60 protein-coding genes and 1 riboswitch (2 of these 61 only partly in view) are annotated in these 54,476 nt (G+C 68.3%); of the genes, 34 read left to right on the forward strand and 26 right to left on the reverse strand.

The genetic code is table 11. The features are described 5' to 3' along the window. From AB0P21_RS33405 to AB0P21_RS33465, 13 genes are all read left to right on the forward strand, one after another. Positions 1-292 carry the end of a hypothetical protein gene (locus tag AB0P21_RS33405; protein ID WP_363702333.1) on the forward strand. The gene continues 725 nt to the left of window position 1, outside the view, so the window shows 292 of its 1,017 coding nt (coding positions 726-1,017); its start codon lies beyond the left edge, outside the window; its stop codon occupies positions 290-292. Further along, positions 289-1,095, forward strand: a complete 807-nt coding sequence (locus AB0P21_RS33410) for a hypothetical protein (protein ID WP_363701949.1) — start codon at positions 289-291, stop codon at positions 1,093-1,095. Before AB0P21_RS33405 ends, AB0P21_RS33410 begins: the two co-directional genes overlap by 4 nt. A gap of 76 nt (positions 1,096-1,171) precedes the next feature. Continuing rightward, positions 1,172-1,504, forward strand: a complete 333-nt coding sequence (locus tag AB0P21_RS33415; protein WP_363701951.1) for a hypothetical protein — start codon at positions 1,172-1,174, stop codon at positions 1,502-1,504. Between the two features lie 13 nt (positions 1,505-1,517). Further along, positions 1,518-1,985, forward strand: coding sequence for a GPW/gp25 family protein (locus AB0P21_RS33420; protein ID WP_363701953.1), 468 nt, complete (start codon positions 1,518-1,520; stop codon positions 1,983-1,985). Next, the gene (locus AB0P21_RS33425) at positions 1,982-3,568 is read left to right on the forward strand and encodes a baseplate J/gp47 family protein (RefSeq protein ID WP_363701955.1); all 1,587 of its coding nucleotides are present in this window, start codon (positions 1,982-1,984) and stop codon (positions 3,566-3,568) included. The genes AB0P21_RS33420 and AB0P21_RS33425 overlap by 4 nt, the downstream gene beginning before the upstream one ends. Then, the gene (locus tag AB0P21_RS33430) at positions 3,561-7,949 is read left to right on the forward strand and encodes a hypothetical protein (protein ID WP_363701957.1); all 4,389 of its coding nucleotides are present in this window, start codon (positions 3,561-3,563) and stop codon (positions 7,947-7,949) included. Before AB0P21_RS33425 ends, AB0P21_RS33430 begins: the two co-directional genes overlap by 8 nt. Continuing rightward, on the forward strand, positions 7,949-8,893 hold the full coding sequence (locus AB0P21_RS33435; RefSeq protein ID WP_363701959.1) for a hypothetical protein: 945 nt from the start codon (positions 7,949-7,951) through the stop codon (positions 8,891-8,893). The genes AB0P21_RS33430 and AB0P21_RS33435 overlap by 1 nt, the downstream gene beginning before the upstream one ends. Before the next feature lie 4 nt (positions 8,894-8,897). Next, positions 8,898-12,827: a helix-hairpin-helix domain-containing protein gene (locus AB0P21_RS33440; protein ID WP_363701961.1), complete on the forward strand. Its 3,930-nt coding sequence runs from the start codon at positions 8,898-8,900 to the stop codon at positions 12,825-12,827. Between the two features lie 71 nt (positions 12,828-12,898). Then, a riboswitch (cobalamin riboswitch) is annotated at positions 12,899-12,963 on the forward strand. Positions 12,964-13,014: 51 nt separating this feature from the next. Then, positions 13,015-13,218, forward strand: a complete 204-nt coding sequence (locus AB0P21_RS33445) for a CbtB-domain containing protein (RefSeq protein ID WP_363701962.1) — start codon at positions 13,015-13,017, stop codon at positions 13,216-13,218. Between the two features lie 37 nt (positions 13,219-13,255). Beyond that, entirely contained in the window at positions 13,256-14,023 is a 768-nt protein-coding gene (locus AB0P21_RS33450) for a CbtA family protein (protein ID WP_363701964.1), read from the forward strand. Continuing rightward, positions 14,020-14,586 carry a histidine phosphatase family protein gene (locus AB0P21_RS33455; RefSeq protein WP_363701966.1) on the forward strand — a complete coding sequence of 189 codons (567 nt, stop codon included), beginning with the start codon at positions 14,020-14,022 and terminating at the stop codon, positions 14,584-14,586. The genes AB0P21_RS33450 and AB0P21_RS33455 overlap by 4 nt, the downstream gene beginning before the upstream one ends. A gap of 77 nt (positions 14,587-14,663) precedes the next feature. Next, the gene (locus tag AB0P21_RS33460; protein WP_363701967.1) at positions 14,664-15,770 is read left to right on the forward strand and encodes an alpha/beta hydrolase; all 1,107 of its coding nucleotides are present in this window, start codon (positions 14,664-14,666) and stop codon (positions 15,768-15,770) included. Continuing rightward, entirely contained in the window at positions 15,767-16,132 is a 366-nt protein-coding gene (locus tag AB0P21_RS33465) for a hypothetical protein (RefSeq protein ID WP_363701968.1), read from the forward strand. Before AB0P21_RS33460 ends, AB0P21_RS33465 begins: the two co-directional genes overlap by 4 nt. Before the next feature lie 18 nt (positions 16,133-16,150). Here AB0P21_RS33465 and AB0P21_RS33470 read toward each other — a convergent pair whose 3' ends face one another. From AB0P21_RS33470 to AB0P21_RS33510, 9 genes are all read right to left on the reverse strand, one after another. Beyond that, positions 16,151-16,405, reverse strand: coding sequence for a hypothetical protein (locus AB0P21_RS33470; RefSeq protein ID WP_363701970.1), 255 nt, complete (start codon positions 16,403-16,405; stop codon positions 16,151-16,153). A gap of 59 nt (positions 16,406-16,464) precedes the next feature. Next, positions 16,465-16,614 carry a hypothetical protein gene (locus AB0P21_RS33475; protein WP_363701972.1) on the reverse strand — a complete coding sequence of 50 codons (150 nt, stop codon included), beginning with the start codon at positions 16,612-16,614 and terminating at the stop codon, positions 16,465-16,467. Positions 16,615-16,688: 74 nt separating this feature from the next. Beyond that, on the reverse strand, positions 16,689-16,862 hold the full coding sequence (locus tag AB0P21_RS33480; protein ID WP_363701974.1) for a CsbD family protein: 174 nt from the start codon (positions 16,860-16,862) through the stop codon (positions 16,689-16,691). A gap of 47 nt (positions 16,863-16,909) precedes the next feature. Next, on the reverse strand, positions 16,910-17,485 hold the full coding sequence (locus AB0P21_RS33485) for a hypothetical protein (protein ID WP_363701976.1): 576 nt from the start codon (positions 17,483-17,485) through the stop codon (positions 16,910-16,912). 1 nt (position 17,486) lies between these two features. Continuing rightward, positions 17,487-18,017, reverse strand: coding sequence for a DUF6286 domain-containing protein (locus tag AB0P21_RS33490; protein WP_363701978.1), 531 nt, complete (start codon positions 18,015-18,017; stop codon positions 17,487-17,489). Beyond that, entirely contained in the window at positions 18,014-18,415 is a 402-nt protein-coding gene (locus tag AB0P21_RS33495; RefSeq protein ID WP_363701980.1) for an Asp23/Gls24 family envelope stress response protein, read from the reverse strand. Before AB0P21_RS33495 ends, AB0P21_RS33490 begins: the two co-directional genes overlap by 4 nt. After that, on the reverse strand, positions 18,408-18,590 hold the full coding sequence (locus AB0P21_RS33500; RefSeq protein ID WP_363701982.1) for a hypothetical protein: 183 nt from the start codon (positions 18,588-18,590) through the stop codon (positions 18,408-18,410). Before AB0P21_RS33500 ends, AB0P21_RS33495 begins: the two co-directional genes overlap by 8 nt. A 41-nt stretch (positions 18,591-18,631) precedes the next feature. Beyond that, positions 18,632-19,108 (reverse strand): Asp23/Gls24 family envelope stress response protein, encoded by a 477-nt coding sequence (locus tag AB0P21_RS33505; RefSeq protein WP_363701984.1) that lies wholly within the window; start codon positions 19,106-19,108, stop codon positions 18,632-18,634. Positions 19,109-19,146: 38 nt separating this feature from the next. Further along, positions 19,147-19,338: a hypothetical protein gene (locus AB0P21_RS33510; RefSeq protein ID WP_363701986.1), complete on the reverse strand. Its 192-nt coding sequence runs from the start codon at positions 19,336-19,338 to the stop codon at positions 19,147-19,149. Between the two features lie 209 nt (positions 19,339-19,547). On the opposite strand from AB0P21_RS33510, the gene AB0P21_RS33515 reads away from it, so the two are divergent. The 3 genes from AB0P21_RS33515 to AB0P21_RS33525 are packed head-to-tail and all read left to right on the forward strand — an operon-like array spanning position 19,548 to position 21,090. Then, positions 19,548-20,111 carry an RNA polymerase sigma factor gene (locus AB0P21_RS33515; protein WP_363701988.1) on the forward strand — a complete coding sequence of 188 codons (564 nt, stop codon included), beginning with the start codon at positions 19,548-19,550 and terminating at the stop codon, positions 20,109-20,111. Further along, positions 20,102-20,680, forward strand: coding sequence for a hypothetical protein (locus AB0P21_RS33520; protein WP_363701990.1), 579 nt, complete (start codon positions 20,102-20,104; stop codon positions 20,678-20,680). Before AB0P21_RS33515 ends, AB0P21_RS33520 begins: the two co-directional genes overlap by 10 nt. After that, positions 20,677-21,090 carry a hypothetical protein gene (locus AB0P21_RS33525; RefSeq protein WP_363701992.1) on the forward strand — a complete coding sequence of 138 codons (414 nt, stop codon included), beginning with the start codon at positions 20,677-20,679 and terminating at the stop codon, positions 21,088-21,090. Before AB0P21_RS33520 ends, AB0P21_RS33525 begins: the two co-directional genes overlap by 4 nt. A gap of 46 nt (positions 21,091-21,136) precedes the next feature. Here the strand turns inward: AB0P21_RS33525 and AB0P21_RS33530 are convergent, their stop codons facing one another. Then, entirely contained in the window at positions 21,137-21,715 is a 579-nt protein-coding gene (locus AB0P21_RS33530; protein ID WP_363701994.1) for a DinB family protein, read from the reverse strand. Between the two features lie 136 nt (positions 21,716-21,851). On the opposite strand from AB0P21_RS33530, the gene AB0P21_RS33535 reads away from it, so the two are divergent. Continuing rightward, entirely contained in the window at positions 21,852-22,655 is an 804-nt protein-coding gene (locus AB0P21_RS33535) for an endonuclease/exonuclease/phosphatase family protein (RefSeq protein WP_363701996.1), read from the forward strand. A gap of 368 nt (positions 22,656-23,023) precedes the next feature. Here AB0P21_RS33535 and AB0P21_RS33540 read toward each other — a convergent pair whose 3' ends face one another. After that, on the reverse strand, positions 23,024-23,401 hold the full coding sequence (locus tag AB0P21_RS33540; RefSeq protein WP_363701998.1) for a VOC family protein: 378 nt from the start codon (positions 23,399-23,401) through the stop codon (positions 23,024-23,026). Positions 23,402-23,484: 83 nt separating this feature from the next. On the opposite strand from AB0P21_RS33540, the gene AB0P21_RS33545 reads away from it, so the two are divergent. Further along, on the forward strand, positions 23,485-23,973 hold the full coding sequence (locus AB0P21_RS33545) for a GNAT family N-acetyltransferase (RefSeq protein WP_363702000.1): 489 nt from the start codon (positions 23,485-23,487) through the stop codon (positions 23,971-23,973). Here the strand turns inward: AB0P21_RS33545 and AB0P21_RS33550 are convergent. Both AB0P21_RS33550 and AB0P21_RS33555 read right to left on the reverse strand, forming a co-directional pair. Continuing rightward, a complete protein-coding gene (locus AB0P21_RS33550) occupies positions 23,924-25,480 on the reverse strand; it encodes an MFS transporter (RefSeq protein WP_363702002.1) in 1,557 nt (518 codons plus the stop codon). The genes AB0P21_RS33545 and AB0P21_RS33550 overlap by 50 nt on opposite strands. Positions 25,481-25,565: 85 nt before the next feature. Continuing rightward, positions 25,566-26,210 (reverse strand): class I SAM-dependent methyltransferase, encoded by a 645-nt coding sequence (locus tag AB0P21_RS33555; RefSeq protein ID WP_363702004.1) that lies wholly within the window; start codon positions 26,208-26,210, stop codon positions 25,566-25,568. Positions 26,211-26,274: 64 nt separating this feature from the next. Here AB0P21_RS33555 and AB0P21_RS33560 point away from each other — a divergent pair, with 64 nt between their 5' ends. Continuing rightward, a complete protein-coding gene (locus AB0P21_RS33560) occupies positions 26,275-26,856 on the forward strand; it encodes an XRE family transcriptional regulator (protein ID WP_363702006.1) in 582 nt (193 codons plus the stop codon). Between the two features lie 2 nt (positions 26,857-26,858). Here AB0P21_RS33560 and AB0P21_RS33565 read toward each other — a convergent pair whose 3' ends face one another. Next, positions 26,859-27,710: a fumarylacetoacetate hydrolase family protein gene (locus AB0P21_RS33565; protein WP_363702008.1), complete on the reverse strand. Its 852-nt coding sequence runs from the start codon at positions 27,708-27,710 to the stop codon at positions 26,859-26,861. A gap of 30 nt (positions 27,711-27,740) precedes the next feature. Beyond that, a complete protein-coding gene (locus tag AB0P21_RS33570; protein ID WP_363702010.1) occupies positions 27,741-28,436 on the reverse strand; it encodes a GntR family transcriptional regulator in 696 nt (231 codons plus the stop codon). A 139-nt stretch (positions 28,437-28,575) separates the two neighbouring features. Between AB0P21_RS33570 and AB0P21_RS33575 the strand changes: the two genes are divergently transcribed. Genes AB0P21_RS33575 through AB0P21_RS33600 form a run of 6 tightly spaced genes read left to right on the forward strand, consistent with a single transcriptional unit; the run spans position 28,576 to position 35,227 of the window. Beyond that, complete coding sequence (locus tag AB0P21_RS33575; RefSeq protein ID WP_363702012.1) at positions 28,576-29,670, forward strand: substrate-binding domain-containing protein; 1,095 nt, start codon at positions 28,576-28,578, stop codon at positions 29,668-29,670. Further along, on the forward strand, positions 29,667-30,779 hold the full coding sequence (locus tag AB0P21_RS33580; protein WP_363702014.1) for a mandelate racemase/muconate lactonizing enzyme family protein: 1,113 nt from the start codon (positions 29,667-29,669) through the stop codon (positions 30,777-30,779). Before AB0P21_RS33575 ends, AB0P21_RS33580 begins: the two co-directional genes overlap by 4 nt. Next, positions 30,776-31,861 (forward strand): ABC transporter permease, encoded by a 1,086-nt coding sequence (locus tag AB0P21_RS33585; protein ID WP_363702016.1) that lies wholly within the window; start codon positions 30,776-30,778, stop codon positions 31,859-31,861. The genes AB0P21_RS33580 and AB0P21_RS33585 overlap by 4 nt, the downstream gene beginning before the upstream one ends. Further along, positions 31,858-32,853 carry an ABC transporter permease gene (locus AB0P21_RS33590; RefSeq protein WP_363702018.1) on the forward strand — a complete coding sequence of 332 codons (996 nt, stop codon included), beginning with the start codon at positions 31,858-31,860 and terminating at the stop codon, positions 32,851-32,853. Before AB0P21_RS33585 ends, AB0P21_RS33590 begins: the two co-directional genes overlap by 4 nt. Beyond that, complete coding sequence (locus tag AB0P21_RS33595; protein ID WP_363702020.1) at positions 32,850-34,385, forward strand: sugar ABC transporter ATP-binding protein; 1,536 nt, start codon at positions 32,850-32,852, stop codon at positions 34,383-34,385. The genes AB0P21_RS33590 and AB0P21_RS33595 overlap by 4 nt, the downstream gene beginning before the upstream one ends. After that, positions 34,382-35,227, forward strand: a complete 846-nt coding sequence (locus AB0P21_RS33600; RefSeq protein WP_363702022.1) for an amidohydrolase family protein — start codon at positions 34,382-34,384, stop codon at positions 35,225-35,227. Before AB0P21_RS33595 ends, AB0P21_RS33600 begins: the two co-directional genes overlap by 4 nt. 4 nt (positions 35,228-35,231) lie before the next feature. Here the strand turns inward: AB0P21_RS33600 and AB0P21_RS33605 are convergent, their stop codons facing one another. Then, positions 35,232-36,284 (reverse strand): DNA polymerase IV, encoded by a 1,053-nt coding sequence (locus AB0P21_RS33605; protein WP_363702024.1) that lies wholly within the window; start codon positions 36,282-36,284, stop codon positions 35,232-35,234. A 4-nt stretch (positions 36,285-36,288) separates the two neighbouring features. Further along, a complete protein-coding gene (locus AB0P21_RS33610) occupies positions 36,289-36,765 on the reverse strand; it encodes a GNAT family N-acetyltransferase (RefSeq protein WP_363702026.1) in 477 nt (158 codons plus the stop codon). A 179-nt stretch (positions 36,766-36,944) separates the two neighbouring features. On the opposite strand from AB0P21_RS33610, the gene AB0P21_RS33615 reads away from it, so the two are divergent. From AB0P21_RS33615 to AB0P21_RS33625, 3 genes are all read left to right on the forward strand, one after another. After that, complete coding sequence (locus tag AB0P21_RS33615) at positions 36,945-39,329, forward strand: immune inhibitor A domain-containing protein (RefSeq protein ID WP_363702028.1); 2,385 nt, start codon at positions 36,945-36,947, stop codon at positions 39,327-39,329. Between the two features lie 112 nt (positions 39,330-39,441). Further along, a complete protein-coding gene (locus AB0P21_RS33620) occupies positions 39,442-39,753 on the forward strand; it encodes a WhiB family transcriptional regulator (protein ID WP_363702030.1) in 312 nt (103 codons plus the stop codon). A 910-nt stretch (positions 39,754-40,663) separates the two neighbouring features. Further along, positions 40,664-41,077, forward strand: coding sequence for a PaaI family thioesterase (locus tag AB0P21_RS33625; RefSeq protein WP_363702032.1), 414 nt, complete (start codon positions 40,664-40,666; stop codon positions 41,075-41,077). 419 nt (positions 41,078-41,496) lie between these two features. Here the strand turns inward: AB0P21_RS33625 and AB0P21_RS33630 are convergent, their stop codons facing one another. Continuing rightward, positions 41,497-41,835 (reverse strand): zf-TFIIB domain-containing protein, encoded by a 339-nt coding sequence (locus AB0P21_RS33630; protein ID WP_363702034.1) that lies wholly within the window; start codon positions 41,833-41,835, stop codon positions 41,497-41,499. 132 nt (positions 41,836-41,967) lie between these two features. Here AB0P21_RS33630 and AB0P21_RS33635 point away from each other — a divergent pair, with 132 nt between their 5' ends. Further along, positions 41,968-43,689, forward strand: a complete 1,722-nt coding sequence (locus AB0P21_RS33635; RefSeq protein WP_363702036.1) for an AAA family ATPase — start codon at positions 41,968-41,970, stop codon at positions 43,687-43,689. Between the two features lie 11 nt (positions 43,690-43,700). Here the strand turns inward: AB0P21_RS33635 and AB0P21_RS33640 are convergent, their stop codons facing one another. Further along, positions 43,701-45,608 carry a penicillin-binding transpeptidase domain-containing protein gene (locus AB0P21_RS33640; protein ID WP_363702038.1) on the reverse strand — a complete coding sequence of 636 codons (1,908 nt, stop codon included), beginning with the start codon at positions 45,606-45,608 and terminating at the stop codon, positions 43,701-43,703. 204 nt (positions 45,609-45,812) lie between these two features. After that, a complete protein-coding gene (locus AB0P21_RS33645) occupies positions 45,813-46,574 on the reverse strand; it encodes a VOC family protein (protein ID WP_363702040.1) in 762 nt (253 codons plus the stop codon). Between the two features lie 129 nt (positions 46,575-46,703). Here AB0P21_RS33645 and AB0P21_RS33650 point away from each other — a divergent pair, with 129 nt between their 5' ends. After that, positions 46,704-47,033: an L-rhamnose mutarotase gene (locus tag AB0P21_RS33650; RefSeq protein ID WP_363702042.1), complete on the forward strand. Its 330-nt coding sequence runs from the start codon at positions 46,704-46,706 to the stop codon at positions 47,031-47,033. A 57-nt stretch (positions 47,034-47,090) separates the two neighbouring features. Here AB0P21_RS33650 and AB0P21_RS33655 read toward each other — a convergent pair whose 3' ends face one another. Both AB0P21_RS33655 and AB0P21_RS33660 read right to left on the reverse strand, forming a co-directional pair. After that, positions 47,091-48,371 (reverse strand): HipA domain-containing protein, encoded by a 1,281-nt coding sequence (locus AB0P21_RS33655; RefSeq protein WP_363702044.1) that lies wholly within the window; start codon positions 48,369-48,371, stop codon positions 47,091-47,093. Then, positions 48,364-48,660, reverse strand: a complete 297-nt coding sequence (locus tag AB0P21_RS33660) for a helix-turn-helix domain-containing protein (protein WP_363702046.1) — start codon at positions 48,658-48,660, stop codon at positions 48,364-48,366. Before AB0P21_RS33660 ends, AB0P21_RS33655 begins: the two co-directional genes overlap by 8 nt. A gap of 136 nt (positions 48,661-48,796) precedes the next feature. Here AB0P21_RS33660 and AB0P21_RS33665 point away from each other — a divergent pair, with 136 nt between their 5' ends. Together AB0P21_RS33665 and AB0P21_RS33670 are read left to right on the forward strand one after the other, a co-directional pair. Continuing rightward, positions 48,797-49,702 carry a DUF2797 domain-containing protein gene (locus AB0P21_RS33665; RefSeq protein WP_363702048.1) on the forward strand — a complete coding sequence of 302 codons (906 nt, stop codon included), beginning with the start codon at positions 48,797-48,799 and terminating at the stop codon, positions 49,700-49,702. Positions 49,703-49,721: 19 nt separating this feature from the next. After that, positions 49,722-50,435 (forward strand): pirin family protein, encoded by a 714-nt coding sequence (locus AB0P21_RS33670; RefSeq protein ID WP_363702050.1) that lies wholly within the window; start codon positions 49,722-49,724, stop codon positions 50,433-50,435. Here the strand turns inward: AB0P21_RS33670 and AB0P21_RS33675 are convergent. From AB0P21_RS33675 to AB0P21_RS33690, 4 genes are all read right to left on the reverse strand, one after another. Then, positions 50,432-50,947: a DinB family protein gene (locus tag AB0P21_RS33675; protein ID WP_363702052.1), complete on the reverse strand. Its 516-nt coding sequence runs from the start codon at positions 50,945-50,947 to the stop codon at positions 50,432-50,434. The two genes, AB0P21_RS33670 and AB0P21_RS33675, sit on opposite strands and share 4 nt — an antisense overlap. Before the next feature lie 53 nt (positions 50,948-51,000). Further along, positions 51,001-52,350 (reverse strand): glycosyl hydrolase family 18 protein, encoded by a 1,350-nt coding sequence (locus AB0P21_RS33680; protein WP_363702054.1) that lies wholly within the window; start codon positions 52,348-52,350, stop codon positions 51,001-51,003. Positions 52,351-52,504: 154 nt separating this feature from the next. After that, complete coding sequence (locus tag AB0P21_RS33685; protein WP_363702056.1) at positions 52,505-52,975, reverse strand: hypothetical protein; 471 nt, start codon at positions 52,973-52,975, stop codon at positions 52,505-52,507. Beyond that, positions 52,972-53,319 (reverse strand): hypothetical protein, encoded by a 348-nt coding sequence (locus tag AB0P21_RS33690; protein WP_363702058.1) that lies wholly within the window; start codon positions 53,317-53,319, stop codon positions 52,972-52,974. The genes AB0P21_RS33685 and AB0P21_RS33690 overlap by 4 nt, the downstream gene beginning before the upstream one ends. Before the next feature lie 597 nt (positions 53,320-53,916). On the opposite strand from AB0P21_RS33690, the gene AB0P21_RS33695 reads away from it, so the two are divergent. Both AB0P21_RS33695 and AB0P21_RS33700 read left to right on the forward strand, forming a co-directional pair. After that, positions 53,917-54,423 (forward strand): hypothetical protein, encoded by a 507-nt coding sequence (locus AB0P21_RS33695; protein ID WP_363702060.1) that lies wholly within the window; start codon positions 53,917-53,919, stop codon positions 54,421-54,423. After that, positions 54,420-54,476, forward strand: the beginning of a protein-coding gene (locus AB0P21_RS33700) for a VanZ family protein (protein WP_363702062.1). The gene runs 477 nt beyond the window's last position; only the first 57 of its 534 coding nucleotides appear in the window; it begins with the start codon at positions 54,420-54,422; its stop codon lies beyond the right edge, outside the window. Before AB0P21_RS33695 ends, AB0P21_RS33700 begins: the two co-directional genes overlap by 4 nt.

Genomic DNA, 54,476 nt, shown 5'->3' on the forward strand with positions numbered 1-54,476 from the left:
GATGCTGCTGATCGAGCGTCCTGCCGTCCGGACCAGCAAACTCGCCGCCGCGTTGGCGGCCTCGGCGGCCGAGACGCTGACCGAGCAAGCCGTGCACGGGCAGGTCCGGATTCAGGGCCGACCGCAACTGTTCCTCGGCGATCTGATCCGGCTGGAGGGCTTCCCGACCCAGGCGGGCGTCGACGAGTTGGAGGGGACTTACCAGGTTCGTGCCGTCCGGCATCACCTGACCAAGGCTGACGGGCTGATCAGCGACGTCGAGTTCCGCAGTCTGCAGGGGGTGGCACCGTGACCAGCATCGTCGACACCATCGCCGCGATCGTCCGCGACGAGCTGACCGCGCACCGGACCACCGAGCTGGGCGTCGTCACCGCCGTGCATCCGCACAGCGGCAAGGACGACGACGACAACTACGGCGTCGACGTGAAGCTGCGCGGCAGCGGGCTGGAGCTGAAACGCGTCCCGGTCGGCACCGGGCACGTCGGCAGCGTCGCGATCCCGAACGTCGACGACCTGGTGCTGCTCGCCTACGACCACGGCGACGTGAACGCGCCGATCGTGATCGCCCGCCTGTACGACGACGTCGACCGCCCGCCACTGTCGACCAGCGACGAACTCGTCTTCCGGCTGCCACTGGCCGCCGCCGACGACAAGTCGGTGCTGGCCGCGATCCGCAACCACGCGGACCAGAGCCCGCCGCGCGAGCTGGTGATCGAGATGCCGCCGAAGATCACCGTGCGGATCGTGGACGGCGCGGTAACGGCGACCGCCGGCAAGACGGAGCTGAAGCTGGACCAGTCCGGCGCGAGCGGTGGCACGGTCAAGGTGACGGCCGGCCGGACCACGATCACGCTCACCCAGGACGGCGACGTCGTCCTGGACTCGGCCGGCTCGGTGTCCTTCAAGGCCGCGCAGGACCTCACGCTCGAGGCCAACGGGAGCATCGCGCTCAAGGCCGGCCTGAACGCCTCGATCGAGGCGAACTCCCGCGCCACCGTCAAGGGCAACCTGCAGGCATCGGTCGAGGGCGGCATCGGCGCCACCCTCAAGGGGACCAGCGTCACGGTCCAGGGCGTCACCTCCTTCAGCCCCTGAAGACATCGGGGAGACAGCAGCGAGACCGCTGATTCGTACAACGGAGAGGGGCAGATCGTGAGTGGGGGAGGTCGGTATGCCGGGATTGCCGGTGACGGTCGGGGCGTCGGTGCTGGTGACGCCCGGCGCGGCCGGTGCGCCCGACAGCGGGACGATCATGGTCGTGCTGCCGCCGTACCTCACGGCCGGTGGGATGCCGTTGGCAACCAGCGGCTCGATCTGCCTGATGGTGAACTCCTTCACCGGCGTGCCCTACCCGCTGGTGATCGGGCCACTCGCGAGCTCCGGCGTGAAGGTCGGCGGCAAAGGCCTGGTCCGGGTCGGCGACCGGATCCCGTCGCCGCCTGGCGTGCTGGTCGTGCTCGGCCCACCTGCGGCGACGTACCTGACCGACGGCTGGCCGCCGTGATGAGGAGCTTCTGATGACGGACTACGACGCCTTGTTCGGGGCGGATCTGCGGTTGCTGGGCGATCTGGAGTACGCCGAGCAGCGTGAGCGTGGCGCCGACCTGTTGACGGCGGTGCGGCCGGTCTCGTCGAAGGTCGACCTGCAGCGGCTGACCGGCGTACAGGATCTGCAGCAGGCGTTGCTGCTGCGCTTCCTGACGCAGGTCGGCGAACTCGCGCAGCTGGGACATCCGGAGTACGGGAGCCGGCTGCACGAGCTGGTCGGTGAGCCCAACACCGAGACCACGCGCAACCGGGCCAAGCTCTTCACGCTGCAAGCCCTGCAGGGCGAACCGCGGATCGCCGCGGTGCAGTCGGTGACCGTGACCACGGATCGCGCGCGGCCGACCTGGCTGGTGATCAAGGCCCAGGTGCTGGTCATCCACGAGCCGACGCCGCTCAATCTGGTCTTCCCGATCGACCTCGGCGGGAGCGTCGCATGAACGGTGACACCGCAACGCTGATCCACCGCCCGTACGGCGATCTGGTCGACGACATCCTCACCTCGGTGGTCGGCGGCGTCGTCAACGAGCCGATCCGGTTCGACCTGAAGGTGCTGACCTATCCGCTGGCCGAGCCGGCCGGCGGCGTCCGCGGCATCACCGGTACTGCGGGGCAGCAGCCGCGCACCTTCGTGCTGGACATCGACTTCGCCTTCGGCGCCGGCACCAACGTGGTGATCTGGCTCGAGGACGGCACGCTGCCGGACGACGACAGCACCTTCTACGTCGACTACTTCCGGATCGAGAGCCGTTCGCCGCTGAGCGACATCAACGTCGGCAGCGTCACCCGGACCCTGTCCGAGGCGGTCGGCCGGGAGATCGCGACGGTGTACGAGCAGATCAACCTGGCCTACCTGTCGGCCTTCGTCGACTTCGCGACCGGCAAGTCGCTGGACTACGTGGTGTCGATCCTGGACGTGGTCCGGAAGACGGCCGAGTACGCCGAGGGGCTGGTCACCTTCTTCCGGGCGTCGGCGGTGGACGGCAACATCACCATTCCGGCGGGCACCCGGCTGGCCGGTGGCGGGGTGGTGTTCACCTCGACCCAGCCGCGGACCCTGCAGCGCGGGCAGGTGCGGATCGACGTACCGGTTCGGGCGGACACCGGGTTCGCCGGGGACGCCGGGCTGGTGGCGGCGGGCGTGATCAGCGAGATGACGCAGCCGGTGGCGGGGATCGAGCGGGTCACCAATCTCGACCCGACCATCCGGGCAGCCAGTGACGAGACTGACGACGAGTTGCGTGACCGGGCGCGGGCGGCGTTGCGCGCACTGGGCAAGGCCACGTTGTCGGCGCTCGACCGGGTGATCCGGGAGGGCCGCGGGAAGCCAGTCGAGTTCTTTGACCCGAACAGCCCACCCGCGAACCGGTCGGACCCTGGCACGGTCACGGTGGTGGTGGACGCGGAGCCGGAGCGGCTGCCTAGTCTCACGGCTGCGGTGCACGACACGCGGGCGGCCGGAGTACTGGCGACTTTGGTGGCGCGGTACGTGTTCATCACGCCGCGAATCACCGCGACGATCACGCCTGGCATCTCGGCGCCGGGGCAGGCGCAGATCGCGGCTGACGTGGTCGCCGCGCTGCAGGCACTTGTCGATGGACTGAGTGCCGGTGACGCCGCGGACGGCGCGGACGGCGCGGCCATGCTCGCTGCGGTGAAGGGTGTGGATGACGTCACCGACGCGACCATTGTGGATGTCGTTGTTGCTCGGGCTGACCTGTCCGGTGACACCGGGGACGGGACGCTGATCGACGCGTTGCTGACGGCCGTGGCGACTGCGCCGGCTGATGGGCTGCGGGCGGCTCTGACGGCTGCGGTGGAGGCTGCTGGTTCGCAGGCGCCTACCGGTGCGCGGATACCGGATAGGTCGTTGTTGGTCGGGCCGACCGGGCAGCAGGCCACGGATGCGGAGATCGAGGCCGCGACGTTCAGTGTCTCGGCGACCATCGACGGGGAGCAGTGGTGGATCGCGCTGGACATGGCCGCCACGGATGTCGCGTTGCAGGAGGCACCCGGTGCCTAAGGCCGACCGCATTCTCGCGAACCTGCCGCCGACGTACCGGACGCTGGGGGATCCGTCGGCGCTGCGGGCGCTGACCGACGCGTACGGCGGTGAGCTGCAGGCGGCCGAGAACAGCCTGGTGGCGGTGATGCGGTCGCACTGGGTCGACTTCGCGGATGCGGGGGAGACGGCGATCCAGGATCTTGCGCTGTTCGGGGCGTTGTACGGGCTGGCGCCGCGGCCGGACGAGTCGGTGGAGGAGTTCCGGGAGCATCTGAAGCGATATGTGAAGACGTTCCTGGACGGGACCGTCACCGTGCAGGGCATTCTGCGGATCACCGCGGAGACGCTCGGACTGCACATCGAGGACGATGCGCTCGACAGTTGGTGGACCCCGGGCCGGTCGGCGGTGCTGGCCGGCTCGACTCCGGATGGAGCTGACGCGGCTTCGCTGGTCTTCGGGCAGCCTGCCTTCGACCGGTACGGCGCTGATGCCGCGCGGGCGAGTCTGCTGGGTGAGGTCGATCTGCGCGGCGGAGTCGATCTTCAGGCGCGGGGAACGTTGTGGATCGCCTTGGATGGTGGTGGGCCGCAGTCGGTCGAGTTGGCGACCGGCGCGGCTGACCCCGCAGCGGTGACCGCGGAGGAGATCGTTGCGGCGATCCACGATCAGCTCGGGGTAGAGGGGATCGCTGAGCTGTCGGACGGTCGGCTGCGGCTGTCCTCGTTGACCGCAGGAACTGCCGGGCTGGTTACTGTCGACGACGGACCGGGCGATGCGGCAGACCTCGTGCTCGGGCTGCGACCACGGACCTATCGCGGTGCTGATCCGACTCAGGCGACGGTGACCGGGCTGGTCGATCTCAGCACCGCGGTCGATCTGACCGGGCCGCGCTATCTGCGAATCGTTGTCGACGGCAATCATCTCGCTGAGATCGACTGCGCTGGTTGTGCCGCCGATCCGGCGGCGGTGGAGATCGGCGAGATCGTTGCTGCGATCAACAGTGCGCTCGGTCTGCCGGTCGCGACGGATGACGGCCGGTTCATCACCCTCACCTCGCCGACGCCGGGCGCCGCTGGACACATCGACTTCCTCTCGCCTGCCGCGCAGGACGCGACGCTGCGGTTGTTCGGGCCTGTTGCTCCGATCACCGTCGGGTCGGCCGCTCGGAGCGCGCGGGTGGTCGGTGATCGCGACCTCGGTCCCGGCGTGGATCTCACCGATCGCTCCAGCCTCCGCCTTGCCGTGGACGCCCAGCCCGCGATCACGCTCGACCTGGCCGGCGCAGACCCAGCCAGTACTACGCCCGCCGAGATCGTCGCCGCCATCAACGAGGGCCTCGGCGACGCGGTCGCCGCGCACGACGGCAGCAAACTCACCCTGACGTCCTCGAGCCCCGGCCCCAGCGGCCGCCTCCGGGTGGAAGAAGTCGCAGGCGACATCGCTGAAGACGTCCTCGGCCTCCGTCCGCGCAGCAGCCAGGGGCGCGCGCCGATCACCGCAGCCTTCACCGGTACGACGGACCTGTCGGCCGACGTCGACCTCTCCGCACGCCATACCTTGTCGCTCGCCGTCGACGGCGCTGCCCCGGTGACGGTCGACCTCCGCGCCGGAGTCCCCGACCTCACCCAAGCCTCCCTCGACGAACTCGAAACAGCCATCAACACGGCACTCGGGCAAGACCTCGCGATCAATGACGGCGCCCACCTCATCCTGGTCTCACCCACCACCGGCGCCGGTGGAAGCCTCCGGCTGGCCCCGCTTGAGCGGGTCACCCACCGCCGCTTCGTCACCCGGGCTCGAGTCACCGACGACGCGGCGACCGCAGTACTGGGTTTCACCAGCCACCACGCGACCGGCACCGCCGGCGAAGCTGCAGTACTCCGAGGCACCAACGACCTCTCCGGCGGCGCCGACCTCACCACCAACCGCTACCTCCGCATCCACCTGACAGCTCGCCCGCCGGCTGCGCCGCCGGGCGAGGCGGCGGGGGAGGGCGGGGCTGTCATCGAGGTCGACTGCGCCGGGCCTCGCCCGCGCGCGACCACCCCGGCGGAGATCGCCGCGGCGATCAACACCGCTCTCGCCGCCGCCGCTGCAAGCGCCTCCGGCGCCGCGGGCTTCTCCGCCCTCGCGTTTACCGATGGTCGGACGGTGGGACTTCGGGCGGCGCCCTCTGCGGATGACCAGGTGCCTTCGGTTGTTCTGGAGGGGCCTCGGCAGCGGGACAGCCTGGAGACCGTGTTGGGCGTCGAGCCTGGGCTGGTGCGCGGCGGCGCTCCGGGTGGTGTGCGTCTGGTGGGGACCGTTGACCTGAGTGCGGGCGTCAGTCTTGTCGCGGATGCTGCGGTTCGGCTGGCGGTTGATGGTGGTGCGCCGGTTGACGTGGTGCTGGGCGATCCAGCGGGGACCGCGACGCGGAGTCTGAGCCAGCTGGTGGCCGCGATCAACGTCGCATTGGTGGCTCAGGTCGCGGCGCATGACGGCGTCCATCTGATCCTGACCTCACCGACGATCGGCGCGGGAAGCCGGCTCGAGTTGTTGCCAGCTGCGGGCACCGACGCGACGACCGACGTACTGGGCATCGCAGCACCACGCACCTACCAAGGCGCGACGGCGACACCAGCCGAGGTCATCGGCAAGCTCGACCGCACAGCGCCGCTGGACCTCTCCATCGCCAACCAACTCACCATCGCGGTAGACGGCGGCACCCCCGTGACCGTCGACCTCACCACCGCGGCCGCCGATCCAGCAGCGGTGACGATCTCCGAGCTGGCGACAGCCATCAACGCGGCGACGACCGCCAACGCCTCCTCAACAGCAATCCCCGGCGGCCTAGCCCTGCGCATCGCCTCACCAACGACCGGCCTCTCCAGCCGGATCGAGCTCAGCCGCACCCCCACCGGCAACGCCGCCCCTCTCCTCTTCGGCGCCATCGAGGCCCACGGCAAACCACCCGCCCCGGCGATCGTCGACGGCACCGTCGACCTACTAGCCCCGCTCGACCTCTCCCAGCGATCCGTACTACGCCTGGCCATCGACCACCAACCACCCTTCGACGTAGACGTCGCCGGCTCCACCTCCTCAACCACAGTCGCCGCGGAAATCATTGCCGCCATCAACGAACAAGCACCCGGCCTCGCCTGCCTCACTACCGAAGACAAACTGCGCCTCGCCTCCCCGACCACCGGCCCGGACAGCGCGGTCGACGTCATCCCCCTCAGATTCCTCGAAGTCGCCGAATACCCGCCCCAACCCGCCTGGGCCTCCGGATCAGTTGCCCACGGCACCGTTCTCCGCTTCCGCAACCCCGGCGCCTCCGACGTCACCGGCCGAGTCACCCTCACCACGCGAACCGGCGTCTCTGCTCCACGTCTCGCCGATCCGACGGCCGGCTGGTCGATCCGCCTCACCGAAGCGATCGGCGCCGGCGGCACGCTCACCCTCGACACCACCGACGGCACCACGATCCAGGCGTTCATCACCGAGAACGGCGCCACCCGCCCGGCGACGAACCCCCAGACCTCCGGCGCCAACCTCCTCGGCGTACGGCGTGGGCTCAATGCCTGGAGCTTCTCCGAATGCCGCGCCGCCCGCTTCGACTCCGCGTACTTCGACGCCGACCACTTCGCCGGCCAGGCCGGGAGCGAAGAAGCCGTCTTCAACCTGAGCTACTTCGGCCCGCAGGACGAGCACCCCGACGCCGTGTTCGCCTCGTCAGCGACCCGTACTCCGACCGCGGAGATCCGCGTCGACTGGGACTCCCACCAGGCCGGCGCGTTCACCGTCAACCTCCCCGCCGAGCTGGACGAGCGCTTCGGCGTCTCCTTCGGCGCCGGTGGCGTCGGCGCAACGGCAACGGGCAACGCGCGCTTCGGCGCCGCAGTACCCGAGCTCCACGCCGGGGTCGTCACCGAGCCGGTGACCGACGACGAGTTCCTGGTCGACCGGCTCAACGACCTGCAGACCGGTTCCAAGCTGGTCATCGCCCGCTTGGTCGACCTGGTTCCGATCGGCTGGAGCGCCGTCGCGCTGCCGTTCCGGGACGAGGCCCGGCTGACCGGCGGCCGGGTCGGCGCGCGGGCCCGGCTGTATCTGACCGAGCCCGGCCTGGCGCCCGGCTTCGTCGAGCTGTCGGCCGCCGAAGAAGGGGCCTGGGGCAACGAAATTCGGATCACCGGCCGGGCGTCCGGCCCGGCGATCTACGACCTCGTGGTGGCCTTCCCCGGTGGCCGGTTCGAGTCCGCCCGGCAGACCGTGCTCGGGCCGCCGCTGCCGTCGCTCGCCGACGCGCTGCTTCGCCCCGGACCGGTCGGCGTCGGCCTCGCCAAGGCGGCCGGCATTCATGCAGACGTGACCAGGGACCGGGTGGCCGGACCTGAACAAACGGAGGAAACCTGATGACCGAGACCACGCCGTACGTCGAACGCGCGCCCGGTGACCTGCTCACCGCGGAGGACTGGAACACGGTCCAGCGCAAGATCTACGCCGACATCCGGAGTACGTCGCAAGCCGCCGCCGACAGCGTCACGCACGTCGCGACCGCGGATGACGCCGACCACCTGGAGGGCAAGGACCTGAACGCGCTGACCGAGGAGGTCACCCGGCGGGTGCTCGACCAGGTCCGCGGCCGGACGGGGTACCAGCAGCTCTTCAAGATGCTCAAGAAGGAGGACGTCACCGAGCTGGAGCACAACCTCAGCAGCTGTCCGCTGGTCGACGTCTACGAGCTGGACTACTTCAAGGTGGTCTGCCGCGAGGACGACGAGACCCGGCTCGCCTACGCGACCTTCTACCTGCACCACCGCAGCGAGCGCCGGGTGCGGGTGCGCGACGCTGCCAACAACCAGGTCGCGGTCGACATCCAGCCGAAGGACCTGCCGGAGCTGGGCATCCTGTTCTCCGACCTGCTGACCCGCTATCAGGTGGCGTACACGGACAGCTCGACGCTGGACGACCTGGAGACGGAGTTCTGGAAGTCGTTCTTCAAGGATCCCAACGACCAGTTCGGAGACGACACGTACTGCCACTCACCGTGGTTCGAGCGCTGCTGCAAGCAGAACACCACCGTCGAGGAGCTGAAGGCGAACGGCGACTGGAACGACCTGCTGTTCCAGTTCCGGCCGCGCAAGACGGTCAACTTCCCGGCCGGCTCGGTCTTCGGCAACGAGCCGCGGATCCCGGCGCCGGCCAACGTGATGGTGCAGCACCTCGATCTGAACCGGACGGCGATCTGGTTCCCCGGTACCGCGTTGCACGGCGGGCCGGAGGCCGGTCAGGTGGCCGACTACCTCCAGGGCGAGTACGGCGACGAACTCGCGGTCATGATCCTGCTCAAGGTCTGAGCCGATGAAGATCCGAACCAGGTACTCCGGCCGCTCGGCGCCGTTCGAGCGGCTCCGCCGGCTGGTACTGCGTCGCCTCCCGGCCGGCGCGGTCATCAGCCGCGCCGTCCTGACGCTGACGCCGCACAGCGTGGACGCGGGCCGGCGGTTCCTGGAGACGATCACCTTCCCTGGCCCGGTCGGCGACTGGGGAGCCAGCAAGGCGCTCCCGAACGGTGCCGTCGAGATCGACCTGCGCGCGCGCCGCAAACTGGCCGCGCTGACCGGCACCAGCCTCGACCCCGGCGGAGTACTGCTGGTCGACCTCGGCGGTGGCTTTCTCGGTGTGAACGCCTCTGGCGGCCTGGGTGACGGTCCCGCCCTCCCGCTCACGAACACGATGGATCTCCCGGGCCTGACCGTGACCGGCCTTCGGGTGGCCAAGTCGGGTGCCGACATCTCGACGCTGAAGGTCATCTCACCGCCCACCGACATCACCCTCGCGGTCGAGGGCGGCCCGGTCTTCTACCACCGCATCGGCGACCTGGTGGAGCCCGTCACTACGCCGGACTTCGCACCGCTGCTCCAGGGAATGCTGCTGGAGTTGCCCGTCGTCAACGGCTGCTACGAGGTGCCTTTCGTGGTCACCTCCAACTCGATCTCCCGTCTGGACCTCGAGCTGGAGATCGACTACATGGTCGAGCTCTCCGCGCTCCCCGAGGGTCTGAGCACAGTCCAGTCCACCTACCAGTACGGCGGAACGCCGGCGGCTGCCACAGCTGCCAATATTTCACTGTCTCCTGGGCTAGTGGCCGTACCGGGCGGCACCTCCGGGCGGGTGCAAGGTGCTTTTGAGGCGAGCACCGTGGTGTTCGGTGCGTTGACTCCCGCGGCGACCGAGCACGTGGAGGTCTCCGCAGCCGGTCCGCTGGCTCAGCCGTTCGTGCTGGCCGACGCCGTGGTGGCGAGCTCGATCGACCTGCTCGTCACCTCCGTGACAGCGGAGGCAACGCTCGCACTCGACGTGGTGAACGATCTCGACGGCAAACCAGGCCGCACCTCCGTGCTGAGCAAACCCGCCGAGCTGACCCTGAATCGCGACACCGCCGGCTCCCCGACCTGGCTCAACGTCATCCTCCCCGCCGAGCTGGAGCTACCCGGCGGAGTACGCCACTGGCTGGTCCTGCAGGCAAAAGAAGGCGTCGCCACCTGGGGCGCCGCCAGCCAGCCAGCGGTCAGCCAACCAGCCGCGGTCCTGCAGCGGACAACCGACGGCGGATTGTCCTGGCGAGTGGTCGGCGACCTGACAGCGCAGCTGCGGTTGCGCCACCCAACGACCGCCTTCCAGATGCCACTGGAGCTCCGCGTTGCCACCGGCACCGAAGAAGTTGCCGTGTCCCTGCAACGGTTCGCCGCGCAAGGATCGATCGACCTGGACCTCAACTTCCCCGAGGTCGCCGCCGCCATCAACACGACCACCGCCACCGCCCAGGTGACCGCCGAACACGTTGCCAACGGCACCTTCAACGACTGGTACCGGGTCGGTACGACGATCAGCGGCCCGATCCCGCTCGGCGGCGCGAACACCCGCCAGTCCCTCGGTCGTGCCGCCGCCTTCCTCCCCGACAGCGGCACCGTCCTGCTCGGCGCGCAAGGCGGAGTCGGCGCCAGACTGCACTCGTACGACGTCTTCAGCCAGCGCCCGGGCTTCGACACCACCCTCGGCGCCGGCTATCCCGTAGCGATGGCCCTCGACGCCTCCGGCTCCCAGGTTGTCGTCGCGCTGACGGAGTTCGCCGGAGCCGCCGGTGGTTCCCCCGGATCCGCCCTGCAACTCGCCGCCACAGCCAACGGCCGCCTGATCGGCGCCGCGATCGCAGTACCGGAGCAGGTCTTCGACGTCGTCCGAACAACCGACGGGGCAGGTGTCCTGCTGCTCTGTCTCGACAACTCCGGCGACGCCCTCGTCCGCTTCGTCAGCTGGGCCGACCTGCGAACCGGTACGCCGGACTGGCCCCGCCTCCCGTCGGACCGCACGATCGGCTACCCGCGAGCGCTCGCGACCGGCCCCGACGGCGCGATCTATCTCGCCGTCCAGGGCGACGGCAACTGCACCCTGGTCCGCTACCCCGACCGCGCCGGCCTGACCGGCCGGAACGCGCTCCCGATCCAGCTGGACGAGAGCGCCGTCGATCTCGCGGTCTCGCCGACCCGCGACCAACTCGTCTTCCTGAGTCAGGGGTCCGTCCGCTTCCTGAAGGCGAGCGACCTGACCCCGATCAGCAAGGTCGACCTGTCCGCGAACGCGACCCCGCAATGCCTCGCGATCGACCCGACCGACGAACTCGGCGTCGTCATCCAGGACGGTCCCGTCCTGGCCATCGACGTACGCCGCCGCCTGGTCACCGAGTCCGGCGCCTCGATGTCCGGTACGTCGGACGGCGCCGAGATCGTGATCAGCCCGGCTGGGACGCACGCCGTCGTGACGATCAACGGCGGAGTCGCCGCTCACCTGCTGACGCTCGGCCAGGCTCAGCCCGTCGACTGGGAGCTGACCGCAGGCGGCGTCCGCCCAATCGCGCTTCCGGCGACGGGCGAAGTGCTCGCGCTGATCGGCGATGTCGGCAGCCGCCGAAGCAAGGTGCCGTCACCGGCCGCGCTGTCGCAGTCCATCGGCGTCTTGGCCGACACTCGGTACCGCTTCGCCTTCGATGGCATCAGCCAGGACGAGGAAGCCGTCGCGCAGCTGATCTGGCGCGGTTCGGGCTGCTCACGCGGCCGCACCGACCGGATCCCGGTGACAGCCTTCGACGCCGACCGCGAGACGGCCCTGGACCACGTGCCGCGGCACGAACTCGTGGTCACCTCGCCGCCCGGCGCGACCCAGGTCGAGATCAGGTTCTTCACTCCCGGCGGCCTCACCGCCGTCGACCGGGTCACGCTCACCGGTACGACGGACGCCGCGTCCACGCTGCCGTCGTCCTGGACCCCGACCGGCGCGGTGATCACGCCTGCCGGTGCGGCCGGGATCACGATGACGAACTCCGGCGCGACCGATGCCTTCGTGACTCAGCTCGTGCCGGTGGACCAGGCGGATGTCTTCGATCTCCGGCTGACCGCGAAGGTGACCGGTGCGGCTGCACGGGTGGAGCTCGCCTTCGGTGACGAGACCGAGACGCTGATCGGCGCACCGCTGACGCTGGCACTCGACCCGCTGGATTTCGAGGATCGAGCGATGAACGGCACTGTGCCCGCGGGGTCAGCGGTCGCCCGCCTGCGATTCGTAGTACCGGCTGGGGGTGGGGTGGAGCTGTCCGCGTTGTCGCTGAACTGCGGTGTCGCGCAGCAGGTCGCGCTCAAGTTCGTGTCGGAGGCGCCTGGCGATCTGGCGATGACCGGGGTGGCGGTCCAGTTGGACGAGGGTGTCCCGGTTGCCTCCCCGCTGCCTGCCACCGGTCTCTGCCCGTCGACGCCGGTTGGCGACGGCCCCGACGGCGAGGAGTGCTACTGCTCCACTTGCGGCGAAGACCGACCCGTACGCCGCCCGACTGCGGTTCTGACTCCTGCCGGGCGACCGGCGAGCGTCGCCACCTGCCCGACCTGCGGCACTGACCGGGTGCGTCTCGGCGGGCGGCTCCGAGAGGCGCCGGAGATCCACCTGCCGCGGTTCCAGGTTGCGGACCGGGCGGAGCACAGTACGGGGCGTAGTACGGGGCCTGCGATCGTGTCCCGCGCACGGGTGGACCTGCCGCTCACCGAGATCCGGGGGATCGGCGCGAAGCGGGCGGCGGAGCTGAACCAGCTCGGCGTCGCGGACCTGGCGGCGCTGAGCGCGGCCGACCCGGGGAAGGTCGCGGGACTCCGCGGAGTCTCGGAGAAGCTGGCCCGGCAGCTGATCACCGAGGCCGGCCGGCTGGTGCGCGCGCACGGCGTCCGGGTGATCTTTCCCACCTGAGGCTGGTCAGCGCGTTGACCCCGACGGAAGCGGACGACTACCTTGCGAGGGACAACCTGCGGTGCCATGAGGGAAACCGGTGAGAGACCGGTACGGCCGCGCCACTGTGAGCGAGCTTGCTCGTGAGTCAGGACGCTCGGGCACCAGCAGCCTTTCGAAAGGGACGCGCACTTCCCTAGGAGGTCTCATGTCCGTACCCACGCCTGCCTCGGCAGTCGCAGTACCGGCTGTCTCGCCGCGACTGCTCGCGATCGCTCTGCTCACCGTCGGCCTGGCGCTGCTGCTGGCCTACCTGGTCGCCTTCGACCAGGGCGCCATCTCGCAGTCCGGGATGTACCTGCACGAGCTGATGCACGATGGCCGCCACCTGCTCGGCGTCCCCTGCCACTGAGTCCTGCCGCACCACACCTCTGATCGACAGGACTGCTATGCGCACCTTCGGATCCCTCCTGGTGCGCGGACTGATCGTCGGTCTCTTCGCCGGCCTGCTGGCCGGAACGTTCGCGTACGTGATGGGCGAGCCCCATATCGACTCCGCGATCGCGATCGAAGAGGCCGCCGGTACCGCGCACTCGCACGACGCCGACGGCAAGGCCGTGCCGGCCGAAGCCGAGGAAGAGCCGCTCGTCAGCCGTGACGGCCAGCGAGCCGGGCTGTTCCTCGCCACCGCCCTGTACGGCGTGGCGCTGGGCGGCATCTTCGCCGTCGGCTTCACCTTGCTGCGCCGTCGCCTGCGCACCTCCAGCGACTCGTACGCCGCCCTCGGACTGGCCGCCGCCGGGTACCTGGCGATCGTGCTGGTGCCGTTCCTGAAGTACCCGCCGAACCCGCCCGCGGTCGGTGATCCCGAGACGATCACCAAGCGCACGGTGACCTACCTGCTGACGCTGGTGCTCGGGCTGCTCGCGGTCTGGGCCGGTGTCGTCGCCTCGCGCTGGTCCGCCCGCTTCGGCTCGGCCCCCTGGATCCGGCTCGCGGTCGGTGGCGCGGCGTTCCTGGTGACGGTGGTCGCCGCGTACCTGATCCTGCCCGCGATCAACGAGGTTCCGGGGTCGTTCCCCGCTACGCTGCTCTGGAAGTTCCGGCTGGCCTCGCTGGGCACCCAGACCACGCTCTGGCTGCTCCTCGGGCTCGGCTACGCGGCGGCGATCGACCGTCGTACGGCGAAGGTCGACTCTGAGGTGGTTGCCGCTTGACGTCTCTGACGCTGGTCGCGCACGCGCTGACTCCTGCTCTGCGGGGACTCGTTCTCGGAGGTGACGCCTCGCCCGACCCGTCGGGAGTCGAGGCGGCCCGGGAGTTGAAGATCGTCGCCGACGAGGTGTACTCCGGGCCGGAGATCGCGGCGCGGGAGACCGCCTCGGCGCTGGGCCTGGCACCGGTCGTCGTGCCCGCGCTGCGGGATCGCGAGTACGGCGACTGGACCGGCCGCGAGCTGGAGGAGCTGCTCGAGGCGTCACCAGGTGTGGTGGCGACCTGGCTGGAGCGGCCGCACACGGCTCCGCCGGGTGGCGAGACCGAGAACGACGTGATCACCCGGGTGGCCGACTGGCTGGGTGATGTGGTTGCGGCCGGCGTCGAGTCGGGCGCGGCGGACCGGCGTACGGTCGCTGCTGTGGTGCACCCGGCGATCGTGCGGGCCGCGGTGCTCTACGTGCTCGACGCGCCGGCCGAGTCGCTGCGGCATGTCGACGTACGACCGCTGTCGGTGGTGCGGCTCTCGGCCCACGCCGGTAGCTGGTCGCTCACTTTCGGCTGAGTTAGCTCTTCCCGTCAGGGGTTTCCGGATGCCAGACTGCCTGGGACCTGGTGACTGGGCGCTGACGGGGAGTCGCAATGCGGGAACAGCTTGAGGAGCAGTTCCGTACCAACCACCTGCGTCTGGTCGCCGCTCGCGACCGGCTGCAGGCGCTGGTCGATGCCGATGCCGCGAGCAAGCATGAGCGGACCAGGCTCGACACCGTCAACGATCTGCTCACGCCGGTCCGGACGGCCGAGCTGGATGCCTCGGGCAACGTCGTCTCCGGGCAGCACTACCGGCGCTTCCTGTCGGTCGATCCGGAGGGTCAGGGCCGGGCGGTCGAAGTACTCGGTGACCTGTCGTCCGCGCGGAACGTGGCGGTGCTGGTGCCCGGGATGGGCAACTCGCTGGAGACCTTCGGCGGTCAGGCCGACCGTGGTGAGGCGATCCGGCACGAGGCCGGCCCCGGTACCGCGGTGGTCGTCTGGCTGGACTACGACTCGCCGCAGGGGATCCGCGAGGCGATGAGCAAGGACGCCGGCCGCGACGGCGCGCCGCGACTCGCCGCCTTCATGAACTCGCTGCCGGCCATGAAGTTGCCCGAGGCAAAGGTCACCCTGGTCGGCCACAGCTACGGCTCGGAGGTGGTCGGCCAGTCCTTGCTGAACGGCGCGCACGCCGACCGGGTCGTCCTCACCGGCAGCCCGGGTATCGACAAACACGTCGACCAGGCAACGGATTTGGTTGCCCCACCCACCCGGGTCTACACCGAACGCGCACCGGGTGACTACGTCTCCTACACCCAGTGGCACGGCCCCGACCCGGCCGACTTCCCGGACGCGATCCGGATGGCGACGGCCGACCCGGTACAGAACGACGAAGCGGTCTCGGTGCACTGGCACAACGAGTACTACCGGACGAACAGCGAATCGCTGCGCAACGTCGGCCGCGTGGTCCGCGGCGACCTGGCGCACATCACCCGCACCGACACCACTCCCATGCAGGAAACCAAGCTCGCCTGGGGCCCCGGCCTCAGAGGCCTGGCCGGCGCGGCAGGCAAGGTGTACGACGGAGTCGCGGCCCTGACCAAACCTTCCCGCGAAACCGCCCGTGCCGCCGCCGCTGGTGACGGCTCCCGTTCGTCATCGAGACCTGGCGGGCAATCCCACTCTTCCAGAAGGCCAGGGGGACCCCAGCGATGAGCGACGCCAGAGAGTTCCTCCGCGAAGAGCTGCTCGCGGTCGCGGCAATCGTCGTACCGACTCAGCATGCGGTCATCACACACGACCCGGGCCCGGTCAATCCCGGCGCGCTGTTCGACGGCCGCGCCCCCGCCACTGTCGCCAGCGTGACGGTCGAAACCGGCAACCCCGCTGCCCCCGACCCCGCCGGCGCGGTGATAGCCGCCGCCGCTGCCCTCACCGCGCGGGGTTGGTCAGCCGCGGTAGTCCCCGAAGAGGCCGGTCACTACCGAGCAACCGCTTCACTGAACGGCTACGACATCACAGTCCACGCCTGGACCACAGACTGGCGAATCACCTTCACCGGCCAAACCCCCGCCTGACACCCGGGCGGACCCGCCTCAGCTCTTCGTGCGGGAGGTGAGGGTTTCGGCGGTGCCGACCAGAATCACGGCGGCGACGACGGCGACCACGAAGCCGAGGATGTTGAGTTCGAAGATGCCGCCGGTGCCGAGCAGGTTGGCGACGACGCCGCCGATGACGGAGCCGGCCAGGCCGAGGAGCAGGGTGGCGATCCAGCCGAGGTTCTGCTTGCCGGGCTTGAACAGGCGGGCCAGGGCGCCGATGACGAGTCCTGCGACGATGAAGCCGATCATGGGGTGGTTCTCCGTTCGAGGGGCAGCGGCGGTGGCCGCTGCTGGGGGTGTGGAGGTGGTCAGGAGCTGCGGCGCGACTTGGTGGTCGCGGTGCTCTTCGACCTGGGTTTGCGGTGTGCGCTGGTCTTGACCTTGCGGCGGAGGAGTTTCCAGGTGACTCGGCCGAGGGCGCTGTAGGCGCGGCTGGCGACACTGCGGTGCTTGCTCATGGGTGAGCCCTTCGGGTGGGTGCCGTTGCCCGTACGACGTGGCGGCCGGGCAACGGCACCGCCGGGGGCGCGCCTTACTTCTTGAAGGCGTCCTTGACGTTCTCGCCGACGTTCTTCACGTTGGCCTTGGTCTGGTCGGTCTTGCCTTCGGCCTCGAGGTCCTTGTTGTCGGTCAGGTCACCGATCACCTCTTTGGCCTTGCCGGCCAGCTCTTCGGCGGCGTTCTTGGCCTTGTCTGCGATACCCATTGCTGTCATCTCCTGTTGAGTTGCCGGCCCACGGGTGGGCTCGGGGGTCAGTGGACGCGGCGGACCGCGGGGGTCTTGTCGGCACGGGCGACCCGCAGTACGACGCGGTGTCGCAGGTCTGGTCGGCCGATGACCTGGTGCAGTTCGTTGCCGGTCAGTTCAGCGGCCCTGCGGACGGCGTCGAGGTCAGCGCCAGGTTCGAGAGTTGCGGTGAGTTCTGCGACGAGCTCACCGCGGTCCAGCAGGACCCGTCCGGATCCGTCCCGTACTCCGGGGCTCTGGGCAAGCACCTGGGCCGCAGTACGAGCGGCAGCGGTCGAATCGGCGGTCAAGTGGCCGGTCTCGTCGCTGCCAGACAGGCGCAACTGCCCGGTACCGCGGCGCGGCAGGTGCCGGGCCAGCCATGTCAGGCCGAGGAAGGCCAGGAGCACCCCGCCCGCACCCGTTGCCCAAGGCCACCATGACATCTGCGGCAGGTCGGTCAGGCCGTCAATCTCAAGACGATCGCCGACGTTGGGAATCAGGTCGTAGCGCCAGCCGAGCGCAGCCGCTCCGGCGGCGATCAGAACCGCGGCGATGAGCAGAGCCGCGATCCGGTCGAAGGCGATGAGTCCGCGGCGCATGTCAGCTCTCCTCGACAGTGACCCGGGCGCGAACCCGGGGGATCGGCGTGACGGCCTGCAGTCGTTGCGCGATCGCGGTGGTCAGGTCGTCGCGGACCCGGCTGGTGTCTCCGGTCGCTGTCGCGGTGACCCACAGCTTGCGGCCCTTGGCCTTGGTACCGGCCGAGGTCACCGAATCGACGGTCGCGGCGGTGTTCGTGGCCAGCCGGGCCGCATCGCGACTCCGGATCCAGACGCCGGCGTCACCGACGGCCAGGTGGGTCGCCTTGCGTGGCTTCAACGCCGCGATCAGCACCCAGACGCCGAGCAGCAGAGCGATGATTCCGGCGGGGATCATCCAGTCAACCGGCTTGAGCACCTCGGCCTTGCCGAGCACCCACTCGATCCACGAGTCACCGGTGATGGCGCCGGTGGACACGAGAGTGTCGCGAACAGCCACGGCGCCTACCGCGGTCACGGCGAGGGCGGCGATGATGCCGACCGTCGCAGCAGCCGGTACTGCGGTGGGCTTCTTGGCTGGTGTGCTGCTCATACGACCCTCCTCGGGCTGTCTTGCACGTGGGTGTCGGGGAGCTCGACCGCCGAGATGTCGACGCTGACGCTGTCGACTCCCAGCCCGGTCAGCGTGCCGATCGTGCGGTTGAGCCGGCCCCGGACCTCGGCGGCCAGGTCAGCCAGCGGGAAGCCCCACTCGACCGCGAGCTCCACGTCGACGCGGACTCGCTTCCCGGCCAGCTGGACCTTGGCCTTGGGCAGCCCGCGCCCGAAGGTCGCTTCCTGCCGGAGCACCCCGTCGGCCTGTACTGCGGTCGCCTCGGCGATCCGCTCGATCGCCCGCGGGCTGATCTCCAGGTTGCCTCTGCTGCCTGCGTCGCCGACGTCGGTGGTTGCCATCGGCATCGGCGGCGCGAGAGAGGCGGTGTCAGCCACGGCCGCGGCGCGACATCAGGTCGTCCAGACCCTTGGTGCCGTCGGTGAGGTAGCGGCCGGCCGCGAACCCGACCGCGCCGAGGACCAGCGCGAGCAGGAATCCGCCGAAGCCGCCGGCTGCCGCGGCGATGGCGAGCAGCAGGCCGACGAACAGGCCGATGGTCGAGGTGTTCACGAGATTCTCCTAGAGAGAGTTGAAAGCCAGGGACCGAGAGGTCACTGAACGCGGCGCTCGACCGGCTCGGCGGCCGGCTCGGGGGTGTTGTCGTCCTCGCCCTCGAGGTGGATGTCGCTGACCGCGATGTTCACCTCGGTGACCTCCAGGCCGGTCATCCGCTCGACCGCGGTGATCACGTTGCGGCGGATCCCCTGGGCCAGGTCGGCGATGCTGACGCCGTACTCCGCGATGATCTGCAGGTCGATCGCGGCCTGCTTCTCGCCGACCTCGACGGTGACGCCCTGGGACAGGTTGGTCTTGGAGCCCGGGATCCGGTCGCGGATCAGGCCGACCGTGCGAGCCGCCGTACCGCCGAGGTCATAGACGCCGCCGACCTCGCGGGTGGCGATACCGGCGATCTTGGAGACCACGGTGTCGGCGATGGTGGTCCTGCCCTGCGAGTCGCTCAAGTTGCCGTCAGCAACCAGGTTCTTGGTGGCGGGGTCGACCGGCTTGAGGGTGTTGGTGTCAGTCATCAGTGGCTCCTTCGGTTCGTATTACGGGATGGGTGGTCTCAACGAGCGAGCGGACCGCGGGCCTTGCCGCCGATCGTGCTGCTGCCCTTGCGGAGAACGCTGCTGATCCGGGTCGGGCCGTTCCGGGTCTCGAGCTGCTGACCGATCCGGCCGAGCAGCCAGGAGGCAAGCGGAGCGCCGACGGCCAGTACGACCCAGAGCTGGAAGCGACGGGACAGAAAGGCCCACATGGTGCGTTCTCCTCGAGAGTCGATCGATCGGTGAGTGGTTCGTCTCTGGTGGGACAACGGGCGGCGGCGAATTGTCATGGCCGGATCGCTGTGAGCACCGTCACCAGGCCGGAGACCGCCGGCAGCGTGACATCTGCGAGGCTGGCGTCGTCTCTACTCCAATGGGCTCGACCACGAGCTCGCGGACAGAGGCGTGAAGGAGGACATCGGTGACTCCCGGCGGCTTGGTCGAGCTGGACGAGGCGACCTTGGTGGCGCGGGCCCGCGACCGCGATCCGGCCGCGTTCGAGATGCTGGTACGCCGCTACCAGCGGCGGATCTACTCGCTCTGCCTGCGGATGCTGAACGGCGCCAGCGGCGAAGCCGAGGACGTCGCGCAGGAAGTGTTCGTGACCGCGTGGCGGCGGCTGCCGGAGATCGAGCACGACGCCGCGTTCGGCAGCTGGCTGTACCGGACGGCCACCAACAAGTGCCTGACGATCCTGCAGCGCCGCAAACCGATCGACGAGCTCGACGACCACAACGTGCCGATCGAGGGCGGGATCGACGGCGACCCCGCCCGCGCGGTGAACAACAGCGAAGCCATGAAGGCCCTGACCTTGGCGTTGGCGCAGCTGCCGCCACCGCAACGGGCCTGCTGGCTGCTGCGTGAGGTGCACGGCCGCTCGTACAACGAGATCGCCGAGCTGGTCGGGGCCACCCCGACCGCAGTCAGAGGACGAATAGCCAGAGCACGAGCAGAGCTAGCGGAGGTGATGAAGCCATGGAGATGAACCCCACTCAGGAGACCGGACATCTGCTGCCGTGCGGCCGCAGCGTCGAGGACGTCTGGGACGAGATGGAGGCCGACCGGGTCACTGCCCACGCCCTCGACTGCCCGCACTGCACGACCGCGCGAGCCAGCCTCGACCAGCTCACCGAGGCGACCCGGGCTCTGATCGACGACCCGGCCGAACCGCCGGCGGGTTTCCTGGACAAGATCATGACCGCCGTCCGGGCCGATCTCATCCTCGGCCAGACCATCCCGTTGCCGAGCGCCACCGCGCAGGTCGACATCTCCACCCACGCCCTGGCCGCCGTACTCCGGTACGCCGTGGACGGCGTCGACGGCATCCGCGCCCACGAGTGCCGCATCGAGGTCACCCCGGACAACCCGCAGTCGGTACGGGTGTCGATGTCGGTGGCACTGCGGTTCGGATCGGGTCAGGTCGGAGCGCTGGACGAAGCACGCCTGCGCGTCGCCGCCGCGCTGCCCGAGCGCATCGGGCTGGACCTGGACACCCTGGACTTCGACGTCGTGGACGTCTGGGTCGAGCCGGCCCGCCCGGAGGATCGCCGATGACCACGAAGTGGGCACCCGGCAGTCTGGTGCCACCGAACCTGCTGACCGAGATCCGCGTCGCCGAAGCCGCCGCGAAAGCCGCGCGAGCGGTACCGGGCGTCGTACGGCTGCAGCCTGGGGTGTGGGGTCTGCTGCGCCAGTTCGCCGCGAACACCTGGACCCAGGCGACCGGCAAAGCCCTGCCCGACATCGGTGGCGTCGAGGCGGACCTCACCGCTGATCGCGCGGAGATCCGGATCGAGCTGCGGATCGTGGTCAGCATTCACTACCGGGCCAGTGCGGTCGGCGAGGCGGTCCACCAGGCAGTCACGGACGCGGTCGCAGCGGTCACCGACAAACCGGCCAAGCTCCAGATCCACATCGTCGAGATCGACCTCGAACCCGAGGCAGGCCGCTTTCCAGCTGGTTGATCCGGGCTGCGTGACGAGGGACCGGCGGCTGTTCCGCCCCGGCAGATCAGCTGCTGGCTGCCTTGGCCGCCTTTTCGATCCGGCCGCGCCGGATCTCCCAGAAGGCCGCGTCCGGTTGGGATCTCGCCCGGGAGGCGACTGTGCCGATCGAGCCGTCGAGCTGTTCGCGGAGGATGTCCGCGTGCCCGGCATGACGGCTGGTCTCGCTGAGCATGTGGGCCAGGATGTTGAACAGCTTCACCTCCGGATCCGGCCACCAGGCGGCGTGTCCGGGGGAGTCGAAGCTGAGGGCGGTGATCGTCGCGTCCGAGTGAGCCCAGACGCGACGATAGAGATCGATGATGTCGGCGCGAGACTCGTGCTCTGTTGCCCAGGTGTCGGCGCCGCGTTGGGAGGTGTCGTCCCAGCGCGGGAGCGGTTCGGGGTACGGGCGGCCGAACACCTCACCGAAGTACCGGGACTCCCACAGAGCAAGGTGTTTGACCAGGCCGAGCAGGTTGGTCCCGGTCATGGTGAGCGGACGCCGTACGTCGTACTCGCCGAGCCCGTCGAGCTTCCAGATCATCACCTCCCGCAGCGACTGCAACTCGCTGTGCAGGAACTCCTTCGCGGCTTCACCGGTCATGCCCGCAAGCCTGCCACGCAGAGAGCCGACCCTGCAGGGGTCTGATCGACTTTGATCGATTCGCTCCGCCCGGTGGCGCGACTCTCGTACCGTGCTGCGGGTAAGCCTCCGCCCCGCCCCGAGGAGCTCTGCACTGATGATCCGACGCCTTCTGACCGCGGCGCTTGCCGTCGTCGCCGTGACCGGCGCACTGTCTGCCGCCCCCGCCGCAGCAGCGCCGTACACGTTCAACAATCTCAGTTTCAACATGTGTGGCAACAAATGCAGCGACGGCCGGCTGGCTGTCGCTGACGAGGTCGCCGATTCCGTCCTCGCCCGGAACGCCCGTACTGCGACGCTGCAGGAGGTCTGCGCCGGGCAGGCCAACCGGGTTCGCAATCGGTTGGCCGGAAGCAACTACGGCGTGATCTTCATCCCGACCCAGCGCCAGTGCGACGACGGCTCCGACTTCGGCATCGCCCTGGTCCACCGCGGCGAGGTGCAGTGGTGGCGCGGCTGGGACCTCCCCAACCCCGGCAACCACGAGGCGCGCCGGATGCTGTGCGCCATGGTGCTGCCGCAACGCTTCATCGCCTGCACCACCCACATCGACTTCCACGGCGACGGCACCCGCGGCGCCCAGGTCAACAAGGTCGCCGACATCCTGGCTGACTACGCCACCGCCGGCCACCCCGCCTTCGTCGGCGGCGACTTCAACCTCGAGCCCACCTCCGACCAACTCGACGCGATGTACCGCCCGGCGTACGGCGGCGGCGCGACCGGCACCCACACCGAGGCCAACGGCTGCTGCGCACGAGCCGGCGCCGCGACCGGCGACGGGGGCAACAAGATCGACTATGTGTTCATGAAGGCATCCGCTTTCACAGCGAACGGCACGGACGTGGTCTCGACGCCGAACTCGGACCACAAGAAGCTCTGGGCGAACATGACGCTGAACTGACGGTGTCGACTCAGGCGCCTCGGCGTCTCATGGGCGACCAGGGTGGTGCTCCACCGACGAGCGGCGAGGTTCGTCGGAGGAGCGACCACCGACCTGCTCCCCAGCGGCGACGGCCTGCAAGGCTTCTGGGTCCGCAAACCGATCGGCGTAGTCGTCGGCATCACCGGCTTGCGATCGGTCCAGCGCCGACCACCGCGGCGTCTGGTGGGCAACCAGGGTGACGCCGCGCCGCCTCCGCCGACCGGCTGTGCGGCAGCATCACATCCTCATCCAAGTGGGCGACGGAGGAGCCCGCGCCCAGGGTGGGTGGGAGCAGCAGACGCGGTGAGCGACGAAGGAGCGAGCGAGCGGAGGCTGCGCGGGGAACTTCAGCTGGTGGCAGCCCGCTCGGCCGCACTACGTAGTACACAGAACTCATTGCCCTCAGGATCATGCATCACGACCCACCCAGTGCCGTCCACCTCGCGGTGGTCGGCGTAGATACTGGCGCCGAGGGTGAGCAGCCACTCGACCTCGGCGTCGCGCGGCCCGTCCGGCACCAGATCCAGATGGAGCCGGTTCTTACCAGCCTTCACATCATCATTCTGTTCGAACAGCAGCTTCACCTCAGCCGTGGTGACCGCGGCATAAGGATCGCCCGGCGCATCATCCGCCGGGCGATCCGCTCGCAGCACCTGCAGCCAGAAGCCGGCCAGCTCATACGGGTCCCGAGCATCGAACGTCACCGTGCGCACCACAGAAGTCATAGCCCCGACCCTGCCCCAGACCGCCGCACCGCGCCACCGAATAGCAGTTGTCGGCAACAAGACCAAAGACCAGACTGAACCAGATGACCACAGTCGAGCTCGCGCTGACAGTCCGGGACCTGACAGACGCCGACCTGCCGTACTGCGGCTTCGCCGGCACCAAGCTGCATCTGACCCAGGTCGCGACACAACTGGATCGCGCGCGCCGCGGCGAAACCGACTACTTGGCCGTCTGCGCGAAGCCCGACCAACCGCTCGCCATCGGCGGCGTCGACTACGCCCCTCACCCCGGCGCCGGCTCGCTCTGGCAACTGGCGGTGCACCCAGCACTCCAGTCCTGCGGCATCGGCACCGTACTGATCAAAGCCGCCGAACAACGCATCCGCGACCGCGGACTCGACCGAGCGGAGATCGGCGTCGAGTTGAGCAACCCCCGAGCCCAGGCCCTGTACGAGCGCCTGGGCTACGTCGCGTACGACGAACGCCTCGAGTCCTGGGATCAGCAGAACCCCGACGGCTCGATCACGCCGTACGAGACGCTGTGTGCTCAGCTTCGGAAGACGCTGAGCTGACCCGTTGGGTGCCTCGGGCAACCACATAGACGAACAGCAGAGCCATCGCCGCTGCTCCCACCCACATCGCCTGCTGCCACCCGTCGACGAACGACTCCTGAGCTGCTCGAATCAGCGCCTGCGACCGCGGCCCTTCTGCAGCGCCGATCGCATTGGCGATCCCCTCCCGCGCGGTATCGGCAGCAGCTGAAGGGAATCCGTCGAGCCGAGAGTCGATCGCCTTGCGGTACCCGGCCGACAGTACTGCGCCGAGCAGCGCGACGCCGAGCGCGGTACCGAACTCTCTCGTCACGTCGTTGAGTGCGGAGGCGACGCCTTGCCGGTCACGCGGCAACGCGCTGGTGATCGCCTCGGTGGACGGCGTCATCGCCAAGCCCATACCCAGCCCCATCGCCAGCATGCCCGGCAGGACGGACAGATATCCGCCGTCGACCGAGACCAGACTGGCCATCAACACGATGCCCAGGCCCGCCAAGGCGATCCCCGTCGCCATCGTCGCGCGGCTCCCGATCCGAGCGGCGACCCGCGGCGCGAGACCGGACGCGAGCATCATCAGCACCGCCATCGGCATCAGCGCCAAGGTGGAGCGAAGACCCGACCAGCCGAGGACAGCCTGGAAGTACGGGAAGAGGACCACGAAGATCCCGGCCTGGATGCCGAAGACCGTCAGCAGCGACAGCGAACCGCTTGCGAGGCCCCGTTCGCGGAACAACCGGAGGTCGAGCAGCGGCGCGACCTGACGCAGTTCCCACACCACGAAGCTGATCGCGCCGATGACGCCGACGGCCAGACTCAGAAGTGTGAGCGGCGCGGTCCAGCCGTGTACCGGGCCCTCGTGAAGGGCGTAGATGAGCCCGACCACGGCGACGACGGACGTCAGCGAGCCGACAGCGTCGTACCGGTGCTCTGCCTGCTCGAGCGAGTTGGGAATGGAGCGCAGCGCCATCACCAGTGCTGCCACGACGAGCGCGACCGGCAGTACGAAGAGCCAGCGCCAGTTCGCGACATCGACCAGTACTGCGGACAGGTACATCCCCAGCAGCCCTCCACCACCGGCGACGCCGGTCCAGATGCCGATCGCCTTGGAGCGCTCGTCGGCTGGGAAGGTCGAAGTGATCACGGCGAGCGTGACCGGCATGATCATCGCCGCACCCACGCCGCTCAGGAAGCGGGCAACGAGCATGATCTCGGTCGACGGCGCGAGACCGGCCACCACGCTCGCGACCCCGAACACGACCAGGCCCGCCAGCAGCATCGGCTTGCGACCCCACCGATCGCCGAGCGCGCCGAGCGGCAGCAGCAACGCGGCCAGGGTGATCGTGTAGCTGTTGATGATCCACAGGACGGTGCTCTGTGAGGCGTCGAAGGCGAGGGCGAGTTGTGGTTGGGCGACGTTGAGGCCGGAGACGGAGGCGATGACGGCCATCAATGCGATACAGACCCCGAGCAGGATCGCGCGGCGTTGGCGTGGGTCGTGGATCGTCGAGTCGGCTTGCTGAGCGGGCATGGGGTTCCTTCGCTGGAGCAGGAGGGCAGGGAGCAGCGGCGCCGGAGCCGGGCGAGGCGCTGGCGCTGACTGGGGGAATGGGTGTCTAGGAGAGGCGAGTGGCCTGTACGACGACGTCGTGCAAATCAGATGTGTGCCCGCCCGGTCCGGTGACCGTGCGGAACTGCTCCTCGGCGGCGACGATCTGCCACGAGGCCTCGTCCAGCACTGCGGAGACGTCCGCGACCATCACCGAGGCCTCAGCCGGCGGTTGGTCGTCGTGGTGGCCGTGTCCCGCGCCGTGGGAATGTAGGTGCCCGACGATCAGCAGCGTGCCGCCAGGCGCCACCCACGCAGAGATACGGCGGTAGAAGTCGAGCTGCGGGATCGACGGATGGGCGTAGTTGGTGACCACCAGCCCGTACTGCGTCGCAGGCGTCCAGCTCGTGAGGTCAGCCTCAACCCACTCCACTTGACCCTCCGCCAGCCCGCTGTCGACCGCCCGCCGACTCGCCTGACCAAGCGCGTCGGAGGAGATATCAGCACCAGTCACCCGCCACCCCTGAGTCGCGAGCCAGATCGCCTCAGCGCCCGCGCCGCAGCCGGCGTCCAGCGCAGTACCGGGCGCTAACCCACTGACGGCGCGGACGAGGTACGGGTTGGGCGGGGTCTGCGCCATCGCAGCCGGTACGCCGTTCGCGCCCGTCCGCCAGCGGTCTTCCCAGTAGGTCTTGTCGAAGTCGTGGCTCATGATCCGAGAGTGACCCGCGATTGACCTGATGGCAAACCTTGTTGCCAAATGGCAAACTGACAGCATGAGCGAAGCCGTGGACCGCACCCTCAACGCAGTGGGACCGAGGCTGAAGCAGCTCCGGCTGCGCCGCGAGATCACCCTCGCCGACCTGGCCGAGCTGACCGGCATCTCGGTCAGCACCCTGTCCCGCCTCGAAGCCGGCCTGCGCCGCCCGACCCTCGAACAGCTGCTTCCCTTGGCGAGCGCGTACGGCGCGACGCTGGACGAGCTCGTCGACGCGCCCCCGACCGGCGATCCGCGGATCAACCTGCGGCCGATCATCTGCGAGGACGGCGCAACGATCCTGCCGCTGACCCGTCGCGCCGGCGGCATCCAGGCGTACAAGTACATCCTGCCGCGCGGATCAGACGACCAGGTGCCTGACCTGCGCACGCACGAGGGCTACGACTGGGCCTATGTCCTCAACGGCACACTCCGCCTCGTCCTCGGCGAACACGACATGCTGCTCGAGCCGGGCGAGGCGGCGGAGTTCGACACCCGTACTCCGCACTGGTTCGGGGCCACCAGTGCGGGACCGGTCGAGTATTTGAGTCTGATCGGGAAGCAAGGTGAGCGGGCGCATATTCGCGCGCTCACCACCTGACCTCAGGCCTTGCCGAGCACCTGCCGCTGCCGCCCCAGCCCCTCGATCTCGCACTCCACCACATCACCAACCGCCAGATACGGGAACCGCCCCGACAACGCCACACCCTCCGGCGTACCGGTGTTCACGACATCTCCCGGATCCAACGTCATGTACTGCGAAAGATCACGCACCAACGCCGCGACCGAGAAAATCATGTCCCGCGTGTTCGACGCCTGACGCGGCTCCCCGTTCACCCAGGACCGAAGCCCCAAAGCCTGCGGGTCAGCAACCTCGTCAGCCGGCACCAGCGCCGGACCAAGCGGATTGAACGTCTCGCAGCACTTGCCCTTGGACCACTGCCCGCCCGAGACCTCGAGCTGGAAAGCACGCTCGGAGACATCGTTCGACACCGTGTAGCCGGCGATGCAGGCCAGCGCTTCCTCGTCGGACGAGAGGTAGCGGGCCGTCTTGCCGATCACGACGGCGAGCTCCACCTCCCAGTCGGTCTTGGTTGAGCCGCGCGGTACCAGTACCTCGTCGTACGGGCCGACCACCGTGTTCGGGTGCTTGAAGAACACGATCGGCTCGGTCGGCGGCTGGGCGCCGGACTCGGCGGCGTGGGCCGCGTAGTTCTGTCCGATGCAGACCACCGCGCCCGGCTTCGCGATCGGCGCGCCAACCCGGAGTCCGTCCACGGAAGCCACTGGCAACGAGCCGCCATCGAAAGCTGAACGGGCCCGAGCGATCCCGTCGGCGGCCAGGAAGGCGCCGTCGATATCAGCGGTCACGGAGCTCAGGTCGTAGACGGTGCCGTCGGTGGAGCGCACGTACGGGTGCTCCTCGCCGACCGCGCCCAGGCGCAGCAGTTCCACAGAAACTCTCCTCAACGAGAACGAAAGAACTCAGAGTTGGTCGAACACAGGCCGCAACCGGGCCCGCGACGCTTCGATGTGTGCGGCCATCGCGGCCGCTGCCTCGACCGGGTCGCCCTTGCGGACGGCGGCCACGATCGTCTTGTGCTCACGCAGCGCCTTGGTCGCGATCCCGCCGCCGTAGTACAGGCGGAACAGGTGCAGGTGGCAGTGCGTCCGGGCGAACGACTGGCGAGCGGTGTCGTTGCCGGACAGCTCCAGGACCAGGTCGTGGAACCGCTGGTCGTGCGCGGCCATCGCCTTGTAACTGTCGTAGTCAGGACGGGCCGGTACGTCGGTGTAGCTGAGCATCTCGTCCTTGAGCCGGGCGAGATCGTCCGGCGCGGTGCGCTCGGCGGCACGGCCGGCCGCCCAGGGCTCGATGTGCAGCCGGTACTCGAAGAGGTCCTCGAACTCCGCCCGGGTCAGCCGGGAGGACACCCGGTAGCCCCGGAGCGGCTCCTTGATCACCAGGCCGTCGGACTCGAGCCGGGCCAGTGACTCCCGGATCGGGGTCTGCGAGATGCCGAGCTCCCGGGTCAGGGCGTCGATATTCAGCCGGGTGCCCGGCTCGACCACGCTGTCCATGATCAGGCCTTTGACCGTCTCGTAGACGTCGTCGCTCAACACCTGTCGCTGGGGCAGGCGCGAGAGCTGCCCCGCCAGACCTACATGCGCATCTGTCACAGTCGCTCCTCCCGAAGCTCCCATCATGCCCGAACCAGAGGTGTTCCCAGTCGTTATGTCTACAACTCTTGACGCCACCAGTGTGAAGCGGCAGCATCAGCTACGCAATATCCTATAGGATCTTTGAGGAGTCAGGCCCATGACCGTCCACTCTCTCTACCGGAAGACCGCCGTCGGACTGGCCCTCGTTGCGCTGGCCGCAACCGGCTGCAGTACCAAGAGCTCGAACGACAGCTCCAGCGGCACCGCCGGCGACGACGCCTCCACCGGTACGTCGACCGGCCCGGTGGAGCTGAAGGACGGATCCAGCGTCAAGCTCGCGCTCATCCCGGGCGGCGCGCACCCCTACTTCCAGCCGTGGAAGAGCACCGCCGACCTGGACAAGACCGACTTCAAGCTCGGCGGGGTCACCTTCAACGAGACCGGCGAGTGGGACCAGAGCAAGCAGAACAACGTGATCAGCTCGCTGGCCGCCCAGGGGTACAACGCGTTCGGCATCTTCGGTGTCTCGCCGACCGACATCAACTCGACCTTCGAGGACCTGAAGGCGAAGGGGTTCGCGGTCGGCTCGCTCGCGTCCTGCCCGGCCGGTGACACCAACTCGGCCGACTTCTGCCTGTCCACCGACGTCGAGGCAGCGGCGTACAAGGCGACCAAGGCAACGATCGACGCGATCGGCGGCGAGGGCACGATCGTGCACCTGACCGGCAACAACGTCGACTCGAACACCCAGCGCCGGATCGCCGGGGTGAAGAAGGCGATCGGCGAGACCAATGGCAAGGTCACCGAACTCCCGGTGATCACCGACATCGACAAGGACCTGCAGACCGCGCAGAAGGCGGTCGCCGACCTGCTCGCCTCCAAGGGCAAGGAGATCAAGGGCATCGTCACCACCGCCTACAACCCGGCGGTCGCCGCCGCCGACGGTGTTGCCAGCAGCAAGCTTCCGATCAAGGTGGTGGCGATCGACGACGACGCCAAGATCCTGTCCGGGATCAAGTCCGGCGGCGTCGCCGCCACCGTCACCCAGAACCCGGTCGGTCAGGCGTACGTCGGCGGCTGGCTGCTCGCCCTGCTCGGCTCCAAGCAGTGCACGATGAAGACCCCTGGCGTGATCGTCGACTCCGGCTCGTTCGTGGTCACCAAGGACAACGTGGACAGCTACGACACCGAGCGGAAGGCCAAGACGACCGAGCTGCAGAAGGACTTCGCCGCCCAGCTGAGCTGCAAGTGACCGCGGTGCTGACCTTGCCGATGACAACGATCACCAAGGCCGAGGCGTTCCTGGTCGACCTCGAGGTGGAGACGGTCCGGACCGACGCGGTCCAGTCGTTCCTCAAGCAGGAGACGGTCTTCGTCGAGCTCGCCACCACCGACGGGTACGTCGGTCTCGGCTACTCCTACACGATCGGCACCGGCGGGACCGCGGTACTCGCGATGCTGCGCGATCACCTGTTGCCCCGCCTCATCGGCGCCGACGCCCGCAACGTCGAGGCGATCTGGTTCGACCTGTTCGCCTCCACCCGGGCGACCACGGTCGGCGCGATCACCTCGCTCGCCCTGGCCTCGGTCGACACCGCGCTGTGGGACCTGCGATGCCGCCGGGCGAGTGAGCCGCTCTGGCGTCTCGCGGGCGGGTTCCGCCGGCGCGTGCCGCTCTACGACACCGAGGGCGGTTGGTTGCACCTGACAACGGACGAGCTCGTCGCCGGGGCGCTCGCGTCGCAGAAGGCGGGCTGGCCCGGGGTCAAGCTCAAGGTCGGCAAGCCGCGCGTGCACGAGGATCTCGAGCGGCTCAGCGCAGTACGGGATGCGGTCGGGCCGGCGCTCGACATCATGGTCGACGCCAACCAGTCGATGACGTACGCCGAGGCCAAGCGCCGGGCGCGCGCCTTCGAGCCGCTCGACCTGAGCTGGTTCGAGGAGCCGTTGCCCGCCGACGACCTGACCGGGCACGTCCGGCTGGCCGAGTCGACCTCGATCCCGATCGCGGTCGGCGAGTCGATGTACTCGATCTCGCAGTTCCGCGAGTACGTCGCCGCCGGAGCGGCCGGGATCGTCCAGGTCGACGTGGCCCGGATCGGCGGTATCACCCCGTGGCTGAAGGTGGCGCACCTGGCCGAGACCTTCAACCTGGAGGTCTGCCCGCACTTCCTGATGGAGCTGCACGTCAGCCTGACGGCCGCAGTACCGAACGGCCGGTACGTCGAACACATCCCGCAGTTGCGCGCGATCACCAGGACCGAGATGCAGATCGCGGACGGTCACGCGGTCGCCCCAGACGAGCCCGGCCTCGGCATCGACTGGGATCGCGACGCGATCGACAACCGGCGGGTCTCGTGAGCGCGCCCGTCTCGGAGACCGCCACCGCGGCGCTGCAGGAACCGGACGCGCCGATCGAGCAGTCCCGCGGCGGGCGGACCCCGTGGTGGGCCAACCAGCGGATCGGCCTGCTGATCCTGGTGGTCGCGCTGTCCGCCCTGTTCGGCATCCTGCGACCGGCCTTCTTCAACCAGCAACTGGTGGTCTTTCCGCTGCTGCGCGACATCGCGATGTTCACCGTGGTCGGCCTGGCGCAGATGTGCGTGCTCTCGATCGGCCACATGAACCTCGCCGTCGGCCGGATGGCCGCGTTCTCGATGATGATCACCGGCATCTCGTACGACCTGTGGCACTTCAGCCTGTACGCCGGACTGCTGGTCGGCCTGATCGCCGGTACTGCGATCGGCGCGCTGGCCGGCTGGGTGATCGCCCGAACCGGCGTGAACTCGTTCGTCGTCACGCTCGCGCTCGACTTCCTGCTGCTCGGCCTGATCCCACTCGTCTACACCGGGCTGACCGACAATGCGGCCTTCGTCACCAAGCCGCCGGGGATGCGCGAGCTGCGCAACTACTCGCTCGGCGACGTGTGTATCGGCAACCTGTGCGGGTCGCCCGCAGTACCGCAGCTGGCGCTGTTCGCAGTGGTCGCGATGCTGGTGGTCGGCTGGATCTATAGCCGGACCAAGCTCGGTCGCGAACTGCTGATGACCGGTACGTCGGTCAAGGCGGCCGAGCTGTCCGGGATCCCGACCGCTCGCCGGGTGATCACCGCGCATGCGATGTCGGGCTGCTTGGCCGCGCTGGCCGGGTTCATGCTCGCCGTCAGTACCGGGTCGATCAAGGCGACGATCGGCGAGGAGTTCATGCTGCCGTCGTTCCTCGGCCCGATTCTCGGCGGCACGCTGCTGGCCGGCGGCTTCATCTCGGTCTGGGGCACCTTGCTCGGCACCGCTCTGACGTCGGTGATCCGCAAGGGCCTCGATCTGCTGGGAGTTGGGCTGGAAAGCCTGAACATCTACCTCGGGCTGATCCTGCTGGTCGCGCTGTCGACCGACCGGATCCGAACCGTGCTGTCCGATCGGCAGGGGGTGAGGAAACGATGAGGCGGTTCGCGAAGACGACCGAGATGACGTTGCTGGTGATCGGCGTGGTGTTCTTCCTCGGCCTGGTGATCGCCTCCCACGGCGATCTGCTCGAGCAGAATTCAGTGCGAGTGCTCCTTCAGTTCCTTGCGGTGCCGGTGCTGATCGGATTGGCTCAGATGGTGGTCTTAGCCGTGGGTCAACTCAACCTCGCCGTCGGTGCCGTCGGCGGTTTCGCCGCGTGCGCGATGGGCGTGCTGATGGCCGACCACGGCGTGCCAGTACCGCTCGCGTTGCTGATCGGCTTCCTGCTGGCCACCCTGGCCGGTCTGGCGAACGGGCTGCTCGTCGTGCTGACCCGGATCAACGGCTTCATCGTCACGCTGGCGACGATGACCGTGCTGCTCGGCGTGCAGTACCGCCTCGTCGGCACTCGCACGGTCGACGCGTATCCCCAAGGCCTGAAGAGCTTCGGCTCGTACGCCGTGTTCGGGGTGCTGCCGCTGATCTTCCTGGTCGCGCTCGTGGTGGCCGGGCTGCTCGCCGTGATGCTGCGCCGCACGGTGCCTGGCCGGCAACTGCTCGCCTCGGGCGGCAATCCCATTGCTGCAAGGCTTTCCGGCATCTCCAACGACCGTTCGGTGATCGTCGCGCACACGGTGTCCGGCGCGATCCTCGGCGTCGCGGCGATCCTGACCGTCGCCTCATCGCCCGGCGTCAACAAGAGCATCGGTGGCGACTGGCTGCTGCCGAGCTTCGCCGCGCCGATCATCGGTGGCGCCCTGCTCACCGGCGGCTCGGCGGTCGTACTCGGCACCGTGCTCGCCGCCTTCATCGTCCGCTTCGTCGACACCGCCCGGGCCGAGTTCTCACTCGAGCCCAGCTGGGTGAACTTCGTCGTCGGCAGCGTCGTGCTCGGCTCGGTCGTGCTCGGCCAGGTCCGCACCCGCCGGCAAGAGAGGCGCACCGTCGTGAAGGCTCCGGATACAGCCGTGGCCGGAGGTGTCTCGTGACGTTGTTCGAGGCCTCCGCGGTGGACAAGTTGTTCCCGGGTGTCCGGGCGCTCGACGGCGTGACGCTGAAGCTCGAGGCGGGCTCAGTACATGCGCTGCTGGGTGAGAACGGCGCCGGCAAGTCGACGCTGATCAAGGTGATCACCGGGCTCTACAAGCCGGACGGCGGGCGGTTGCTGCTGGACGGGCAAGAGGTCGCGTTCGGGTCGCCGCACGAATCGGCCTCGGCAGGCATCGGCGTGGTGCACCAGGAGCGCAACCTGATCCCGGGCTTCACCGTCGGGGAGAACATCCTGCTTCAGAAGCTACCGACCTCCCGCGGACTGGTGGACCGCGGCAGGATCCGGTCGGAGGCGACCCGCTGGCTGGCCGAGCTGGACCTCGACCTCGATCCTGACCTGCCGGTGACCGAGCTGTCCGTCGCGCAGGCACAGTTGGTCGAGATCGCGAAGGCGTTGTCGGTGGAGAGCCGGGTGCTGCTGCTCGACGAGCCGACCGCCTCGATCACGCCCAACGAGGCCGAGCGGCTGTTCCGGGTGGTCGAGAAGCTGAAGAACGACGGCCGGGCGGTGCTGTTCGTCAGCCACAAGCTCGAAGAGGTCTTCCAGATCTGCGACACCGTCACGGTGCTGCGGGACGGTTCGTCGGTGCTGGAGTCCGGCGCGTTGGCCGATCTGACCCGGGACCAGGTCGTCGACCTGATGGTCGGTCGCGTGCACGAGGCGCTGACGCTGCCGCCGCGCACGGTCGACTCGGCTGCCGCGCCGCTGCTGGAGCTGTCCGGCGTCGGGACTGCGACGGGTCACGTCGGCGTCGACCTCAGCGTGCGACCGGGGGAGATCGTGGGCCTCTACGGGCTCGTCGGCGCCGGCCGGAGCGAGCTGGCGAAGGCGCTGCTGGGGCTCGACCGGATCACTGCGGGCGAAGTACGGGTCCGGGGTCAGGCGGTGCGGATCCGGAACGTGCGGGACGCGCTGAAGAACCACAAGATCGGGTACGTCACCGAGAACCGCAAGGAAGAAGGCGTCTTCCTCGAGCAGTCGGTCAGCCGCAATATCGCGGTCACCGTCTGGGACAAGCTGGGCAAGCGATTCGGCGGCATCCCGGGGCTGGGCTACGTGCCGAAGAAGGCCGAGGCCGCACTGGTCGCCGAGTACGTCGAGCAGCTCGGCATCCGGATCGCGTCGCCGGAGCAACTGGCCGGCACGCTGTCGGGCGGTAACCAGCAGAAGGTGTCGCTGGCGAAGTGGCTGGCGGCGAAGACCGAGATCCTGATCATCGACGAGCCGACGGTCGGCATCGACGTCCGGACCAAGGACGCCTTCCACACCCTGATCTGGGACCTGGCCGCGCACGGACTGGCGATCCTGCTGATCACCTCCGACCTGCCGGAGATGATCACCCTCGCCGACCGGGTGGTGGTGATGCGCGACCATCGGGTCCGCGGCGAGGTCGCGAACGATCATGACTACGACACGATGAGCCAGCAGGTGATCCGGCTGATCCACGCGGAAGGACTGGAACCGGTATGAGCGGACGAGTCGACGCACACCACCACATCTGGGACCTGACCGTCCGGGAGCAAACCTGGATGGTCGGCCCGGAGCTCGACCCGGTCCGCCGGAACTACTCGATCGACGACCTCGCGCCACTCGCCGCGGCGGCCGAGGTCACCGCGACCGTCCTGGTCCAGACCGTCGGCGTACCGGCCGAGACGCCGGAGTTCCTGGAAGTTGCTGCCAGCAACGACTTGGTGGCCGGTGTGGTCGGCTGGACAGACCTCACCGCGTCTGATGTCGCAGAGTCACTAGCGGCCCTGCAAGAACGCCCCGATGGCAGCTGGTTGAAGGGCATCCGTCACCAGGTCCACGACGAGGCCGACCCCCGCTGGCTCTGCCGAGACGACGTCCGCGCCGGCCTCGCCGCGATCGCCGACGCGGGCCTGGTCTACGACCTGCTCACCAAGACGCCACATCTCCAGGCAGCCCTGGAGACGGTGCAGGCCCTCCCTCAACTCACCTTCGTGGTCGACCACATCTCCAAGCCGGTCGTCGGCGGCGACCTGGAGCCGTGGGCCACCGGCCTCCGAGCCCTGGCTGCCCAACCCAACGTCAGCTGCAAACTCTCCGGCCTGGTCACCGAAGCGTCCTGGACAGATTGGAAGGTCTCCGACCTCCAGCCTTATGTCGACGTCGTGCTGGACGCCTTCGGCCCCGACCGCGTGATGTTCGGCTCCGACTGGCCGGTCTGCCTACTGGCCGCCTCGTACGCCGAGGTCGTCCAAGCGGCAGAGGAGCTGACCGCCGGCCTCACCTCCGCGGAGCAAGACGCCGTCTTCGGCGACACCGCCCGCAGGGTCTACCGCCTGACCTGATCCGTCAGCGAGGAAACTCCACCCGGACGCCGAGCAGCCGGACCGGCCGCCTCAGCTCGAACTTCTCCAGCAGCACCAAGACCGCCGCGACAACCACTTCCGGATCCTGCGTGACGTCCGGGAGCTTACGGCTCTTGATCGGGGTGAAGAACGACGTGAAGCGGATCTTCACCGCGACCCGCTGGATGCTGCGACCCTCGGCCACCACTTCCCGGGTGACCGTCTCGGCGATCCGCCGCAGTTCCCGCTCGACCTCCTCGCGGGTCTCCAGGTCGGTAGCGAAGGTCTCCTCGTGGCTGCGCGATACCGGCTCCCGCGGTACGTCGGTCACCTCGGTGTCGCCGAGACCGCGACCGAGCGCGAGGTACCAGGCGCCCATCTTCGGGCCGAAGCGCTTGGTCAGCACGTCCAGGTCGGCCGCCGCGAGCTCCGCCACGGTGAACAGCCCCAGCTCGTTCAGGTTCTGCGACATCCGGCTGCCGATTCCCCACAGCTCGCGGACCGGCCGGTCGTGCATCACCTCGACCCAGTTCGCCGCAGTCAGCCGATAGACCCCCAACCCGGTTCCGCTGTCCCGCTTGCCGAAGCCGGTGGCGAGTTTCGCCCGCACCTTGTTGTCGCCGATCCCGATCGAACACGACAACCCGGTCCGCTCCAGTACAGCGGCCCGCAACTGCGCCGCGAGCGCCTCCGGATCATCCGTCGAGGCGCCGACAAAGCACTCGTCCCAGCCCCACACCTCGACGATCACCGGAAACGACCGCAGGGTGTCCATCACCTCGGCCGAAGCAGCGTCGTACGCCGCCGGATCGGTGGCCAGGAACACGGCGTCGGGACACTTCTTCGCAGCCGCCCGCAACGGCATCCCCGAGTGGACGCCGAACTCGCGCGCCTCGTACGACGCGGTGGCGACCACCTGCCGTGCCTGGGTGGGGTCGCCGGAACCGCCGACCACCACCGGGAGACCGGCCAGCTCGGGCCGGCGCCGGATCTCCACGGCGGCGATGAACTGGTCCATGTCGACGTGCAGCAACCACCAGCCGGGTGCCGTGCTCATGGCATCAGAGCTTCTTGCGCATCTGTTGCGAGGTGACGACGTAGCCGAGGGAGTCGTACAGCCTGACCGCCGTGGTGTTGCTGCCGAAGACGTTCAGGTCGAGGTGCTCGTAGCCGCGGCGGCGGCACTCCTCCTCGCCGGCCAGCATGATCGAGCGGCCGTAGCCCTTGCTGCGCTGCTCGGCCAGCACGTCGATCATGTAGATGAAGGGGGTCGGCTTCGCAGTACTGACCCACAGGCTGCCGACCTGTACGTCGTCGTGGTGGGCCAGCCAGATCAGCTGGTTCTCGGTGCTGACGCCGTCGGGGAGCAGCCGGTCGAAGTCCTGACGCGACGCCAGCAGCGCGGCTGCGGGATCCAGGTCCCGGGTTGGGCCCATGTCAACGGCGAACGCCTCGACCGCGCGGGTCCGCCAGCTGTCGAACTCGTCCTCGGCCGGCGGCCGCAGGGTGACCGGCGGCGGGGTCTTCGAGCTGCTCATTCGTGGAAGATACCGCCGCCCGAGGTCTGCCCGCCGCGATTTACCGCCCGGCCGTCGCTCAAGGTCACGGAACGGTGACCCTGCGTGCGATAGTCTCGCGCAGAGATAGTTGGCACCGGCTCCTGTCCGGCGCGGGGCCGCCGCTGCGCCGCCAGCGTCGGCAATCCCCAGGAGGAAGTGTGCGCTTCGAACCCGCACGTACGACGGCCATCGGGATCTTGAGCCTTGCGGTGCTGACCGGCCTCGGCCAGTTGCCGCAGTCCGTCGCCGGCCCGGCTCCGGCCGACGGCGACGCTCCCAGCGGCCCGGCCGCGGTGAAGGCCGGCCCGGACGAACTGCCCAACCCCCTCGAGGACAAGCGTCGCGACCTGCGCGAGCGGGCCCTGGCGAACGTGCTGAACGGCACCGCGAAGGTCGAGCAGCGGGGCACCAGCAAGGTGGTCAAGGTCGGCCAGGAGGTCGAGCGGCCGGCGACCAGCGGCCGGGCCAAGCTCGCCGAGCAGCGCAAGGACCAGTACGTCGAGCTGGCCCGGGAGAAGACCGACAAGATCTTCGTCATCCTGGCCGAGTTCGGCAACCAGCGGCACCCGGACTTCCCGGACACCGACACCGACCCGGACACCCCCGGGCCGACCGTCTTCGACGGGCCACTGCACAACGCGATCCCCCAGCCGGACCGGAGTACGGACAACTCCACGGTCTGGCAGGCCGACTACTCCCCGACGTACTACCGCCAGCTGTACTTCGGCAAGGGCGACTCGGTGAAGACGTACTACGAGAAGCAGTCGTCCGGCCGGTACAGCGTCGACGGGCAGGTCTCGGACTGGGTCAAGGTGCCCTACAATGAGGCGCGGTACGGCCGCAGCAACGGCACCCCGTGCGCCGACAACATCTGCGGCAACACCTGGAACCTGGTCAGCGACGCGGTCGCGCAGTGGGTCAAGGGACAAGAAGCCAAGGGTCAGACGGCCGCGCAGATCAAGGCCGCGCTGGCGTCGTACGACCAGTGGGACCGCTACGACTTCGATGCCGACGGCAACTTCAACGAGCCGGACGGGTACCTCGACCACTTCCAGATCGTGCACTCCGGTGGCGACCAGGCCGACGGCGATCCGCACCAGGCCGAGGACGCGATCTGGTCGCACCGCTGGTACGCCTTCGGCAACAACAGCACCGGCCCGTCGGCGAACAAGCTCGGCGGCGCCCAGATCGGCAGCACCGGACTGTGGGTCGGTGACTACACGATCCAGCCGGAGAACGGCGGCCTGAGTGTCTTCGCGCACGAGTACGCGCACGACCTCGGCCTGCCGGACCACTACGACACCTCCGGTCAGCCGAGCCAGAACCCGGTCAACTGGTGGAGCGTGATGTCGCAGTCCCGCTCCGGTGCCAAGGGCGACATCGGCATCGGGCTGAAGCCGCAGGACCTCGGCACCTGGGACAAGATGCAGCTCGGCTGGCTCGACTACGAGACGGTGAAGGCCGGCCAGACCAAGACGGTCGACCTCGGTCCGCACGAGTACAACTCGAAGCGGGCGCAGGGCGTCGTGGTGGTGCTGCCGAAGAAGAAGGTGACCACCCAGCTGGTCAAGCCGGTCGCCGGGAGCAAGTCGTGGTGGAGCGGCACCGGCGACAAACTGACCAACACGCTGACCCGCAAAGTCACGTTGCCGGCCGGCCAGGCATCGCTCGACTTCCAGGCGAACTGGAAGATCGAGGACTGCGGCCCGGACGCCTGCGACTACGCGTACGTCGAGGTGAACGACGGCTCGGGCTGGAAGGCGATCCCCGGCAACATCACCAAGGCCGCCGAGTCGAACGGGATCGACGGTGACAGCAAGGGCTGGCAGCCGGCGAAGTTCGACCTGTCCGCCTTCGCGGGCAAGACGATCGACCTGCGATTCCGGTATGCCACGGACGCGGCCACGCACGAGCTCGGCTTCTTCGCCGACGAGATCAAGCTGACTGCGGGCGCTCAGACGCTGGTCGTCGACGGAGCGGAGAGCGGTACGAACGGCTGGACCGCGACCGGGTTCCAGGCGCTCGGCGAAACGGTGACACGGGAGTACGACAACTACTACCTGGCGTCGAACTACACCTACAACTCGTTCAACCGGTACCTGCAGTTCGGCCCGTACAATTTCGTCGGCGCCCCGCGGCCGGAGTGGGTCGAGCACTTCCCGTACCAGGACGGCCTGCTGGTCTCGTACTGGGACACCTCGCAGGTGAACAACGAGACCGCCGTCCACCCCGGCCAGGGGCAGTGGCTGCCGATCGACGCGAACCCGACACCGCGGGTCCGGCTCGACGGCGCCTTCTGGCGGAGCACGATCCAGAGCTACGACTCGACCTTCGGGTTGCAGCAGTCCGACTCGTTCAACCTGACCGTGGCCGGCAAGAAGAACTACGTCCGCGGCGCGGCGGCGGTCTCGACGTTTGACGACCGCAACGAGTTCTGGACGGCGAAGATCCCGTCGTACGGCGTGAAGGTGCCGCACGTGGGCGTCAAGATCCGGGTGGTCAGCCAGCAGGGCACCTCGATGCGGGTCATCGTCTCGAAGTGACTCAGGTTTGAGTACGGGTACCTGGTCGGGTACCAACGGCTATGCAGACAGCCGTTCGGGACCCGACCAGGTACGAGGTGTCTGTGATGGCTGAACACCACCGGATCCGCCGATGAGACGCAAGCCGCCCGCCGGGGCGGTCACCAAGGCGCCCGAAGGCCTGCCTTCCGCGCTGATCGAGAACTGGGAATGGCAGGACCACGCCGCCTGCCAGGACGTGAACCCGGAACTCTTCTTCGCCGCCGAATCCGAACGCGGGCTGCGAAAACGTGCACGGGAGCTGCTGGCGAAGTCGCTGTGCGGGACGTGCCCGGTGCGGCGGCAGTGTGCGGACCATGCGTTGGTGGTCGGTGAGATGTATGGGGTGTGGGGCGGGATCACGGAGGAGGAGCGGGAGCCTGCTTTCCATGGGCGCCGGCACTAGCTGAGCCCTCTGTGCCGCCTGCGGCGGGCTCGTGGCGCTGGGCGCCACCTCGCTTGTGTCTGGATGCTGACGCGAGTGAGCCTGCGATGCGGATCAACCGGTCTGCTGGGCCCTGTGGTGCCGGGACTGCTCACGCCCGCCCGCCGACGGCTCGTGGCGCTGAGCGCCACCTCGCTTGCGCCTGGATGCTGACGCGAGTGAGCCTGCGATGCGGATCAACGGGTCTGCTGGCTCCGGTGGTGCTGGTGCCAGGACCGTGGTGCTGGGTCTGCTCACGCTCGCCTGCCGACGGGCTCGTGGCGCTGGGCGCCACCTCGCATGTGTCTGGATGCTGACGCGAGTAAGCCTGCGATGCGGATTAACCGGTCTGCTGGGACCAGTGATGCCGGGCCTGTGGTGCCGGGCCTGCTCACGCCAGCCCGCCGACGGGCTCGTGGCGCTGGGCGCCACCTCGCTTGCGCCTGGATGCTGACGCGGGTCAGCCTGCGATGCGGATCAACCCGGTCTGCTGGGACCAGTGGTGCCGGGCCTGTGGTGCCGGGTCTGCTCACGCCCGCCCGCCGGTGGGCTCGTGGCGCTGGGCGCCACCTCGCCTGCGCCTGGATGCTCACGCCAGCAACCCCGTGATGCGGGGACCCGCGGGCGTCACGCGTTGCTCGAACGCACCCGATGACGGTGCGACACCTCACGCCAGCCAGCAAAAGCTACTCGGCGAACAAGCATTCCGTCACCCAGCCCATCCGTCGGCTCCGCCCAATCCGCGACAACCCACCACCGCCAGACAAGCCGACTCACTCGCAGAATCCAAGGCAGCGAGAGGGGCGACGGAGGAGCCCGGGCTGGGGGGCGGGGAGCAGGCGACGAAGGAGCCGGCGGGGGCGGTCTCACCCAAATAGCTACCCTGGTCCGCGTGGAGCTGACTCTGGAGCTGGCTGAGAAGGTGCTCGCCTCGCAACCCTTCAGCGTGTTGCTCGGGACCCGCGTGACCGCCTTCGGTGACGGCGGCGCGACGCTGGAGCTCGACATCCGGGACGATCTCCGCCAGCAGAACGGCTACCTGCACGGCGGCGTACTGGGTTATGCGGCAGACAACGCGATCACCTTCGCAGGCGGTACTGCGCTGGGCCCGACGGTGCTGACCGGTGGCTTCACGATCAACTATCTGCGACCAGCCGCAGGCGTCGTACTGCGTGCCGTCGCGACCGTCGTCCAAGCGAGCAAACGGCAGGCGACCTGCACCTGCGAGCTGTCGGTTCTCGACGAGGACGGCGTCACCACCCTGTGCGCGATCGCCCAGGGCACGGTGATCGCCGTCCGCGGCTGATCCCAGCGGACTGGCTCAGTCGAAGTTCGTCGAAGAAAAAGCGTCTTCTTACTGCACTGCGGCTACTCCTGGCCACGGGTGCCGCGCCTGCTCATGCACCCGCCCGCCGTGGGCTCGTGGCGCTGCGCGCCACCTCGCTTGCGCCCGGATGCTCACGCCGCTGAGCCCGCCATGCGGGGTACCCGCGCGCGTTGTTCGCGATCGGCCGGACCGCCCGATGACGTCGCCCCACAACGCGATGACGTCGCCCCACCACCTCGCCTCAGCCAGCACAACCCCATCCGCGAGACCGCCCACCGACTCCGGGCGAGCTGACTCGCTCTCGCAATCCAAGGCAGCGAGAGGGGCGACGGAGGAGCCCCGGGCTGGGGGTGGGGAGCAGGCGACGAAGGAGCCGGCGGGGGCGGTCTAAAACGAACTCAGTCGAACAGCTCGTCGAAGAACGACTTCTTCTTCTTGCGTTGCGGGTACTGCTGGTAGCGGTCGCGATCGTTGTCGTAGCGGCGCTTGTCCTCGTATCGGCGGTCGTCGTACCGCTTCTCCTCGTACCGCGGCTGCTGAACAGGCTGGACCGGCTGCTGAGGTGCCTGCTGGACCGGCTGCGGTCCGTTGTACGAGATCTCGGCGTCGACGAGCTTCTCCAGCTCGCCGCGGTCGAGGAAGATGCCGCGGCACTCGGTGCACTGGTCGACGGTGACGCCGCTGCGCTCGTACGTTCGCATCGAGCCTCGGCACTTCGGACAGGTCAGGGTCTCCATCAGGCCACCCTAGGTGACGAAAACGCCGAAATGCCGGGTCTTCAGCGACTTCTTAGGAAGCGGTGCGGCTGCGTGCTGACGCCGTCTCGATGAGAGGATGCGGGAGCAATCGGTGACGGCTGGAGGAGAGCGATGGCTGAGCAGTCCGTGGGTTTGCTGGCCCGGCGTCGGGCCCGCGGCTTGTGGGTGCGTGGGGCCAAGCAGCTCGGCTTCGTCCGGACCGGAGAGCAAGGCGGTACTCCGGACAAGCCTGCCGCGCTGGAGAGCTTCACCCGCGCGCTGGAGCTGGATCCGGGGATGACGGACGCCTGGCTCGGGTTCCACGCGGCCGGCGGTGACGAGAAGTCGGCGCTGGCGAAGATGATCAGCGGGCTGGCCCGGTTCGGGGAGGAGCGCGACGCCGATCACCGGCGGCTGAACTCGAGCTTCCAGGCCGGCTGGTGGTTCAGCAACCCGCTCGAGACGACCGACCACGTCTGGCACGCGGAGGCCTTCCGGCTGATCACCGATGGTGACGCCGACGCGGCCGAAGCAGCGGCCAAGAACGTCATCGAGGACAGCACGCGGCACTTCCTGTTGTCCGCCGTCGAGTTGCTGCGCAAGCAGTACGCCGGTGCGATCCGGGAGCTGCGCCTGGTCTCCGACGACGAGCATCTCGGGGCCGAGACGGCGCTGCGGCTCGGGATGGTGCTGGCGATGGTTGAGCAGTGGGGTGAGGCCGAGACCACCCTCCGTCGAGCGGCCGGCCAAGAGGTCAACCACCTGGTGCAGCTCGACGCGGAGTACTACCTCGGCTTCGTCTACCGAGCGACGGGCCGCGAGGAGAACGCGCTGCGCCAGTTCTCCTGGGTCTACGAGCGCAACAACGCCCACCGCCAGGTCGCCGAGGCGCTCACTGAGCCCGAGCTGCTGCTCGCGACCTTCCCGCCGCCGAGCGCCGAGGAGCCCACGACCCAAGCCCCAGTACGCCGTACTGGCGTCGGCAAGCTGCCGGTCAATCGCCAGCCGGACTGGGGGAAGGTCCAGGGCATCCTGGACGAGCTCGACCGCAACGTCGGCATGGCCGACGTCAAGCGGCAGGTCTCCGCGGTCGCTGCCCAGGTCCGGGCCGGCCTGATCCGCGCCGAACGCGGCCTGCCGACGCCGCGACTCGGCGGCCACCTGATCTTCGCCGGACCACCTGGCACCGGCAAGACGACGGTCGCCCGCGTAGTGGCCCGCCTGTACTACGCACTCGGGTTGCTGTCCGGCGACCAGATGATCGAGACCGATCGCTCCGGGCTGGTCGGCGAGTACATCGGCCAGACGGCGGTGAAGACCAACGCGGTGGTCGACTCCGCGCTCGACGGCGTGCTGTTCATCGACGAGGCGTACGCGCTGCGCAAGAAGGACCTGCGCAGCGACTTCGGCACCGAGGCGATCGACACGCTGCTGAAGCGGATGGAGGACGATCGCGACCGGCTGGTGGTGATCGTCGCCGGGTACTCCGAGCCGATGGCGGAGTTCCTGGAGTCGAACCCGGGGCTGCGCAGCCGCTTCTCCACCCGGATCGACTTTCCCCGCTACACCTCCGAGCAGCTCCGCGAGATCGCCCTGCGGCTGGTTCGCAGCCACGGCGACCAGCTCACCGCCGAGGCCCTGACCAGCCTGACCGCTGTCCTCGACCAGGTCACCGCCACCGGCCGGATCGACGAACTCGGCAACGCCCGGTTCATCCGGACGATCATCGAGTCAGCGGCCAAGCACCGCGACCTGCGGATCTTCAACTCCCCGGGCATCCCCACCGACGAGGCGCTGACCACCCTCGACGCCCCCGACCTGAAGGCCGCGGTCGCCGAGGTGCTCAGCTTCTAGAACCCTCTTGTTTACTTGAACTTGCTGAGGAAGTTGGAGACGATCGGGCCGGCCGCCTTGCCGCCGGAGACACCGCCTTCGACGATCACCGCGAAGGCCACGTCGCCGCGGTAGCCGACCATCCAGCCGTTCGTGATGACCTTGCCGTTGGCAACTACTTCGGCGGTGCCGGTCTTGGCGGCGACGGCGCCCTGGGCGGCCAGCGCGTGCGCGGTACCGCCGGTGACGGTGGTGCGCATCATCGTGCGGAGTGCCGCAGCAGTTGCCGGGGGCAACGGAGAGGCGGCGGGCCCGGCGGCGTCCTTGCCCGGGACAAGCACCGGCTTGAGCGCAGTACCGTGCTGGACGGTGGCCGCGATCATCGCCACGGCCAGCGGGCTGGCCGTGACGGTGCCCTGACCGATCATCGAGGCCGCCTCGGCCACGTCGTCCTTCGGGGCCGGGACCTGACCGCCGAACGCGTTGATGGACAGCTTGAGGTCCTGGCCGATACCGAACATCGCCGCCGCCTTCGTCATCCCGTCGGCCTGCAGACGGGCGTGCTGGGAGATGAACGCGGTGTTGCAGGACTCGTTGAACGCCTTCTGCATCGTGCCCGCGCCGTACGGCGCCAGCCCGTCGTAGTTCTTGAAGGTCTTGCCGAAGACGTTGATCGTGTTCGTGCAGGGCAGCGCGGTGTTCGCGGTCAGCCCGCTGCCGATCAGCGCCGCCGAGGTGACGATCTTGAACGTCGAGCCCGGCGCGTACCGGCCCTGGAAGGCGCGGTTGTAGTTGGTCGGCGTCGGGCCGTTCGCCGCGGCGAGGATCTGCCCGGTCGACGGCTGTACTGCGACCAGCGAGGCGGGCAGCTTGCTCGTCGCCAGGGCTGCCTCGGCGTAGTGCTGCAGGTTCGGGTCGAGGGTGGTCTTCACCGGAGTACCGGCCTTGCCCTGCTGGGAGAAGACCGTCTTGATCGAGAGCTTGGTCTTGCCGTCGCGCAAGGTGACCGTGCCGCCCGGCGTACCGGCGAGGTCCTGCTGGAACGCGTACTGCAGACCGGTGGTGCCGACCTGGTCGGTGGCGGACGCGTTAGGGCCGGCGTTCTTGAGGGTGTCCTCGGTCGCCGTCTTCATCGTGCCGATGATCGAACGGGCGAAGCTCGGGCTCTCCGCGAGCGACTGCGTGCCGCCCATCGTGAGAACGCCGGGCAGCGCGCCCATCGTCGGGCGCAGCGCCTCCCACTCCTCGGCGCGGATGGTGATCGCGTCCACGAACTGCCCCGCGGGCGCCGCGACCGCGCGGGCCTTCAGCTTGGCGCCGTCGACCTGCAGCTTGGCGGTGAAGGCCGCGTACGTCGCCGCGGTCGCGACGTTGCCGGAAGCGACCCCGACGATGACGACCGGGCGGTTGGCGGTCAGCGCCTTGCCGTTGCGGTCCAGGATCGACGCGCGGGCCGGCAGCGCGCGAACCCGCTTGAGGTAGTTGGACTCGCCGAGACCCGGGTAGATGGTGTCGCCGGCGGCCTTGATCTTCCAGGCGTCACCGGTCTTCACGGCGGACGCGGTACTGGTCCACTTCATCGTGCCGATGCCACGCAGTACGGCCTCGACGGCGAGGTCCTGGGTGCAGTTGTTGTCGTCCGCGCACTTCGGGTCGCCCTGCGGCGTCACCGTGACCGACTGCGCGACCAGCGCGGTGTCGACTTCGTCCAGCCGCTTGCCGAACGTGGTCGGGGTGTCGGTCAGCGCGGCGGCCTCGTCCGGCTTGCCGTTCGGCGCCCAGGCCTTCACCCAGGCGGCGGCGAAGTTCTTCACCACCTCCGCGGAGGCTTGCTTCTCGTTGTCGGGGTCTGGCTTGCCGCCGTCGCCCGACTTGGAGTCGGTACAACCAGCGGTGACCAGGACGGCACTCAAACAGACGATGGCAGCAGTTCGCTTCACGTTCTCAACTCTCGCACGGCGACGGGTACACACCTGGAACAGTCTTCGGCGTGTGGCCAGCCTGCCACGAGGGGGAAAATACTCACGCGGCAGACCATGGACACTCCTACGACGCGCTGCGGGCGCTCGAAGTTGGCTCGGCGAATGCGATTGCCTGCGCGAATCGCCTTGATTTACAGCGTGGATCGGGCTTCGGGTGGCAGTTCAGCCGAGCTGGATCACCGCGAAGCGGGCGCCCTGGGGGTCGTCGAGGACGGCCATCCGGCCGAAGTCTGTCTCCAGCGGCGGGCCGAGGATTTTGCCGCCTTTTGACGTGACCTGGGCGGTGGTCCGGTCGGTATCGACGACGGCGAAGTACGGGAGCCAGTGCGGCGGCGTACCGGCGGGGAAGTCGGGGTGGAGCTCACCGGTGCCCACGACGGGCTTGTCGGCGGCGTACAGGGCGGCGTACCGGCTGTAGCCGCCGATCTCCTCCGCGCGGTAGCCGAGGACGGCGGTGTAGAACTTGCGGGCGGTCTCGAAGTCCCCGCTCAGCGCCTCGCTCCAGACCAGCTTGCCCGGCCCGGTGGTGCGCTCGGTGCCGATGTGGTCGGCCGCCTGCCAGAGGCCGAAGATCGCGCCGTTCGGGTCGGCGGCGATCGCCATCCGGCCGTGGTTCTCGACCTCGCGCTGCAGCAGCTGCGCGCCTTGGTGGGCAGTCACCGCTTCCAGGGTGCGATCGAGCTGATCGGTCGCCAGGTACGTCGTCCAGCGGCTCGGCAGGTGCTCCGTACCGGGCTGCTTCGGGCCGATACCGCCGACGTCCTCGCCGTCCAGCTTGCAGACCCAGTACTCGCGGCCGCTCTGAGGCTCGCAGTGCCAGCCGAACAGGTCGCCGTAGAAGGCTGCGGCGGCCTCAGCATCGTCAGCGGCGAGATCCACCCAGGTCGGCGTACCAGTTGGCCACGGCACGCTCTGCTCGACCATCGGGTCCTCCTGCTCGGGAAGCGGTGTCCGGGAAGCCCCCAAACCTGCCAGGGACTACTCGCCACGTCGAGGCGATCACGGGGAGTTCGGATAACGATGCGATCACTGCCCGGCGTATCCTGCACGATTGTGACCCGCCTAGCACTGCACAGCCGGCTGATCCCCGGTACCGAAGAGGCCTACGAGCTCGAACACGCCCGCGTCTGGCCCGAACTGATCACCGTCATGACCGCGGCCGGAATCCACGACTGGAGCATCTGGCGCAGCGGCCGCGACCTGTTCCACTTGGTCGAGTGCGACGACTACGAGGCAGCCGTCGCGCAACTGAGTGGTGATCCGGTTGACCGGCGGTGGCAGGAGCATATGAGCCAGTTCGTCGAGGGTTTCGCGCAGAACCCCGAGGGGTTGGCCGGGCAGTCGCTCAGACACGTCTGGACCATGAGCGAACAAGCTAGCTAGTACTTCGGCCCGCGCCGCCTCCGCGCCCGCTCGCTCCTCCGTCGCTCCCAGCTCCGGCTACTGCAGATACCTCGCGCAGCGAATGGCTCGAGCGGCAATCAGGTCGACCAAGCGCTGCGGTAGCGAACTGCCAAGAGCCTGCACCGCTGGATCGGCGGCAGCAGTAGCAAACGCATCTGGTACCGCCGCGATGACTCTGTCGGCGCGGTTGCGAACGACGTCTTCAGGCAACTGCAGTGCTGTCGCAAGATGCTTCCAAGGGCTGTTGCCGGGGTTGACTCGATAGTCACTGCCGAACTTCATCGCGAGCCGCAGCTTCTGTTCTGCAATGCCATAAGGCAAGGCCGAGGCGACGTCGTAGAACGGGGCGAGCCTGACTTGGTCTCCTGACAGCAGCAGCGAGTAGTTCTTGGCGTGGGCGTCGGTGCCCGCGATCGCCCAGTTCCATACCAGGGCATCAAGGAAGCTCTCGGTGGCCGCCTGGGCAACCGACCTCGGCATGATCCGCTGGAACAGAGTTGCGATGTCACGCAGGCCCGGGCCGCCCTCGTTCTGGTACTTGCTGCCAGGGTGCACGTTGAGCGCCTGACACAGATCTTCCTGATGAACGCGGATCTGCCGGTCGTCCTGGATGAGGCGGTCGTAGCGTCGTACGACGATCGCGCTCTGGTCCTCGAATCGTTCGATCCGGGTCTGCACCGCACGCAGGCCTGCGACGCGCATGGCGGACAAGCAGATGTGCTCGTTGAGATCGTGGTCGTCGAAGCCGATGATCGCCGGCTTGAGGATGTGCGAGGTGGCCACCGAGCCGTCCGGCTGCCCCCAGCGCTGCCCGTCGAAGAACAGGGCCGTCTTCGCCTGAGCACCGGCCAGACTGAATCGTCCGGTCCGGCTCGCGCCCAGCCAGGCGGTGGTGTCGTTCTGAAGATCGCGGAGACGCTGGGCCACCTGAGCCTCGGTGAGCCAGTCGATCTCGGTCAGCGGCTGATCGGCCCGAATTGACTCCACTCGGTCCGGCGGAACCAACCGGACTGCCCCCGGGCAGTCCTCGCCCAGCGGCGTGGAGAGCAGAGAGAAGGCCGAGTTGGCGGACACATGGAACTCGCGGGCCCACCGATTCAAGACAGCGTCGCTATCGGGTAGCAACCCCCAGAGCCACGGCGCGATCTGCTTGTCGCTGTGCACAGCGATCTGGGTCGGCATCGAGACCGAGACCGGCGCGACCGGCTGGTCCTTGGCGACGTAGTCGGAGTCATAGGTAAAGGTCAACGTGCCTGTGGTGGTGCGACTGACGGTCCCGGCGACTTCCTGTCCCAACAGCAATTTGAGGTCAGCCATGGTCGTGGTGGTCTTCCTCGTACTGATCGAGCACGGAGTCGAGATCGATGGGGTCGGGTCTGTCTGAGGATGCAGCCGGCTCGCTGGTTCGTAGCTCCAGGACGATCCCCAAAGCGGCGATGACAGCCAGGACTCGGCCGAGCTCGACGGTGGGCTTGCCTGCCTCGAACTGGGTCAACCACGGCCTGGACACGCCCGCGCTCTTGGCCAACGACGCCTGAGTGAGCCGCATCTTCAGGCGCTCGCCGCGCACTGCCGCGCCAAGAGCCTGCGGGGTACGAATCTCCATCGCTGGCCTCCTGGTCGCCGTACGGTTACCAAAGTTGTTCGTAAGCGTACGGCTACAAACCGAAGATGTAAACGTACGGCTACGCGAGGAAGCGGCTGATTGGTCCAGCGAACCGACCCGGTGATAGGACATTCAGATGAACTCAGCCCCGACGCCCAGCTGGAGAGTCACCGGGATCGGTTGGGGTAGCGGTGGCGCTCGCCTGGAGTGGGCCGACATGAGCGGTGCCCAGCAGACCACCGCGTTGGAGCTCGGCTCCGGCCTCTCCTTCGTCTTCGGTGAAGACCGCAGGTGCATCGGGATCTGGCGGTCCGGTCGTCGGATCGCTTGCTCGATCCAGGTGCTGCTGCCCGCATCCGGGCGCAGCTCGCAGTGTGCCGATTGCCACGCCATGGAGCGGTCCAACTCGATTGCGACCGACACCCGGCTCGACGATCCGCGGCAGTTCTCCGTCTACCTCGCGCATCACGGCAGCGTCGTCAAGGTCGGGATCACGGCGGCTGATCGGGGCGAGGCGCGGTTGCTGGAGCAGGGGGCGTTGGCGTCGGCGTTCATCTCCACCGGGAGTCTGCTCGGGGCTCGGCGGATCGAGAATCTGCTGATCACCAATCTGGGGCTGCCCGATCGGGTGAGTACCGTCCGCAAGCGCAAGGCGAGGGTCGAGCCGGGGACGGTGGCCGAGCGGGCAGCCAGGTTGCGAGAAGTTGCTGGGCGGATAGCTGACCTGGAATGGCCTGAGGGGCAGGAGCGGCGCGAGGTGAAGGTCAGCGATCACGCGGCGTCGTACGGGCTGACGGACGAGGGCCTGTACGCCGATGTCGAGCTGCGGACGCCGACCCCGGGCAGCGTCATCAGTGGGCGGATCGTCTGCACCATCGGGCCCGACGTGTACGTCGAGACCGCCGGTGGGCTCGCCTTGGTCGACACTCATGTGCTGTCCGGCTGGGCGCTCGGGCGCGCGCCGGCGGACGCAGTACAGACTGTTCCGCTCGACAAGCTCGAACCGCCGCCGCGGCGAGACGAGCAGGAGGCACTGTTCTGAGCGGTGCGAGACTGGGCGCATGAGTGTTGAGATCCGCCGCGCGGATGACCGGTTCCGGACCCAGTCCGACTGGCTGGACTCGCGGCACTCGTTCTCGTTCGGCCCGTACTACGACCCCGCCAACGTCGGCTTCGGCCTGCTGATGGCGCACAACGACGAAGTGGTTGCCCCGGGCACCGGATTCGACGCGCACCCGCACCAGGACGTCGAGATCGTCACCTGGGTACTGCGAGGCGCGCTGCTGCACCAGGATTCCGAGGGGCACAGCGGGATCATCTACCCCGGTCTGGTCCAGCGGATGAGCGCCGGCAGCGGGATCCAGCACTCCGAACGCAACGACGCCGAAGAGCCGGTTCACTACGTGCAGATGTGGGTCCGGCCAGGCGAGTACGACCTCAAACCGTCGTACCAGCAGTCCGAGGTCGGCGACCGTCTCGCGACCGGCGAGCTGGTGCCGATCGCCTCCGGTCTGCCTGAGCACAAGACCACCGCGGCGGTCACCATCAACCAGAACCGCGCAGGCCTCTCCGCCGCCCGCCTCGCCCCCGGTCAGTCGATCCAGCTCCCGCAGTCGCAACACGCCCATCTATTTGTTGCGCTAGGCAACCTTCAGCTGGAAGGCGCCGGCGACCTCGGCGAGGCTGACGCCGCCCGCCTCGCCACCGCCGACGGGCAACGCGTGACGGCCGGCGCGCAGGGCGCCGAAGTACTCATCTGGACGATGACCGACTAGTAGTAGCCGGTTTCGCCGTCCAGGAGTTCTCGGATGGTGTCGAGATGCCCGATGTGGCGGGCGGTTTCCTCGAGCATGTGCAGGAGCATCCAGCGCAGGGTTGCCTGGGCGGAGCCGAAGTCGGGGTGCTTGCCGGTGTCGTCGAGGGAGTGGGCGGCGACGATCTCGTTCGATCGGGCGCACTGGGCCTCGAAGTCGTCGAGGAGCTTCGACAGGGGGATGCCGGGGACGATCATGTCGGCGTCCTCGGGCTCTTCCTGGAACTGTGGGTTGCCCTCGAAGGACTCGCCGAGGAAGAGCACGTTGAACCAGCAGTGCTCGGTCCAGCGCATGTGCGAGACCAGGCCGGCCGCGGTCATCAGTGGCGAGGTCGGCAGGACGGATCGCTGCTCGTCCGCCTCGGCGAGGCCCTCGCACTTCCAGCGCACCAGGGCTCGTTGCTGGTCCAGCCAGCCGACCAGCTGGGTTCTTTCATCCGCTACGAACGGCGGGCGCTCCCGTGACATCGTCATGCGGCTGCACGCTAACGCCTCAGCGGTGCAGCCGCATGACAATTAGTTCAGGGTCAGCGGCCCTGGAGGGACTTGACGGTGTCGCCGAAGGTCCAGTTCTTCGAGCCGTCCCAGTTGATCGACCAGGTCATCAGGCCCTTGAGCTGCCCGTTGAAGCTGTTCCACGACTGGGACACCAGGGACGGGGACATGTAGCCGCCGCCGGCGCCGGGCTGGGCCGGGAGGCCGGGGACCTGCTTGTCGTACGGGACGCGGATGGTGACGCCCTGGATGACGAGGCCGTTGTTGAGGCAGGTGGTCTGGGCGACGAAGCCCTGCACCGTGCCGGCGGAGTACGAGTCGCCGGAGCAGCCGTACATGCTGCCGTTGTAGTACTGCATGTTCAGCCACCACAGCCGGCCGTTGTCGGCGTACTTCTTGATGATGGGGAGGTACGAACCCCAGATCGAGCCGTAGGTGACGCTGCCGCCGGTGACGTAGGCGGTCTCGGGGGCCATCGTCAGGCCGAAGTTCGACGGCATCTGGGCCAGTACGCCGTCGATGATCCGGATCAGGTTGGCCTGCGAGGGCGACAGCTGGTTGATGTTGCCACTGCCGGACAGGCCGGTCTCGATGTCGATGTCGATGCCGTCGAAGTTGTACTTCTTCAGCAGCGGTACGACGGTCGCCACGAACCGGTCGGCGACGGTGGACGAGCTGAGGTCGATCCCGGCGGTGGCGCCGCCGATCGACATCAGGATGGTCTGACCGGCCGCCTTCGCCGCGCACATCTCGGCCGGGGTGGCGACCTTGACGGTCGAGTCCATACCGTCTTCCCACTTGACCGTGCCGTCGGACAGGATCACCGGGAACGCCGCGTTGATCACGTTGTAGCCGTGCTGCCCGATCCGCGCGTCGGTGATCGGCGTCCAGCCGAACGGCGGGTGGACGCCGTTGGAGGCGCCGTCCCAGTTCTCCCAGTAGCCGTGCAGCACCTTGCCGGCCGGCCGGGACTTCACCGCGCAGGTCGTCGAGCCCGGGGGCGGCGTGGTGGGTGGGGTCGTCGGGGGAGTGGTGGGTGGTGTGGTCGGCGGGGTCGTGGGCGGCGTGGTGGGCGGAGTAGTCGGCGGCGTCGTGGGTGGTGCGCCGTCGCAGGCGCCGAGGTCGAGCCACAGCGACGGGACCGCGGCCGGGTTCCAGCCGGCGCCGGGATGCGCGGTGTGCGCGGACCGCGCCTCGTACGACCGGTTCTGGTAGGTCACCTTGGCGCCGACCGCGTACGTCGTACCCTCTGCCCAGGCCGGTCCCGTACAAGCTGCCTGTACTGCGGACTGCTGCGCCTGGGCTGCCACCACCCCGGCTGAGGCGAGGAGCAACCCGGTTGCGATGGCGCTCGCGAGTGCAACGCCGACCCGTCGATTCATGGCCACTCCTCGGCTAGATACGTAACGACCTTACGTATCTTCAAGGTAGGCGCTGGGCCTCCGTCTTGCTACGACATGTCGGAAACCCGCCACGGTGCAGCCGGGTGCATCGGCTGCACCGTGACGGGGTGCCGCGCTGTGGTTGCGGCAGCGGTCAGGCGTACTGGTTGCGCCAGGAAGGCTGGACGCATCCGGTGACCGTGCCGGTGGGCTTCCGCAGGCAGAACTGGATCTCCATCCGCACGATGCGACGCTGGGAGGTCCAGCCGTCCATCGCGATCAGGCCGCCGTCCGTGCAACCGGTGTTGTCGCCTTCCCACGGCGTCCACGCGCTGACGGAGCCGTCGCCGAGGATGACCCGGCCGCGCATCATCGCGGCGTACCCGTCGCCCTGGCCGCTACCGTCACAGTGGTCGTGCACCTCGAAGTAGAACGAGGCCCTGTGGATGCTGCTGAAGGTGATCTGCCCGGCGTAGGCATAGCCATAGCCGCTGGGAGACGCCGACGGATCCGTGCGGAGGTATGGCACCGAGGCGTCGGCGGCCGCCGTTTGGGTGCCACCGGCAACCATCGCCGCGACTACCGCCAGCCCGGTGACGATCCGGCCCACCCTGGACCGGCTCATGCGCGCAGCACGCGACGCGGTCCGTCGACGCAGCCGAACGCGGCGAAGCCGTGCTTACCGGGCTGCCCCGAGACGCCGTCCACCGGCACCCAGCGGTTGTCGTTACGGCAGTCGGTGTAGCTGCGCCCGGTCCGCAGACCGCTGCAGCCGAGGTCGACCAGCGTCTTCCCCGCGCCGACGAAGTAGTCGGCCGTGGTCGAGGTCGGCGTACGGAACAGGTAGATGCCGGTGTTGGTCGTGTACAGGCAGTCGTAGATCGGAGCCGCCTGAGCCGGCCCGGTCGCCAACACGGTGCCAGCTCCGGCCACTACCAGCGCCACCGAGGTGCTCAGCAAACGTTTCATGTTCATGGGTCCTCCGTCTGGGGCGTCGAGACGACCTCACGCCATCCCGTGGCGCCACGATCACCCTCCCGCGCCCCGGCGACCGGCTTCTCGATCGAAATCGATCAGCCGGCGGCCGCGGGGGCGCAGTACCAGGAGCACGAAAAACGGGACTGCGGCCGCTCGGTGGGCGTGGTACCGCCGTTCGGCGGGATCCGGAGCTGCTCACTGCGCTTGGCTGTTCCGGTACATGGACTTGCCTGAACGGGCCTGAACAGGGACGGATGAAACCCTCTTTGAGACCCTTTCGTCTTGCTGACGTGGTAGCGATTCGATGCGACTTGCACTGTCAGTTTGGGCGCAGATCTGTCCTCGCGACGAGCTGGAGCCTGAGCCGGGGGCATCCCGCGCCTTGTAATCGACCGCTAGTTGCCCGTGGTGCATAGGGCCGCTGCGTTCACACGAGCAGCAGGCTGCCGTCAATGACACGCGGTTGCAGCTAACTGCAATCAATAAAGATTGACCCCTTAATATTTGTTAACGTATCGTAAGTGACTTGTAATAAAACTGATAAGTAATCGGCTTACTGTGATTCGCCCATTAAGGAGTAAGCGTCGCATGCGCGTTAACAAGACCCCTATTCTAGTGGCTGCCACGACAACTGCTGTTCTCTGTCTCGGAGCATCTAACTCGTTGTCTGCTTCTGCGGCCACGCCTTCTGCGCCAACGAATAATGGCCAGACTGGGGTGGTCAATTCAATCCAAGGCGTCGGATTGCCTTATACTTTCACGGCGTCCGGCCTCTCAGGTGGCAGCGGTGGCGTTCAGACGCCGGTGTTCAGCACCAACGCAACGGGTCGGTTGTGCGTGGATCCGAACCTCAAAACGACCCATAATGCAAGCGGCGGGTCGAGTCGAAATAACGAAGACTTTCGAGTCGAGATCTGGCAGGACAACTCGATCAGCGACAGCAAGAGGATCACCTTGCAGTTCACGGGCACCAGTCAGCCGAAGAAATGCACACCTGGATTCAAGACGAATCAGAACCACTTTGTAAAGATCATCAAAAATGTATTCATTGAAGGCCATCTAATGGGTGGAGATGGGATTATTAGCTACTCGTGAGAGCATCTACCTTCGTTTTACCAGCAGCGGTGCTTGCGGCTCTCCTTCTTGCG

The organism is Kribbella sp. NPDC056861, from assembly GCF_040687575.1.
Taxonomy (GTDB): domain Bacteria; phylum Actinomycetota; class Actinomycetes; order Propionibacteriales; family Kribbellaceae; genus Kribbella.

What these genes read in the sequence shown, in the direction of transcription:
- AB0P21_RS33680 (WP_363702054.1), bottom strand. Translation starts at nt 52,350, where the DNA reads ATGAATCGACGGGTCGGCGTTGCACTCGCGAGCGCCATCGCAACCGGG.
- AB0P21_RS33485 (WP_363701976.1), bottom strand. Translation starts at nt 17,485, where the DNA reads ATGCGCCGCGGACTCATCGCCTTCGACCGGATCGCGGCTCTGCTCATC.
- AB0P21_RS33590 (WP_363702018.1), top strand. Translation starts at nt 31,858, where the DNA reads ATGAGGCGGTTCGCGAAGACGACCGAGATGACGTTGCTGGTGATCGGC.
- AB0P21_RS33555 (WP_363702004.1), bottom strand. Translation starts at nt 26,210, where the DNA reads ATGAGCCACGACTTCGACAAGACCTACTGGGAAGACCGCTGGCGGACG.
- AB0P21_RS33480 (WP_363701974.1), bottom strand. Translation starts at nt 16,862, where the DNA reads ATGGGTATCGCAGACAAGGCCAAGAACGCCGCCGAAGAGCTGGCCGGC.
- AB0P21_RS33660 (WP_363702046.1), bottom strand. Translation starts at nt 48,660, where the DNA reads ATGGAGATTCGTACCCCGCAGGCTCTTGGCGCGGCAGTGCGCGGCGAG.
- AB0P21_RS33545 (WP_363702000.1), top strand. Translation starts at nt 23,485, where the DNA reads ATGACCACAGTCGAGCTCGCGCTGACAGTCCGGGACCTGACAGACGCC.
- AB0P21_RS33425 (WP_363701955.1), top strand. Translation starts at nt 1,982, where the DNA reads ATGAACGGTGACACCGCAACGCTGATCCACCGCCCGTACGGCGATCTG.
- AB0P21_RS33645 (WP_363702040.1), bottom strand. Translation starts at nt 46,574, where the DNA reads ATGGTCGAGCAGAGCGTGCCGTGGCCAACTGGTACGCCGACCTGGGTG.
- AB0P21_RS33510 (WP_363701986.1), bottom strand. Translation starts at nt 19,338, where the DNA reads ATGTGGGCCTTTCTGTCCCGTCGCTTCCAGCTCTGGGTCGTACTGGCC.
- AB0P21_RS33605 (WP_363702024.1), bottom strand. Translation starts at nt 36,284, where the DNA reads ATGAGCACGGCACCCGGCTGGTGGTTGCTGCACGTCGACATGGACCAG.
- AB0P21_RS33685 (WP_363702056.1), bottom strand. Translation starts at nt 52,975, where the DNA reads ATGAGCCGGTCCAGGGTGGGCCGGATCGTCACCGGGCTGGCGGTAGTC.
- AB0P21_RS33670 (WP_363702050.1), top strand. Translation starts at nt 49,722, where the DNA reads ATGAGTGTTGAGATCCGCCGCGCGGATGACCGGTTCCGGACCCAGTCC.
- AB0P21_RS33520 (WP_363701990.1), top strand. Translation starts at nt 20,102, where the DNA reads ATGGAGATGAACCCCACTCAGGAGACCGGACATCTGCTGCCGTGCGGC.
- AB0P21_RS33655 (WP_363702044.1), bottom strand. Translation starts at nt 48,371, where the DNA reads ATGGCTGACCTCAAATTGCTGTTGGGACAGGAAGTCGCCGGGACCGTC.
- AB0P21_RS33665 (WP_363702048.1), top strand. Translation starts at nt 48,797, where the DNA reads ATGAACTCAGCCCCGACGCCCAGCTGGAGAGTCACCGGGATCGGTTGG.
- AB0P21_RS33470 (WP_363701970.1), bottom strand. Translation starts at nt 16,405, where the DNA reads ATGATCGGCTTCATCGTCGCAGGACTCGTCATCGGCGCCCTGGCCCGC.
- AB0P21_RS33450 (WP_363701964.1), top strand. Translation starts at nt 13,256, where the DNA reads ATGCGCACCTTCGGATCCCTCCTGGTGCGCGGACTGATCGTCGGTCTC.
- AB0P21_RS33505 (WP_363701984.1), bottom strand. Translation starts at nt 19,108, where the DNA reads ATGACTGACACCAACACCCTCAAGCCGGTCGACCCCGCCACCAAGAAC.
- AB0P21_RS33445 (WP_363701962.1), top strand. Translation starts at nt 13,015, where the DNA reads ATGTCCGTACCCACGCCTGCCTCGGCAGTCGCAGTACCGGCTGTCTCG.
- AB0P21_RS33420 (WP_363701953.1), top strand. Translation starts at nt 1,518, where the DNA reads ATGACGGACTACGACGCCTTGTTCGGGGCGGATCTGCGGTTGCTGGGC.
- AB0P21_RS33490 (WP_363701978.1), bottom strand. Translation starts at nt 18,017, where the DNA reads ATGAGCAGCACACCAGCCAAGAAGCCCACCGCAGTACCGGCTGCTGCG.
- AB0P21_RS33560 (WP_363702006.1), top strand. Translation starts at nt 26,275, where the DNA reads ATGAGCGAAGCCGTGGACCGCACCCTCAACGCAGTGGGACCGAGGCTG.
- AB0P21_RS33550 (WP_363702002.1), bottom strand. Translation starts at nt 25,480, where the DNA reads ATGCCCGCTCAGCAAGCCGACTCGACGATCCACGACCCACGCCAACGC.
- AB0P21_RS33695 (WP_363702060.1), top strand. Translation starts at nt 53,917, where the DNA reads ATGCGCGTTAACAAGACCCCTATTCTAGTGGCTGCCACGACAACTGCT.
- AB0P21_RS33525 (WP_363701992.1), top strand. Translation starts at nt 20,677, where the DNA reads ATGACCACGAAGTGGGCACCCGGCAGTCTGGTGCCACCGAACCTGCTG.
- AB0P21_RS33475 (WP_363701972.1), bottom strand. Translation starts at nt 16,614, where the DNA reads ATGAGCAAGCACCGCAGTGTCGCCAGCCGCGCCTACAGCGCCCTCGGC.
- AB0P21_RS33600 (WP_363702022.1), top strand. Translation starts at nt 34,382, where the DNA reads ATGAGCGGACGAGTCGACGCACACCACCACATCTGGGACCTGACCGTC.
- AB0P21_RS33635 (WP_363702036.1), top strand. Translation starts at nt 41,968, where the DNA reads ATGGCTGAGCAGTCCGTGGGTTTGCTGGCCCGGCGTCGGGCCCGCGGC.
- AB0P21_RS33530 (WP_363701994.1), bottom strand. Translation starts at nt 21,715, where the DNA reads ATGACCGGTGAAGCCGCGAAGGAGTTCCTGCACAGCGAGTTGCAGTCG.
- AB0P21_RS33540 (WP_363701998.1), bottom strand. Translation starts at nt 23,401, where the DNA reads ATGACTTCTGTGGTGCGCACGGTGACGTTCGATGCTCGGGACCCGTAT.
- AB0P21_RS33460 (WP_363701967.1), top strand. Translation starts at nt 14,664, where the DNA reads ATGCGGGAACAGCTTGAGGAGCAGTTCCGTACCAACCACCTGCGTCTG.
- AB0P21_RS33415 (WP_363701951.1), top strand. Translation starts at nt 1,172, where the DNA reads ATGCCGGGATTGCCGGTGACGGTCGGGGCGTCGGTGCTGGTGACGCCC.
- AB0P21_RS33440 (WP_363701961.1), top strand. Translation starts at nt 8,898, where the DNA reads ATGAAGATCCGAACCAGGTACTCCGGCCGCTCGGCGCCGTTCGAGCGG.
- AB0P21_RS33630 (WP_363702034.1), bottom strand. Translation starts at nt 41,835, where the DNA reads ATGGAGACCCTGACCTGTCCGAAGTGCCGAGGCTCGATGCGAACGTAC.
- AB0P21_RS33675 (WP_363702052.1), bottom strand. Translation starts at nt 50,947, where the DNA reads ATGACGATGTCACGGGAGCGCCCGCCGTTCGTAGCGGATGAAAGAACC.
- AB0P21_RS33535 (WP_363701996.1), top strand. Translation starts at nt 21,852, where the DNA reads ATGATCCGACGCCTTCTGACCGCGGCGCTTGCCGTCGTCGCCGTGACC.
- AB0P21_RS33465 (WP_363701968.1), top strand. Translation starts at nt 15,767, where the DNA reads ATGAGCGACGCCAGAGAGTTCCTCCGCGAAGAGCTGCTCGCGGTCGCG.
- AB0P21_RS33620 (WP_363702030.1), top strand. Translation starts at nt 39,442, where the DNA reads ATGAGACGCAAGCCGCCCGCCGGGGCGGTCACCAAGGCGCCCGAAGGC.
- AB0P21_RS33575 (WP_363702012.1), top strand. Translation starts at nt 28,576, where the DNA reads ATGACCGTCCACTCTCTCTACCGGAAGACCGCCGTCGGACTGGCCCTC.
- AB0P21_RS33435 (WP_363701959.1), top strand. Translation starts at nt 7,949, where the DNA reads ATGACCGAGACCACGCCGTACGTCGAACGCGCGCCCGGTGACCTGCTC.
- AB0P21_RS33690 (WP_363702058.1), bottom strand. Translation starts at nt 53,319, where the DNA reads ATGAAACGTTTGCTGAGCACCTCGGTGGCGCTGGTAGTGGCCGGAGCT.
- AB0P21_RS33610 (WP_363702026.1), bottom strand. Translation starts at nt 36,765, where the DNA reads ATGAGCAGCTCGAAGACCCCGCCGCCGGTCACCCTGCGGCCGCCGGCC.